Origin of the sequence: Chthonobacter rhizosphaerae (assembly GCF_013839525.1) — a bacterium.
Taxonomy (GTDB): Bacteria; Pseudomonadota; Alphaproteobacteria; order Rhizobiales; family Pleomorphomonadaceae; genus Chthonobacter; species Chthonobacter rhizosphaerae.
Genome location: NZ_JACDIS010000009.1, coordinates 115,343 through 171,598 on the forward strand (window position 1 = coordinate 115,343; position 56,256 = coordinate 171,598).

The window sequence follows — 56,256 nt, forward strand, 5'->3', positions numbered from 1 at the left end:
GTCCTCGCCGAACTCGACACGGACAAGCTCGCCGCCGCGGTGGAGAGCGCCCGCGCCAAGCTCGCCGCCGCCGAGGCCAACGTCGCCGAGGCGGACGCCACCATCGTCGAGAAGAAGGGCGACTTCGACCGCAAGTCCGTGCTCCTGGAGCGGCGGGTCATCTCCAGCCAGGAGCTGGAGACCGCCCGGGCCGCCTACGACCGGGCGCTCGCCGCGCGCAAGAGCGCGGCCGCCCAGGTGGAGGTGGCGGCGGCCGACCTCCGGCTCGCCGAGACCAATCTCGCCAAGACGCGCATCCTCTCGCCCATCGACGGCATCGTGCTCACCCGCTCGGTCGACCCCGGCCAGACCGTGGCGGCGTCCCTCCAGGCGCCCGTGCTCTTCACCCTCGCCGAGGACCTTTCCAAGATGGACCTCCGCGTCGACGTGGACGAGGCGGACGTCGGCCGCGTGGCCGTCGGCCAGAAGGCCACCTTCACGGTGGACGCCTATCCGGACCGCGCCTTCCCGGCCTCCATCCGCGACGTGCGCTTCGCCTCGGAGACGACCCAGAACGTCGTCACCTACAAGGCGCTGCTGACCGTGGACAACGCGGACCTGTCGCTCCGCCCGGGCATGACGGCGACCGCCGACATCGTGGTGGACGAGGTCGAGACCGCGCTCCTGGTGGACAACGCGGCGCTCCGGTTCACGCCGCCGTCCGAGGAGACGGACGCGCGCGGCAGCGCCGGCCTGTTCAGCTTCTTCATGCGCCGTCCGCCGCAAACGTCCGAGCCCAAGCCGGAATCCGCGACCGGAGAACAGCGCACGCTCTATGTGGAGCGCAACGGCGTCGCCGTGCCGGTGCCCGTCACCGTCGGGCCGACCGACGGCCGGCTGACGGTGATCCGGTCCGGCGAGATCCGGGCCGGCGATCCCGTCATCGTCGACTACACCGAAGCCAGGTGAGGCCCGCCCTATGGACGCCGGACCGCTCCCGCCGCCGCTGATCGCGCTCCACGGCGTCTCCCGCGTCTACGGCCGGGGCGAGGCCGAGGTCGTGGCGCTCGCCCGGGTGGACCTGGAGATCCGACAGGGGGAGTTCGTGGCCATCATGGGGCCGTCGGGGTCGGGCAAGTCCACGGCGATGAACATCCTCGGCTGCCTCGACACGCCGACCGGGGGCGACTACCTGTTCGACGGCGTTTCGGCGGGCGACCTCGACCGCGACGGCCGCACGCTGCTCCGACGCTCCTTCATCGGCTTCGTGTTCCAGGGTTTCAACCTCCTGCCGCGCACGACCGCGCTCGAGAACGTGGAGCTTCCGCTCGTCTACCGGGGCATGCCGGCGGACCGGCGGGCGGTCCTGGCCGCCGACGCGTTGGCGCGGGTGGGCCTATCGGGACGCGAGGACCATACACCGTCCGAGCTTTCCGGCGGCCAGCAGCAGCGCGTCGCCATCGCGCGGGCGATCGTCACGGACCCGCTCCTCCTCCTCGCCGACGAACCCACCGGCAACCTGGACACCCGGACCAGCGAGGAGATCATGCACCTCCTCACCGCGCTCAACCGGGAGCGCGGCATCACCGTCGTGATGGTCACGCACGAGCCCGACATCGCCGCCCATGCCCGGCGGGTGATCCGCTTCAAGGACGGTCGGATCGAGGACGACCGGCTCCAGGCGGCGGCGCTGCCATGCTGAGCGAATCCGTCCTCCTGGCCCTCCGGGCGATCCGCCGCAACATCCTGCGCTCCTTCCTCACCGTGCTCGGCGTGGTGATCGGCGTGGCGGCGGTCATCGCCATGGTGACGATCGGCAACGGCGCCACCGTGCGCATCCAGTCGGAGCTCGGCAGCCTCGGCAATAACCTCCTGTTCATCCAGCCGGGGCAGGGCGGCCCGGGCGCGCCGAGCGGGGAGGCGCGGCTGTTCACGGTCGCCGACGCGGAGGCGATCCGCCAGCAGGTTGGCGGCGTGGCGGCGGTCGCGCCGGTGAGCCGGGCATCCGCCACAGTGGTCTACGGCTCGGAGAGCCGCGCCACGACGGTGGTCGGCAGCACGTCCGACTACCTCGTCACCCAAGGCTGGGACATCGCCCTCGGGCGCGGATTCCTCGACGGCGAGGTCCGGGGCGGCCGGTCGGTCTGCGTCATCGGCGAGACCGTGCGCCGCGAGCTGTTCGGCGCCGCCGACCCGGTCGGAGCGTCCATCCGGGTGAGAACCGTGTCCTGCCCGATCGTCGGCGTGCTCGCCGCCAAGGGCCAGTCGGCCGGCGGGGCCGACCAGGACGACACGGTGATCATGCCGCTCCGCGCAGTGCAGCGGCGGCTCTCGGGCACCACCACCGTCGCCACCATCCTGATCTCGGCTGAGGACGGCGTGGACACGGCCCGCGTCCAGGCCGCGACGACCGAGCTCCTGCGCGAGCGGCGCGGCGTGCAGCCGGGCGAGAAGGACGACTTCGCCGTCCGCGACATGCGCCAGATCGTCCAGACCATGACGGCCACCACCGGCGTCCTCACCGGCCTCCTCGGGGCGGTGGCGGCCGTCAGCCTCGTGGTCGGCGGCATCGGCATCATGAACATCATGCTCGTCTCGGTGACCGAGCGCACCCGCGAGATCGGCATCCGCCTCGCCATCGGGGCGCTGGAGCACCAGGTGCTGACCCAGTTCCTGGTCGAGGCGGTGATGCTGTCGCTGTTCGGCGGCCTGGTCGGCATCCTGCTCGGCCTCGGCCTCGCCTTCGCCGCCTCGCAACTCCTGGCGGTGCCCTTCGTGGTCGACCCCGGCGTCGTCGCCGGCGCCTTCGTGTTCTCCGCCTTCGTCGGCATCGCCTTCGGCTACTTCCCCGCCCGCAGCGCCGCCCGCCTCGACCCCATCGAGGCCCTCCGCCGCGAATGACGACGAGCAGGTGCGACACCGGTCGGCAGTTGAAGCCGGCGGGCCGATCGCCGATGATCGCCACCCCATGGCTCGCATGCCCCGGACCCGAGTCGGGTCGTCTCGTCCGGCCGCTGTCCTGCCCTCCGCCGAGGCGGCGCTCGCGCGCGCCCTTCTGCGGCTCGCCCGGCCGGCGGAGCCGCTCCTCCTGATCTGAAGGCGCTCGATGTCCGCTCCGGTTCCTGTCTTCGACGGCCACAACGACGTTCTGCTGCGGCTCCACCTGACGCCGTCGGACAGGCCGGAGCGGCTGTTCCTGGAGGGCGGGGCGGATGGCCACCTGGACCTGCCGCGCGCCCGCGACGGCCGTTTCGTCGGCGGCCTGTTCGCCGTCTTCCCGCCGTCGCCGCGCTCCATCGCGGACGCCGGCAAGGGCATGGTGCCGGGCGGCTACGACCTGCCGCTGCCGCCGGCGCTCGCACTCGACGACGCCCGCGCGAGCACCGTCGCCATGGTGTCCATCCTGCACCGGATCGTGCGACGGTCGAACGGCGCGGTGGCGCTCTGCCGCACGGCGGGCGAGATCCGGGACGCGATCGGGCGCGGCGCGCTCGCCACGGTCCTCCACGTGGAGGGCTGCGAGGCGATCGACACGGACCTGCGCTTCCTCGACGTGCTGCACGCGGCAGGCCTGCGCTCGCTCGGGCCGGTCTGGAGCCGCCACAACGCGTTCGGCCACGGCGTGCCGTTCCGCTTCCCGTCGACGCCGGACACCGGCCCCGGGCTCACCGAGGCGGGCGAGCGCCTGGTGAAGGCCTGCAACGAGCTGAACATCCTGGTGGACCTCTCGCACATCACCGAGCGGGGCTTCTGGGACGTGGCGCGCCTCTCCAAGGCCCCGCTCGTCGCCTCCCATTCGAACGTGCACGCGCTGACCCCGTCGGCGCGCAACCTCACCGACCGCCAGCTCGACGCCATCCGCGACAGCGACGGCCTCGTCGGCCTGAACTTCGCCACCTGCTTCCTGCGCCCGGACGGCGCCATGCGCAGCGACACCACCCTCGATCCCATGATCCGCCACCTGGACGCCCTTATCGAGCGGCTGGGCGAGACCCGCGTCGCCTTCGGGTCCGACTTCGACGGCGCGCTCATCCCCCGTGCGATCGGCACCGTCGCCGGCCTGCCGGCGCTCATCAAGGCGCTCCGCGCCCACGGCTACGACGACGCGCTGCTGGCGAAGATCGGCACGGAGAACTGGCTGCGCGTGCTGGAACTGACGATCGGCTGAGACCCGGCCCGGCCGCGCGGCCGTCCGTCCCGTCAGGGATCGCGGCTCCGGCCGTCCGGCTCCCGGTCGTCGTCCCGATCTTCCGGATCCTCGTCCCGGTCCTCCGGATCCTCGTCCTCGCCGTCCGGGTCGACCCCCTCGGCCACGCTCCGGCGCACGCCCCAGCCCGTCAGCACCTCGTCCATGTCGGCGGCCACGAAATGGCGGGCGCTCGCCTTGTCGAAGCCGTCGTCGAGCAGGTCTTCATAATCGGTGAAGGTGTGGCGCACGTAGGCGACGAGCGACAGCCACGCCGCCGTTTCGGGCGAGGCCGGCTTCAGCCCGCGGCTGTCCATGGCGTGATCCACGATCACGCCGCGCTCGTGCTCCGGCACGCCGGGCGCGAGCCTGAGGAGGGCGGCCTCGATGTCGGTGCGTCGGCCCACGGCGCGCTCCGGCCGGCCCGGTCAGAGCATCTCCAGCGGCCGCTTGCGGCGCGGCGGCTGGTGGGCGGCGTCGATCTCGGCCAGGTCCTCCGGCGTCAGCACGATGTCCGACGCTTCCGCGTTCTGGCGCACGTGCGGCAGCGAACTCGCCTTCGGGATCGCCATCACGTCGCCGTGCCGGATGGCCCAGGCGATGGCGATCTGCGCCGCCGACACCGCGTGCCGCGCCGCCACGGAGGCGAGCGCCCGGGAGGCGAGCAGCTTGCCGCCCTGGCCGACCGGCGAGTAGGCCATCACCGGCATGCCGCGGTCCCGGTGCCAGTCGAGAAGGTCGAACTCGATGCCCCGGTTTTCCGGGTTGTAGAGCACCTGGTTGGTGGCGCAGGGCACGGTGGGCGCCAGCGCCTCCAGTTCCTCCATGTCGGAGACGTCGAAGTTGGAGACGCCCCAGCGGCGGATCTTGCCGTCGCGGATCAGGGTCTCGAACGCCTCCACGGTCTCGGCCAGCGGCGTGCCGCCGCGCCAGTGCAGAAGGTAGAGATCCAGCCGGTCGGTCTTCAGGCGCTTCAGGCTGCGCTCGCAGGCGCGCAGGACGCCGCGCTTGTCGGCGTTGGACGGCAGCACCTTGGAGACCAGGAACAGGCTGTCGCGCCGGCCCGCCATGGCCTCGCCCACCAGATCCTCCGCGTCGCCGTCCCCATACATCTCGGCCGTGTCGATCAGCGTCATGCCGAGGTCCATCCCGGCCTTCAGCGCCGCCACCTCGCGGGCTCGGTTGCGGGCGTCGCCCATCATCCAGGTGCCCTGGCCGATGGCTGGCACCACGGTTCCGTCGTTGAGCGTGACCGTCCGCATCCGGCTTTCTCTCCTCATAAGCGAAACCTGCTCGAAGCCTAGACCACGAGCGCTCCGACAATGTGGCATGAGAGAGGATGTGGGTTCGGCATAGGCCGCCGTCCACAGATGGACGTCGAGCAGGGTTTAAAATACCAGCGTACGAAATCCGCGCATGCTCAGGACGGGGGCTCCTTTTGTCATTGTCAAAGCGGCTCCGGGAAAGCTCCCGGAGCGCTTCGCACCTTCGATAAAGTGTAAAGCACGCTAAGTGAATATCTCTGAACGGATGGTGAGGTGTTCAAGAGATAGTCACAGGAAACGTCGCAGAACTTATGCTCTAGTGCAGACTTCTAATTTTTTACTTGCCGACTGCGTTTAGCTTTGAACACTCATTACATAGCGGCTTCCCGCCAGTGCCGGTCTGATAATTCTCCTTCTCGATGTTATTGCCCGTATTGCAGTTGGTATTGTTGTGGTGGATTGTCTGCTTTCTTGAGTTCCATGGTGCCGTTTTGGGCATAAGTGGCGCTCCTCACTGTCGTTAACAATGAAAAGATTACCACCTTTGTTAGAGAAGTCGATTCGTATTCGCCTGAACGCAGGACTCCATCAGTTCTGCAAACGGTCGTCTGGACGCATCTTTCGACCTGGTTGAAGCGCGTCCGCCGGTCGGCGGAAACGCGCTTCGTCCTCACAATCAAGCCGCGATCTGGCGCGGCGCGTGGCGACCTTCGCGGATCTCCTCGATGATCTTCGCCACGAAGGCGTCCAGGTCGTCCGGCTTGCGGCTGGTGACGAGACCGTTGTCGGTGACGACCGGCTCGTCGGCGAACTGCCCGCCGGCGTTGATCACGTCGGTGCGGATCGAGTGGTAGCTGGTCACCTTGCGGCCCTTCACGACGCCGGCTTCCACCAGAAGCCACGGCGCGTGGCAGATGGCGGCCACCACCTTGCCGCTCTCGTAGAAGCTGCGGATCAGCTGCAGGGCGGTCTTGTCGACGCGCAGGTTGTCCGGGTTGATCACGCCGCCCGGCAGCACGAGGGCGTCGTAGTCGCCGGCCGAGGCGGATGGGATCGTCTTCGTCACGTCCACGGTGCGGCCCCAGTCGGGCTTGTCGTCCTGACCGGCCCAGGCGGTGAGCTTGCCGGGTTCGCGGGTCTTCTCCGGGCCGGCCACGTCCACGGTCGCGCCGGTGGCGCGCAGCTTTTCGAGCGGCACGAAGAGTTCCGATTCCTCGAAGCCGTCGCTGGCGAGAATGAGGATCTTGGCGTTCGCGATGTCGACCATGCCGGTCTCCTAGTCGGGCTTCAGCCCCCCGGCGACGAACGTCGGCTCCGAAGGTCCGTTCCGATGTGAATCATCGCCGCGCTTCACGAACCCGTCAGACCGGCCGTGAGAAGGGGCGGGGAGCGCGGCGCGCGATCGTCCGGCTTGGCAAGCCGGGGCGGGCTCCCTCTAATGGCGGCCGGGCGCGGCGGTCCGGTTCGCGAGTCGGGCGGTGGCGATCGCCGGCCGGGTCTCGCGTCCCGTTGAGTGGCCGGCTTCCGGCTGCTCGGTGCGAGGCGGGCCCGGCGTTCCGCCGCATCCAGCAACGGCGGTCCGGACATGAGCCAGGTTCAGTATCTCACCACGGCCGAGGCGGCCGACTACCTGCGGCTGAAGGAGCGCAAGCTCTACGAACTGGTCGCCGAGGGCGCGATCCCGTGCACCAAGGTGACCGGCAAGTGGCTGTTCCCCCGGGCGGCGCTCGACAGCTGGCTCGCGGCCGGCATGCTGACGCCGCCGGGCTTCACCGCCGCCGTGCCGCCGCCGATCGTCGGCGGCAGCCACGACCTGCTGCTGGAGTGGCTCGTGCGGGAAAGCGGCTGCGGGCTGGCCCTCCTGGCGGAGGGAAGCGCCCGCGGCCTGGAACGGCTCGCCGCCGGCGAGGTGCAGATCGCGGCCGTCCATTTCCACGACGCGGACGAGAGGGTGGAGCCGAACGTCGCCCGGGTGCTGGCCGAATCCGCCCTTGGCGACGCGGTGGTGATCGGCTTCGCTCGCCGGGAGCAGGGGCTGGTCGTGCCGCCCGGCAACCCGGCCGGGATCGCCTCCGTGCCGGACGCGGTCGCCAAGGGCCTCCGGTTCGCCGTCCGCCAGAAGGGCGCGGGCGCTCAACTGCTCCTGGAGGCGCTGGTGGCCCGCGGCGGCCTGGATGCCGCGCAGGTGGCGATCGCGGGGGCGCCCGCGCCCACCGGCTCGGAGCTGGCGCTCGCCGTCCGGACCGGCCGGGCCGACTGCGGCGTCGCCCCGCGCGGCGTGGCGGACAGCTTCGGGCTCCACTTCCTGCCGCTCGTCTGGGAGCGTTTCGACCTGGTGGTCCGGCGCCGCACCTTCTTCGAGCCGGGCGCCCAGGCGCTCTTCGCCCGCATGCGCGACCCGTCCTTCGCGGCGCGCGCCGCCGACCTCGGCGGCTACGACGTCGCCGAGGCGGGCCGGGTCCTGCTCAATCGCTGACGGCGCGCCGGAAGCCCAGCCCGTCGAGCGCCTCCCGGACGGCCGGCGAATCGAGCGCCGCCCGGAACGCCGCCAGGGCGGGGCGGGCGAGGTCGGCGGTGCGGACAGCGAAATCGTAGTGCTCCGGCTGCAGCGGCAGGAAGCCGAGGCCGTAGTCGCGGGCGACCGGCTCGATGGCGACGCCCCAGTCGGCGCGCCCCTGCGCGACCGCCGCTCCGACCGCATTGTGCGACTTCGGCTGGTTCCAGTAGCCCGCCGGGCGGACGCCCTTGAGAAGGCCGTCCACCAGCAGCCGCGTGCCCGAGCCCGCGTTGCGGTTGACCATCAGGAGGTCCGGGTCGGCGATGGCGGCGGCCAGCGCCTCCTCGGCGGGCCGGTTCTGGAACCGGACGTCGCCGGCCCTGAACACGATGCCCTGCAGGCGCCGCCAGCCGGGCACGAGGGTCATGTCCGGATCGAGATGGTCGAGGTTGTATCGGCCGGTCTGCGGGTGGAGGAGATGGATGGGAGCGAGGTCGCACTCGCCGCGCTTCAGGGCGGCGAGACCGCCGAGGCTGCCCACCGGGACCACCCTGGACGAGAGCCCGGCGTCGGAGAGGACGCCGGTCACCGCGTCGAGGGCCACGCAGTGGCTGCCCACGATGGCGAGGTCCGGGGCCTGGGCGGACCCGGAAAGAAGCGTGACGTCCACGGCCGCGCCGGCGGGCGCATGGTCGGCGAGCGCGTCGATGGCGAAGAAGCCGTCCGCCCGCCCGAACGCGGTGACCGCGCCCGATCCCTTGCCGAGCGGATAGGCCAGCCGCTCGCCGCCACGGTCGATCAGCGACACCATCACGAACTCGGTCCGGCCAAGCTCCGACGGCACCCGCGCGGGCAGGGTGGCCCGGACGGTCGTCTCCGGCCGCTCCGGCAAGCCGGCCATCAGCCTCAGGACCGGCGCCACGATGTCGTGGAAGGTGAACATGGCCGAGGTCGGAAAGCCCGGCAGCACCACGACCGGCTTGCCCCCGGACACCGCCAGGAGAAGCGGCTTGCCGGGCTTCAGCGCCACCCCGTGCACCACGACGCCGGGCGCGCCGAGGTCGGCCACCAGCCGGTAGGTGAGGTCCCCCGCGCCCTTGGACGTGCCGCCGGACAGGATGACCGCGTCCGCCCGCGCGAACGCGTCGCCGATGGCGGCCTTGAGCGCGCCCTCGTCGTCCGGCACCGCGCCGAGGAGAAGCGCCTCGCAGCCGTTCTCGCGCACGGCGGCGGCCACCATGGGGCCGTTGGCGTCATGGACGGCCGCCGGGCGGAGCGGCGCGCCCGGCGCGACCAGTTCGTCGCCGGTGGAGAGCACCGCGACCACCGGCCGGCGCACCACCGCAACCGCGCCGAGCCCGCAGGTGGCCAGCATCCCGATCTCCCGCGCGCCCACGATCGCGCCCCGGCGGAGAAGGGTTTCGCCACGGGCGATGTCGCTGCCCGCGAAGGAGACGTTCTGCCCCGGCAGCACCGGCCGGCCGATCCGGATGCACGCCGCGTCGGCCGGGTCGGGCTCCGTGTGCTCGATCATCACCACCGCGTCCGCCCCGCGCGGCAGCGGTCCGCCCGTCGCGAGGGTCGACGCCATGCCCGGCCCCACGGGCGTCACGGGCGCGACGCCGCAGGCGATGGTCTCGCCGGTCAGGCGCAGCGTCACCGGCGCCGCCTCGCTGGCGGTGGCCACGTCGGCGGCGCGGACCGCGAACCCGTCCACCACGGACCGGTCGAACGGCGGCGCGTCCACCGGGGCGGTGATGTCCGCCGAAAGGACGCGGCCGAGGCTCGCGCCGAGGTCCACGGTCTCGGCGCCGAGCGGCCCGGGCCGCAGGGCGGCCCGGAATCGGGCGGCCGCCTCGTCCCGCGAGACGACGGAAAGAAACTGCTCCTGCTTCAGGCCGGTCGGTCCGGTCAGCTCTGTCACCAGTCGTCACCCATCAGGCTCGTCGCCGCCACGATGCTCCCGTCGGGGAGGCCTTCGCTTTCGGGCGGCAGGATCAGGAAGGACTCCGCCGCGAGCACGGCGGCGAGCGTCCAGTCTCCGGTCGCGATCGGCTTCAGCCGGTCGTGTTCGCGCCGGAGGAGGACAATCTCGGTCATTCCGACCGCCGACGCCACCCGGCCGGCGAGCGGCGCGGGCTCGCCCACATGACCCGACAACACGCCCCCATCGAGAATCGCCATCCGGATCGCCGCCATCGCGTCGAAACGGGCGGGCGTGACGACGATCGGGCGGTCGTCCTTTACGACCACCGCCGTGTCGGCGCCCGGCCGGAGGGCGAGGCGGGACGCCACCAGCGAAGCGCCCGACGCGACGAGCGCCGTTGTGTCGCGCTCCGGGTCGGCGCTGACGAGGATGTCGCAATTCGTGTTCGAGAACAGCACCTTGGCGGCATCCAGCACGGGCGCGGGCGGCGGCGCGACGGTCGACGCCTGCACGCGGGGGGAGGGGGCGGCGGGGGAAACCGGTGCGAGACTCGCCGCTACGAGCGCCGCATGCCGCAGCCGCGTGACCGGCGCGCCGGCCGGCAGCAGCGTCTGCCCGGCGCGCGCGTCCCCGCCGCGACGGCGGACGGCTTCGAACGGCCCGACCCACGACACCGCCGACACGATATCAAACACGATCTCGACCGCCTCGCGCGGCGCCACCGCGTCGCGCCCCTCCGGCAAGGCGTCGCCGATCGCCACCGGAACCGGCGGCGGGTCGAGCGGCAGGGGGCTCTCCGGGGACGCCCCGACCGTCGACAAGGCGGACACCGCCCACCCGGCCCCGAGGGCCGTGTCGGCGGGCGGCAGGTCTCCGGCCGCGACGACGTCGACCGGCGACCGCGCGTCCGGCCAACCCCTCGCCGGCATCGGGCCGAGCGAGGCATCCCTGAGGAAAGCCCGGATTTCCGCCACGCTGCGATGGGTCACGCCGCTCATCCGCCTGTCCGTTTTCCGACATGGCGCCATTCGTTGATCATCCTGCCCTCCAAGGCGATGCATTATCCAACTTGCAGCATAGTTTTTGCCCGACCCTCGCCGCGGCACTCCCGAGAGGAATGTTTTTTCGCATAGCGGCGTGTTTTAGCAAATGTCTTGCGCCTTGTCGTTTACCGGAGCAAGGCGGCCGGCTTGCTAATCTCGATTAATCTCATAGACTTTATCGTGTTCAGGACGGCGATGGACGTCGCCATCCGGAGGGAATTCAAGCCGACGCCTTGCCGACCGTAGTGGAGCGCGAGGCGACTTGGGAGGACCAGGCATGACGTTGAAGGCCCTGAGACGACTGACCATCGCCGCTTCCATCTGCGGCCTCCTCGCCGGCCCTGCGTTCGCGGACGTGACGCTGACCAACGTCAGCTACGACCCGACTCGCGAGTTCTACAAGGAATTCAACGCCGTGTTCGCCGAGAAGTGGAAGGCGGAGACCGGCGAGACGGTGACCGTCCGGACCTCCCACGGCGGGTCCGGCAAGCAGGCCCGCTCGGTAATCGACGGTCTTCCGGCCGATGTGGTGACGCTCGCCCTCGAAAGCGACATCGACGCCATCGCGGAGAAGACCGGCAAGATTCCCGCCGACTGGCGCGGCAAGCTGCCGAGCAACTCCAGCCCGTACACGTCCACGATCGTCTTCCTGGTCCGCAAGGGCAACCCGAAGGACATCAAGAACTGGGGCGATCTCATCAAGGAGGGGGTCGAGGTGATCACCCCCAATCCGAAGACGTCCGGCGGCGCCCGCTGGAACTATCTCGCCGCCTGGACCTGGGCCCACGGAGAGTTCGGCGGCGACGAGCAGAAGATCCGCGGCTATATCGGCGACCTCTTCCGCCACGTTCCGGTTCTCGATACCGGCGCCCGCGGATCGACCACCACCTTCGCCCAGCGCCAGATCGGCGACGTGCTGCTCGCGTGGGAGAACGAGGCCTTTCTGGCGCTCGACGAGTTCGGCGCCGACGCGTTCGACATCGTGGTGCCGCCGCAGTCCATCCTGGCGGAGCCGCCGGTGGCCCTGGTCGAAGGCAACCTCGCGGCGAACGGGACCGAGAAGGTGGCCAAGGCCTACCTGGACTTCCTCTACAGCGCGGAAGGGCAGACGCTCGCCGCCAAGCACCACTACCGCCCGTCCAAGCCGGAGCTCGTGGCCGACAAGGCGCTCCTGGAAGGCATTCCGGAGCTGAAGCTCGTCACCATCGACGACCCGATCTTCGGCGGCTGGAAAAAGGCGCAGCCCACCCACTTCGGCGACGGCGGCGTGTTCGACCAGGTCTACAAGCCGGGTCAGTGAAGTCTTCCGGACCGACCTCCGCCCTTCCGGGCGGCAGGGCGGTCCGGCCCGCAGGATCGCCCGCCGGCCCGCCGACATTGGCTGGCCGGCGCACCCTCGTCACCGGTCGGCCGCGCGTTCACAGGACGCGCAAGCCCAGTTCAGAGGGCCAGCCACGTGTCAGCCCGCTTCGTCCAGCCAAGCGTCATTCCCGGTTTCCGGCTCGCGCTCGGCTTCACTGTCTTCTACCTGGCGGTGATCGTTCTCATTCCGCTCGCCGCGCTGATCTGGCGCGCTTCGGACCTTGGCCTGCCGGCCATCACGAGCCTTGCGCTGGAGCCCCGCACGCTCGCGGCGCTCCAGCTTTCGTTCGTGACCTCCTTCCTGGCGGCGCTATTCAACGTGCCGTTCGGCCTCCTGGTCGCCTGGGTGCTGGTCCGCTACCGCTTCCCCGGGCGGCGTCTCCTCGACGCCACCATCGACCTGCCGTTCGCCCTGCCGACGGCGGTCGCGGGCATCGCGCTGACGGCGCTCTATGCGCCGAACGGATGGATCGGCCAGCTCTTTGCGGCGGCCGGCATCAAGATCGCGTTCACGCCCGTCGGCGTCTGGCTGGCCCTCGTGTTCGTGAGCCTGCCCTTCATCGTGCGCACCGTCCAGCCGGTGCTGGACGATCTCGACCGGGAGGTGGAGGAGGCGTCGGCGACGCTCGGTGCCGGCCGGCTGCGCACCGTCGCCAAGGTCATCCTGCCGGCGCTGCTGCCCGCGATCCTGACCGGGTTCGCGCTCGCCTTCGCCCGATCCGTGGGTGAGTACGGGTCGGTCATCTTCATCGCCGGCAACATTCCCTACGTGTCGGAAATCGCGCCGCTTCTCATCGTGATCAAGCTGGAGGAGTACGATTATGCGGGCGCGACGGCGGTCGCCACCATCATGCTCGCGGTCTCCTTCGCCATGCTGCTGATGATCAACCTGGTCCAGTCCTGGTCGCGGAGGAGGTTCGGCCGTGTCTGATGTCGCGACACTCATCACCCGGGAGGCGGTCATCGCCGAAACGTCTGGAGAGACCGTCGGGGCACGACGCCGGCAGCCGCGCCGCCCGACCGAGGAGAGTCCCACCATCCGGTGGACGCTGATCGGCGTCGCGGTCGCACTGCTGGTGGTCTTCCTCCTGCTGCCGCTGGTCGCCGTGTTCGCCGAGGCGCTGCGCAGGGGCCTCGACCCGGTGATCGACGCCCTGACGGATCCGGACGGCCTCGCGGCCATCAAGCTCACCCTGCTCGTGGCGGCCATCTCGGTGCCGGCGAACCTCGTTTTCGGCGTCGCCGCCGCCTGGGCGGTCGCCAAATACGAGTTCAAGGGCAAGGCCTTCCTGATCACCCTCATCGACCTGCCGTTCTCGGTGAGCCCGGTGGTCGCGGGTCTCGTCTACGTGCTTCTCTACTCCACGAGCCACGGCTGGTTCGGGCCGGTTCTGAACGGCCTAGGCCTGCAGGTGATCTTCGCCGTACCGGGTATCGTGCTCGCCACGATCTTCGTGACCTTCCCGTTCGTCGCCCGCGAGCTCATTCCGCTCATGGAGGAGCAGGGCACCACGGACGAGGAGGCGGCGCTGTCGCTCGGCGCGGGCGGTTTCCGCACCTTCTGGATGGTGACCCTGCCGAACGTGAAGTGGGCGCTGCTCTACGGCGTTCTCCTCTGCAACGCGCGGGCGATGGGCGAGTTCGGGGCGGTCTCGGTGGTCTCCGGCCATATCCGCGGCCTGACCAACACTATGCCGCTGCACGTGGAGATCCTCTACAACGAGTACGAATTCGTCGCGGCCTTCGCGGTCGCGTCCGTGCTCGCGCTCCTCGCGCTCGTCACCCTCGGCCTCAAGTCCCTCCTGGAATGGCGCTACGGCGATGAACTCGCCGCCGGCCGCCGCCACTGACCCGTTCTCTCCGGAGATCCCACCATGCACCTCGACATCCGCCAGATCGCCAAGGACTTCGGCGACACCGCCGCGCTGCACGGCGTGGACCTTTCCGTCGCGTCGGGTGAGCTCGTCGCCCTTCTCGGCCCGTCGGGCTCGGGCAAGACGACGCTCCTTCGCATCATCGCGGGTCTGGACTTCCCGACTCGCGGGCAGGTGCTCTTCGGCGGCACGGACGCCAGCCTGAAGAGCGTGCAGGAGCGTAACGTCGGCTTCGTGTTCCAGCACTACGCCCTGTTCCGGCACATGACCGTGGCCGACAACATCGCCTTCGGCCTGCGCGCCCGTCCCCGCGCCCGCCGGCCCTCGGAGGCCGACATCGGCCGGCGGGTCGAGACGCTCCTGGAACTCGTCCAGCTCGGCGGTTACGGCAAGCGCTATCCCGCCCAACTGTCGGGCGGACAGCGGCAGCGCATCGCGCTCGCCCGCGCCCTCGCGATCGAGCCGCAGGTGCTACTTCTCGACGAGCCGTTCGGCGCGCTCGACGCGAAGGTGCGCAAGGAGCTGCGGCGCTGGCTGCGCGACCTCCACGACCGCACCGGCCACACCACGCTCTTCGTCACCCACGACCAGGAGGAGGCGCTCGACCTCGCCGACCGGGTGGTCGTGATGTCGAACGGCCGGATCGAGCAGGTGGGCGTGCCTGAGGACATCTACGACCGGCCGGCGACGCCCTTCGTGTTCGACTTCATCGGCGAGGCCAGCCGGATCCCCGTTCAGGTGAAGGCCGGCGTGCCGCATCTCGGAGGGCGCGCGGTTCCGCTGCCGGCCGACGTGAAGCGGCCGGCGGACGGGCCGGCCATCCTCTACGTGCGGCCGGAGCACGTCACGCTGGCGGCGGACGGTCATGGCCTGGGCGGGACCGTGGCGTCGCTGCACCGCTCCGGGTCGTCGCGCCGCCTGTCGATTCGTCTCGACGGCACGGACGCCCTGGTCGAGGCGATCGCGCCCTACGACGGCGAGGCGCCGCCGGTCGGGGGGCGGACCGCGCTGCGCTTCCACTCGCCCGGCCTCTTCGCCGCCTGAGACCTCGGTCGCCGGCGAACGGATCGGGTGAGGGCGGCGCTGACCGTCACACCACCGGGACGGTCAGCTCGCCGACGCCCTCCACGCCGCAGCGCATGGTCTGCCCGACCATGACCGGGCCGACGCCGGCGGGGGTGCCGGTGAAGACGAGGTCGCCCGCCTCCAGCCGGAACAGGCCGGACAGGTGGGCGATCAGCTCCGGCACGCTCCAGATCATCTGCGCAAGATCGCCCGTCTGGCGGCGGGCTCCGTCCACGTCCAGCCAGATCGCGCCGGAGGCGGGGTGGCCGACGGCGGACGCGGGCGCGATGGCGGAGATCGGGCCGGAGTGGTCGAACGACTTCGCCGTGTCCCAGGGCCGCCCGGCCTTCTTGGCGTCGGCCTGCAGGCTGCGCCGGGTGAGGTCGATGCCGACCGCGTAGCCGTGGACGAGCCCGAGCGCATCGGCCGCGGCGACGTCCGACCCGCCTGCCCGAAGGGCGACCACCAGTTCCACCTCGTGGTGGACCTCGCCGGTGGCGCGGGGGAGGGGGAAGGGCCCGCCGTCGGTGACGAGGGCGCGCGCGTCCTTGGTGAAGAAGAAGGGCGGCTCGCGGTCCGGGTCGTGGCCCATCTCGATCGCGTGGTCCCGGTAGTTCCGGCCGACGCAGAAGACCCGGCGCACCGGGAAGCGTGCGTCCGTGCCGACGACGGGCACGCTGACGACGGGCGGCGGATCGAACAGATAGGTCATACGCGAACTCGCATGGTCGGGGCAGGGGACCCAACCGGTACACCGGCCGGGCGGCGGACGGAAGCGGTCCGCGCCCGCGCGATCTGCGCGCCCGTCCGGCGGGCGCGGGCGGGGCGCGCCGCCGCGCCGCCCTTGTCGGCGGCGTCGCCCTCCCCTAACACTTTCCCGTCTCACCCTTCGGACAGGCCGAGTTCGCCCATGAAGCCCACCAATCCGCTCTTCACCGGCCTGCCGACCACCATCTTCGAGGTCATGTCGCGCCTCGCGGTGGAGACCGGGGCGATCAACCTCGGCCAGGGCTTCCCGGATGTGGACGGCCCGGAGGAGATCCGCCGGGCGGCGGCCGAGGCGGTGCTGAACGGCCCGAACCAGTATCCGTCCATGATGGGCATCCCGGCGCTGCGGCAGGCGGTGGCGGACGCCAACAGGCGCTTCCTCGGCCTCGACGTGGACTGGCAGACCGAGGTGATGGTCACCTCCGGGGCGACGGAGGCGATCGCGGACGCGATTCTCGGGCTCGTGTCCCCGGGCGACGAGGTGGTGCTGATCGAGCCGCTCTACGACTGCTACGTGCCGATGGTGCGGCAGGCGGGCGGCATCCCGAAGCTGGTGCGCATCACGCCGCCCCGGTGGGAGATCGATCCGGACGCTCTCGCGGCCGCCTTTTCCGAGAAGACGAAGGCGATCCTGATCAACACGCCCATGAACCCGTCCGGCAAGGTGTTCAGCCGCGACGAGCTGCAGCTGATCGCCGACCTCTGCCAGCGGTTCGACGCCTACGTGATCGCCGACGAGGTGTACGAGCACCTGGTGTTCGACGGGCGCGAGCATGTCTCGCCCATGCAGCTGCCGGGCATGCGCGACCGGGTGGTGCGCATCGGGTCGGCGGGCAAGACCTTCTCGCTGACCGGATGGAAGATCGGCTACGTGACCGCGCCGCCGCACCTTCTGGCGCCCATCGCCAAGGCGCACCAGTTCGTCACCTTCACAACGCCGCCGGACCTGCAGGCGGCGGTGGCCGTGGGCCTCGGCCTCGGCGACGGCTATTTCGCCGACTTCAAGGCTGGGCTGCAGGCCAAGCGCGACCGCCTGTCGGCCGGTCTCGCCGACCTCGGCTTCGAGGTGCTGCCGTCGGCCGGGACCTATTTCGTGACGACCGACACCGGCCCGCTCGGGATCCGGGACGACCGGGAGGCGTGCCTGACCATGACGCGGGAGGCGGGCGTCGCGGCCGTGCCGGTGTCGGCCTTCTACGCCTCCGACCCGCCGACCACCTTCATCCGCTTCTGCTTCTGCAAGAAGGACGAGGTGCTGGACGCGGCGCTCGAGCGGCTGCAGCGCTGGATGCGCCGGGCGGCCTGACGGTCCGCCGGACGGCGGCGGGGAGGGCCCGGCGGCTCCCCGCGGCCGACCTGACCGCCGCGGGGAGGGCATCGGCATGGAGCGGGTCACCATCGTGATGGGCGGGGCTGGCGCGGTCGGCCGGGCCGTGGTGGACCGGCTGCTCGACCTCGATCACCTGGTGGCCATCCTCGACCACGACCCCCGCCGGATCGCCGCCCTGGAGCCGGACTACGACCCGGGCGTCGCCCTCCTGTTCGCGCTCGACCCGTCGGACGTCGACGAGACCGCCGAGGTGCTGGAGGCCGTGGACGAACGGTTCGGCCCGGCGTCCGGCCTCGTCGTGGTGGTGGACGCGCCGGACGGCGAGCCGCTGCTCGCCACCGATCCCGCCGACCTGCCCGCCCGGCTGACCGGGGCGCTGGTCGGCGCCGCGACGCTGATCCGGCTCGCCAGCGACGGCATGGACGAGGGCGGCGCCATCGTGATCGTGCTGCCGCCGGCGGATGCGGCCGAGAGCGCCGTCGCCCGGGCGGTGCGGGATGCCTTGGCCGGCCTCGTGCGGGGGCTCGCGGCGGAACTCGCCGAGGCAGGAATCCGGGTCAACGCGGTGGTCGCCCCGCCGCCGGACCCGCCCCGGTCGTCCGCGGCGCGCGTCGCCGGACGGGTGGACGCCGCCGCGCGGCTGGTGAGCTTCCTCCTTTCCGAGGACGCCGCCGGGATGGCGGGCGAGGTGCTCGGCGCCCGGTGAGCGACCGACGGGGCAGGGCGTCGTCCCTTCCCCCGCCCTCCTCCGTCTGCTATCGCGACCGCTCCCTGCGTTCACGGCGATCCGGAGCCCCATGATGTCCAATCCCGTCCTTGCCGAAGTCACCCGAGGCGACCTCGTGGAGAGCCGCCACACCGGCGCGGTCGCGGTGGTGGACGGCGACGGGCGGGTGGTGTTCTCGGTCGGCGACATCGACAGCCCGGTGTTCCCGCGCTCGGCCGTGAAGGCCTTCCAGGCCCTGCCGCTGATCGAGACGGGCGCCGCCGACCGGTTCAGCTTCGGGGCGTCCGAGCTGGCGCTCGCCCTCTCCTCCCACAACGGCGAGCGGCGGCACGTGGACACCGCGCGGTCCATGCTGGCGGCCGCCGGCCTGAACGAGGGCTGTCTGGAATGCGGGGCCCAGTGGCCGTCGAGCCCGAAGGATCAGGCGACCCTGCACCGCATGGGCGCGCCGGCGGGGCGCGTCCACAACAACTGCTCGGGAAAGCACTCCGGCTTCCTCTGCGCCGCCGTCGCCATGGGGGTGGATCCGAAGGGCTACGTGAAGGCCGATCATCCGCTGATGCGGGAGGTGATCGCCGCCGGCGAGGCCATGACCGGCGCGCCCCACGCGGCGGATCTGTCCGGGACGGACGGCTGCTCGATCCCGACGTTCGCGGTGCCGCTGAAGGCGATCGCCCACGGCTTCGCGCGGTTCGTCACCGGCACGGGACTGTCCGCCACCCGGAAGGCGGCGTGCGACCGGCTGCGCGCGGCGGCGGCGGCGGAGCCGTTCCAGGTGGCCGGCACGGGCCGGTTCTGCACCCGGGCCATGGAGATCCTCGGCGCGCGGGCCTTTGTGAAGACGGGCGCGGAGGGCGTGTTCACCGCCGCGCTGCCGGAGACGGGGCTCGGCGTCGCGATCAAGATCGACGACGGCGCGGCGCGCGCCTCGGAGGTCGCGGTGGCGGCGCTTCTTGTGGACATCCTGGGGATCGACGGTGGAGATCCTGTGGGCGAGCGGATGCGGGCGCTGGTCCGGCCGCAGATCCGGAACTGGGCCGGCGAACGGTGCGGCGAGGTCCGGCCGTCGGACGGCTATGCGGCGGCCCTGTCCGCGACGGCCTGGTGAGCGGGGCGGCGCCTGCGCCGGAACCTCGGGGCGGGGCGGCGCTTCATTCGGGACTTCCGAAGCGGCGGCGCCACCCTAGATGACCCTTCATGGATAGCAGTCAGACCATATCCGACAGCGTCGGGCCGAGCGTCGGCGCGACGCGCCGGTCGACCCGGACGGTCCATCCCTTCCAGGGGGCGATCGGCCTTTCCCTCTGCGCGCTGGTGGTCGGGGCGTGGCTGTCGCTCCACGTGGTCGGCGTGTTCGTCCTGCCGGTGACGTGGGAGACGGCGCCGATCGTCCCGCTCGTCATGCTGACGCAGTGCTGGCTGTCGGTCGGCGTGTTCATCATCGCGCACGACGCCATGCACGGGTCGCTCGCGCCCTACCGGCCCCGCCTCAACGCGGTGATCGGGGGACTGATCCTCTTCCTCTACGCCGGCTTCAGCTGGCGGAAGGTGCTGCGGGCGCACATGGCCCACCATCGCGCGCCCGGCACGGCGGAGGACCCGGACTTCTTCGTCGACGATCCGGAAGCCTTCTGGCCCTGGTACCGGACCTTCTTCACCCGCTATTTCGGGTTCGGCTCGGTCCTGTTCGTCTGCACCGTGGTGGCGATCTACGCCCTGGCGCTCGGCGCGTCGGTCGTGAACATCGTGCTCTTCTACGGGGCGCCGGCGCTGGGCTCGTCGCTGCAGCTCTTCTATTTCGGCACCTACCTGCCGCACCGGCACGAGGAGACGGCGTTCGCCGACGATCACAAAGCCCGCACCAGCGACTACCACTGGCTGGTGTCGCTGCTGACGTGCTTCCACTTCGGCTATCACCACGAGCACCACCTGTCGCCGGGCGTGCCCTGGTGGGCGCTGCCGCGCGAGCATGCGCGGCAGGCCTCGCGAGGCTGACGGCCGGCGTCAGTCGTCCTCTTCGCCCGTGGCGATCCGGGCCTGGATCAGCACGAAGAGGAGCAGGAAGGCGCCGCGGATGACGCTCTGCCAGTAGGCGGACAGCGAGATCCAGCCCTTGCCGTTCTCGAAGTTCAGAACGTTGAACAGGAGCGCCAGCAGCATGGCGCCCGCGAACGTGGCCGCCACCGAGCCGACGCCGCCGGTGAGGAGCGTGCCGCCCACCACCACGGACGCGATGGCGAACAGCTCCCAGCCGACGCCCTCGGTCGGCTGGCCCGCGCCGAACTGGGCGGCGAGGATCACGCCCGCCAGACCCGCGAGCGCGCCGGACGCCATGTAGACCCCGGTGAGGATCGTCTCCACCGACAGGCCCATCAGCCGCGAGGCGTCCTCGCTGCCGCCGACGGCCAGGATGCGCCGGCCGATCGGCCGGTGTTCCAGGACGACCCAGCCGATCACGAAGGCCGCCAGCATCACCCAGGCCGGGATGGGAAATCCGAGGAAGTCGTTCTGGCCGAAGGTGATGAAGGCGGTGTCCCAGGACACCGAGACCGACTGGTTGCCGGCCAGGAGGAGGGCGGTGCCGTAGGCCGCCAGCATCATCGCCAGGGTGGCGATGAAGGGCGCGATCTTCAGGCGCGTGACCACGAGGCCGTTGATCAGCCCGGCGAGGAGCCCGGCTCCCGTGCCGGCCGCCACGCCGGCCGCGAGGCCATAGCCGGACGCGTAGGCCGCCACCACGCTGCCGAGGGCCGCGACGCCGCCAACGGAAAGGTCGATGCCGCCGGTGATGATGACGAAGCACATCCCGAGCGCGATGAGGGCGAACATCGAGTTGTAGCGGAGGAAGCTCAGGATGTTGTATTCGCTGAGAAAATTGTCGTAGCGCGCCCACCCGAACAGGATCAGCGCGACGAGCGCCAGGACCACGCCCCAGCGCGCCATGGCGCGCGGGTTGCGAAGGGTGCGGCGAGCGGGGGCGGGGGCGACGGCGGTCATGGCTCAGGAGCTTCCCTTGGCGCGCTGCTGGATCCAGACGGCGAGGATGATGAGGCCGGCCTTCACCACCAGGGCGGCGGCGTCCGGCACGCCGTTGGCGAGGAGCGTGTAGCGGACGAGCTGAATGACGAGCGCGCCGAGCAGCGTGCCGATCACCGAGGCCCGTCCGCCGGTGAGGAGGGTGCCGCCGACGGCGACCGCCGCGATGGCGTCGAGCTCCATGCCGAGACCGACGAGGTTGGCGTCCGCCGCGCCGTTGCGCGCGACCACGATCAGGCCGGCGAGGCCGGCGAGCGCGCCCGAGATGGCGTAGACCCAGCGCGAGATGCTCTTCGACGCGATGCCCGAGAGGCGCGCCGCGCGCGGGTTGCCGCCGACCGCCAGCAGCTGGCGACCGAAGACGGTGCGCGTCAGCGCATAGCCGGCGACCGCCACGATGATCGCCATCAGGATCACCTGGACGGGCACGCCGAGGACGCGGCCGAGGCCGATGAACTGGAACGTGGGTTCCTTGAAGACCTGGAGGTTGCCGTTCGTCATCACCTGGGCGATGCCGCGCCCCGCGATGAAGAGCACCAGGGTGGCGACGATCGGCTGGATGCGGAAGCGCGTCACCAGCCAGCCGTTGAAGAGGCCGAGGAGCGCCGCCGCCACGATCGGCACCGTGAAGGCGAGGGCGAGGCCGAGACCGGGCGAGACCGGGAAGAGCTTGCCCATGAAGATCAGCGGGGCGAGCGTGCCGGAGATGGCCATCAGCGAGCCGACCGACAGGTCGATGCCGCCGGCCGCGATCACCAGCGTCATCCCGACGCCGACGATCACGATGGCGCAGACCTGGGTGAGGTTCACGTTCACCGTCTGCCAGGACAGGAAGTTCGGCGTGAACGCGGCGTTGAACAGGATCAGGAGGACGAGGGCGACCAGCACGCCGTAGCGCCGGACGGCCTCGGCCATGGAGGCGCGGCGGGGCGCGGCCTCGGCAGGGCGGTGGACCTGGACGGACGTGTCAGCCATGGGGCGCTCCGGTGGTGGGGACGTCGGACGCCATGGCGGCCATGATGGAGGTCTCGTCGATCTCGCCGGCGTGCAGGTCGCGCACCGACCGGCCGTCGGACAGCACCGTCACCCGGTCGGCGAGGCTGATGATCTCCTCCAGCTCGGACGACACCATCACGACGCCGAGGCCGGCGCCGGCGAGCTCGCGGATCATGGTGAGCACGTCGGCCTTGGCGCCCACGTCGATGCCTCGCGTCGGCTCGTCCACGATCAGGAGGCGGGGGTTCATGGCGAGCCAGCGGGCGAGCAGCACCTTCTGCTGGTTACCGCCCGAGAGTTCGCGGATCTTCTGGTCCGGTGAGGCGAGCTTGATGCCGAGCCGCCGGATGAAGCGGTTCACCACCTCGCGCTGGGCGGCCCGGTCGATCACGCCGGCCTTGGCGAGGCGGGGCATAAGGGCGAGCGTCAGGTTCTCGGCGACGCTCATGTCCGGGATGATGCCCTCGATCTTGCGGTCCTCGCTGAGGAAGCCGAAGCCCGCCTCGATCGCCTCCGAGGGCTCGCCGAAGGCGACGTCGCGGCCGTCGAGCTTCAGCGAACCGGCCTCGGGCCGGTCCGCGCCGAAGAGCACGCGGGCGGTCTCCGTCCGGCCGGAGCCGAGGAGGCCGGCGAGCGCGACCACCTCGCCGGAGTGGACGGCAAGATCCACGTCGCGCAGGCGCCGGCCGCGGGCGAGGCCCGCCGCCTCCACGATGGGGGCGCCGGCCTTGTGGGGCGGGGCGTCGTGCAGGCGGTGCTCGGCGGCGGCGAGGGCCCGGCCCAGCATGGCGGTGACGAGGTCCATCTTGGTGATGGCCGACATGGGATGGACGCCGATTGTGGCGCCGTCGCGCATGATCGTCACCCGGTCGCAGACGGCGTAGAGCTCGTCCAGCCGGTGGCTGACGAAGAGGACGGAGACGCCGTCGCGCTTCAGGGTGCGGATCGTGTCGAACAGCGTCGCCACCTCGCGCTCGTCGAGCGAGGAGGTGGACTCGTCCATGACCACGAGGCGCGCCTTGCGGCTGACCGCGCGGGCGATGGCCACCATCTGGCGGGTCGCGGCATTGAAGGTGGAGAGCGGCGCCTGCACGTCCACCGACACGTTGAACCGGGCGAGCGCCGCCTCCGCCTCGCGGTTCATCCGGCGCCAGTCGATGAAGCCGAGCCGGGTGGGCTCGCGACCGAGGAAGACGTTCTCCGCCACCGATCGGTGCGGGACGAGGTTGATCTCCTGGTAGATGGTGCTGATGCCGGCGTCCTGGGCGGCGCCCGGATTGGGGAAGTCCACCGGCCGGCCGTCGAACGTCAGCGTGCCCTCGTCGCGGCGGTAGGCGCCGGTGAGGATCTTGATCATGGTCGACTTGCCGGCGCCGTTCTGGCCGACGAGCGCCATCACCTCGCCGGGTTCGATCTCCAGCGACGCGTCGACGAGCGCCGGCACGGCATTGAACGCCTTTCGGATGCCATGCATGGCGACGAGGGCCATCGGCTTGCCTCCGGTCTCTGCGAGGGGCTTGTCATGCGAACGGGCCGGCCGGCGGTTGCCCGCCGGCCGGCCGATCACGCGCGGGCCGGATCAGTAGGCGTTGGCCACTTCCTCGGCCGCGTTTGACTTGTCGTAGAACGCGTCGATGTTCTTCACCCACGGCTCGATCGTCTCGCCGTTGACGTAGCGCTGCATGGTCTCGAAGGCCTTGGGCCCGAAGCGCGGGTTGCACTCCACCACCGCGGCGATCTTGCCGTCGACCACCGCCTGCACGGCTTCCTTGCCGCCGTCGATGGAGAGCACCATCACGTCCTTGCCGGGCGTCTTGCCGGCGGCCTCCAGGGCGGCGATCGCCCCCATGGCCATCTCGTCGTTGTGGGCGTAGATCACGTCCGCGTCCGGATGGGCCTGCAGCAGGGCCTCGGCCACCTGGCGGCCCTTGTCGCGGGCGAAGTCGCCGGACTGGGAGGCGACGACCTGGAAGGCCGGGTTCGACGCGATGGTGTCGTCGAAGCCCTTCTTGCGGTCGTTGGCCGGCGACGAGCCGGTGGTGCCCTCCAACTGGATGATCTTGGCGCCCTCCGGCTTCTCCTTCATCAGGAACTCGGCGATGCGCTTGCCCTCGTCGATGAAGTCGGAGCCGATGAAGGTGACGTAGTCCTCGCCGGCCTTGGCGAGCGACTGGTCCACGTTGCGGTCGAGCAGGATGACCGGGATGCCGGCCTTCTTGGCGGCCATCACGGCCGGGATCAGCGGCTTCTCCTCGCGCGGGGCGAGAAAGATGATGTCGACGCCCTGGGCGATCATGGAGTTGACGTCGGCGACCTGCTTGGCGGCCGAGCCGGCGGCGTCGGTATAGACGAGCTGGTAGCCGAGCTTCTCCGCCTCGGCCTTCATGCTCTCGGTCTGGGCGATGCGCCAGGGGTTGTTGGACTCGGTCTGCGCGAAGCCGACCTTGTAGGTGTCCTTCTTCTCCAGCGGCGGCAGGCCCTGGGCATAGGCGGCGGAAAGGCCGACCGCCAGGGCGGCGGTCGCCATCAGGACCACGCGACGGGTAAGCATGGGCATCGTACTCCTCCCTTGTTTGAGCGCCATTCTCCTCCCGGCGCCCTTGCTTCAAAGAGTGCGGCAAACACCATCAAGGTCAATCACTGGCAGAACGGGCTTTGCCGTTCGTATTTCAGGCTCCTCGTGCCGCCGTCCGGACGATCCGGCCGTGATCTCCCTCGATCCACTCCGCCCGGACACTTGTGCCGGACGAGGTTCTGTTTCGGATCCGACGTCTCCCGTCCTCCTCAGGCGCGGGACGCCGGATCCGCATCTTCCAGCTTGTCCCAGTCGAACACGACGCCCGTGCCGGGCTCGTCCGGCGCGACGGCGAGTCCGTCCTCCATCACGAGCGGGCGGCGGGTGTAGCGGTCGATCGGGAAGCTGTGGACCTCCAGCCAGCCGGCGTTCTCCTGGGCGGAGACGAGGCTGACGTGCAACTCCTGCATGCCGTGGCTGCAGGCCGGGATGCCCTTCTCCTTCGCCATGCGGGCGGCGCGCAGCCAGCCGGTGATGCCGCCGCAGTTGGAGGCGTCCGGCTGGATGAAGCTCAGCCCCGCATGGTCGAGAGCCATCCGGAATTCGTGGTGGGTGTGGAAGTTCTCGCCTGACGCCAGCGGCATCCCGGTCTCGGCGGCGATGCGCGCGGTGCCGAACCAGTCCTCCGGCTCGGTCGGCTCCTCGAACCAGAGGAGGTCGAACGGCTGAAAGGCGCGGGCGGCCTCGATCGCCTGCTCGACCGAGAGGCCGTAGTTGGCGTCCACCGCGAACCCGACGTCGGGCCCGATCGCCTCGCGGACGGCCGCGACCCGGGCGACGTCGTCGTCAAGGTCCGGCCGCCCGACCTTGATCTTGACGGCGTTGAAGCCGCGGGCCACGTGCGCCCTGACGCTCTCCACCAGCCGCTCGCGGGAGAAGTTGAGGTCGACGCCGCCCCGGTAGGCCTTCGTGGTCCTGCCGGCGCCGCCCGCCATGCGCCAGAGCGGCTGGCCCGCCGTCCGGCAGCGGATGTCCCAGAGGGCGATGTCCACGGCCGACATGGCGAAGGCCGCGATGCCGCCCCGCCCCACATAGTGGATATGCCACCACAGGCCCTCGGCGATGGCTTCCACGTCGCCGGCGTCGCGGCCGAGGAGGAAGGGCGTCAGGTCGTCCTCCACCATGGCCAGGATGGCTCGGCCGCCCTTGCCGCCGGTGTAGGTGTAGCCGGTGCCCTCGCGTCCGTCCGCGGTGCGGATCGTGACGGTGACCAGCTCGAAATGGGTGTGGTCGCCGTGCTTGGCGTCGGAGAGCACCTCGTCCAGCGGCACGCGGAAGAGCCGGGCGCGGACGTCCCGGATGGCGGATCCGGAGCTGCTGTCGGACGGGGTCTGGGCCGGGCTGGACATGGGATGCGGACGCTCGGGACTTTCGTGGTCGAAGAGGGAGGGGGCGCGGCCGGCGGCCGTCAGCCCCAGTTCACGTACATGGTCTTTCGGCGGAAATAGCCGTCGAGGCCGTACTTGCCGTCCTCGCCGCCGAGGCCCGACTGGCGCCAGCCGGTGTGGAAGCCCTGCACGAGTTCGCCGCAGGTGCGGTTGAAGTAGATCTCGCCGAAGTGGAGCCCCTCCACGGTGCGCATCAGCCGCTTGAGGCTCGACGACCAAACGTAGGCGGAGAGCCCGAAGGCGCTGTCGTTGGCATGGCGGAGCGCTTCCTCGAAATCGTCCACCACCATCGCCGGCACGACCGGGCCGAAGATCTCCTGCTGCATGGCCGGCAGCCCGTTGTCCCTGGCGAGGAGCACCGTCGGGGCGTACCAGTGGCCCTTGGCGTGCTCGCCGTCTCTCAGCGGCCCGCCTGGGAGCAGGATCTCGGCCCCGGCCGCGACGCTGGCGTCCACGATGGCGGCGACCTTGTCCACCTCCGGGGCGCTGATCTTCGGCCCCATGTCCGGGTCGGTCAGCGGGTCGGCGATGCGCAGCGCCCGCGCCTTGGCGACGAACTTGTCGAGGAATTCGTCGGCGATCGCCCGGTGCAGATACATGCGCTCGTTGCAGGTGCAGATCTGCCCGCAGTTGGTGAAGCGCGCCGTGATCGCCGCGTCCACGGCGCGGTCGATGTCCGCGTCGTCGAGCACGATGAAGGGAGCCTTGCCGCCGAGTTCCAGGCGCAGGACCTTGATCTGCGGGGCGCCGGCCGCGTAGATCTCCCGGCCCGCGCGGGTGCTGCCGGTCATGGTGACGAGGTCCGACGACGGGCTCTCCACGAGGGCCTGGCCGACCGTGCGGCCGGCGCCCGTGACCACGTTCACCACGCCCTTCGGGATGCCGACCGTCTCGGCGAGGGCCGCGATGGCGAGGCCCGACAGGGGCGTGAACTCGTGGGCCTTGAGCACGAAGGTGTTGCCGGCGACGAGGGCCGGGCCGAGCTTGCGGGTGGTGAGCGCGGCCGGGTAGTTCCAGGCGGTGAGCCCGACCACCACGCCGTGCGGCACCCGGCGGATCCAGACCTCCTCGTCGGGCGAGTCGGAGGGGAGAATGTCGCCCTCGATGCGGCGGGCGCTCTCGGCGGCATAGCGCAGGAAGGTCTCGGTGGCGGCGATCTCGCCGCGCGCTTGGCCGATCGGCTTGCCCTGCTCGGCGACCACGAGGCGGGCGAGAAGGTCGGCGTTCTCGTCGATGGCATCCGCGAGGGCATCCACCGCCTTGCCGCGCTCATAGGCCGGGAGCGCGGCCCAGGCGGGCTGCGCGGCCCTGGCGGCAGCGAGCGCCGCTTCCGCGTCGGCGGCCGTGCCGTCCGGAATGGTGGCGATGATGGCCTCGGTCGCCGGGTTCTCGACCTCGATCTCCCCGGAGCTGCCGCCCCCGGTCCATTCGCCGCCGATGAGCATGCGGGCCCGCATCACGGACCGGTCGGTGAGCGCGGTGGCGAGGTCCTGGAGCACGAAGCCTCCTCCCGAGATGCTGCGGCTGAACAGTTTGGTCGTACCAAACAAGGTGCGTGAGTGAAGATCTGATCGGACCGCGAGTCAATCCCCTTTTCATATATCCAGGGACTGCCATCTCAGCCGCGCAGGGTGCACGCAGGCAGGTCGGCTTGATTTTCCGAACTGGTTCAGCAACACTCGCTCGAGTTTGGTTCGACCAAGAAATCCATGGCGCCCCTCGACACACCCTTCATCGATCTTGCCGAAGCCGCTTCCGGACGGGCCGCCGACCAGCTGGTCGGCGCCCTGGAGGCCCGCATCGCCTCCGGCGACCTCGCCGATGGGGCGCATCTGCCGGCCGAGCGGGACCTGATGGCCGAGTTCGGCACCAGCCGCACGGTGGTGCGCGAGGCGATCGCCCGTCTGGCGAGCCGGGGCCTCGTGGAAAGCCGGCCGCGCTATCGGCCGGTCGTCCGGCGGCCGGGATACGACGCGGCCCTGAGCGCCGTCGGCGGGGTGGTGACGCACCTTCTGAAGCAGCCGGGCGGCGTGAAGAACCTCTACGACACGCGCATCTACCTGGAGGCCGCGCTGGCCCGGACGGCGGCCCTGTCCGCCCGCAAGGACGACATCGCGGCCCTGCGCGACGCCCTGGAGGCCAACCAGGAGGCGATCCCGGATTCGCAGCGATTCTACGCCACCGACGTCGCCTTCCACGCGGTGCTCTACCGGGTGCCGCGCAACCCGATCTTCCCGGCGGTGCACAAGGCCTTCACGTCGTGGCTGGCGAGCCACTGGCAGCAGATGCCCCGCTCGCCCGAGCGCAACCGCATCAACTACCTGAGCCACAAGGCCATTTTCGACGCGATCGTGGAACGCGATCCCGACGCCGCCGAGAAGGCGCTGACGTCCCACCTGAACGCGGCCTGGGAATACGTGCGCGGCACGTTCGAGGACTGATCGGCGAGGACTGATCGGCGACGAGGATCGGCGAAGACCGACCGGCGGGGAACGGCCGGACCAACAAGACACAAGCATGGGAGGCCCGGCGCATGGCGCGGGAGGAGTTCGACCACATCGTGGTGGGCGGCGGATCGGCCGGTTCGGTGGCGGCCGCGCGGCTGGTGAAGGACGGCGGCGCCCGTGTGCTGCTCCTGGAGGCGGGGCATTCGCACCGGCATCCGCTTCTCGACATGCCGCCCGGCATCTTCAAGATGATCAACGGCTCCAAGTACATGCGCTACCACACCACGGTGCCGCAGGAGCATCTGGGCGGCCGTGCGCACGACATCCCGCAGGCGAACGTGCTCGGCGGCGGCTCGAGCGTGAACGCGCAGGTCTACATGCGCGGCCGGCCGTCCGACTACGACGAGTGGGACGAGATCCTGCGCGGCAACAACGACGGCGCCGACTGGAGCTGGAAGGCGGTGCTGAAGCACTTTCGCGGCATGGAGGGCAACAACCGCCTGAACGACGAGCGCCACGGCACGGACGGACCGCTCCACGTATCCGACCCGGGCTATATCGATGACTTCTCGCGCTGGTTCGTCCAGGCGGTCCAGGCGCTCGGCGAGCCCTACAACCACGACTTCAACGGCCCCACCCAGCGGGGCGTGGGCTTCTACCAGTTCATGAACCGGCGCGGCCGGCGCTCCAGCGCGGCCTACGCCTATCTGGCGCCCCTGGAGGGCGACCCGCGGCTCACCGTCCGCCTGCAGTCCGAGGTGCAGCGGATCGTCATCGAGCGCGGCGAGGCGGTCGGCGTGGCCTACCGGGTGAACGGCGGCGAGGAGCGGATCGCCTATGCAAAGGGCGAGATCGTGGTGGCGGCGGGCGCGCTGGTCAGCCCCAAGCTCCTGATGCTCTCCGGCATCGGGCCGGCCGATCACCTGCGCGACCACGGGCTTCCGGTTCTCGTCGAGAGCCCGGGCGTCGGCGGCAACCTGATCGACCATCCGGAGGTGCCGATCATCGCGCTCGCCAACGGGCCCTACGGCTACTACCAGCAGGGCGTGGGTTGGCGGATGCTGAGGAACGGCATCCACTTCAAGCTCTTCGGCACCGGGCCGATCACCTCCGCGGGCGTCGAGGCCGGCGCCTTCGTGAACCCGGAGGATCCGGACGGCGTGCCGTCCATCCAGGCCTTCTGCGTGCCGATCGTCTACCTCGATCGCGACACCCGCACCCTGGTGGACGACGCCCACGGCCTGACGGTGACCACCGTGGTGGTGAAGCCGAAGTCGCGCGGCACCGTCCGGCTGCGGTCGGCGGACCCGGCCGCCATGCCGCTCGTCTCGCCGAACCTTCTCCGCGAGCCGGAGGACATGGCCGCGATGATCGCCGGCCAGCGCTTCTTCGTGAAAGCCTTCGAGACGTCGCCCCTCAAGGAGCGGGTGAAGCGCGTGGCGATCCCGAGCCCGATGGACCTCTCCGACGAGGCGCTCGCCGCCCACTGCAAGCGGTTCGTGAAGACCAACTACCACCCGGCGGGCACCTGCCGCATGGGCGCCGACGGCGACCCCCTGGCCGTGCTCGACGCCCGCATGCGCGTGCGCGGCGTCGCCCGGCTGCGCGTCTGCGACATGTCCGCCGTGCCGAACATCAACGCCGGCAACACGAACGCCCCGGCCATGATGCTCGGCGACCGCTGCGCCGACTTCGTGATGAACCGGTCCTGAGAGGAAGAGCGCCCGCCGCTCAGCCCACCCGGTTTCCCCGCACGGTCAGGTGCGGCGCGAGGAGGCCGGAGGCGAGCATGTCGCCGGTGGCGAGGTCTTCGGTCACGGCCTCCGCCCAGCGCATGCCGCGCACGCCGCCCTCGGCGACCTCGCTCATCAGGTTGTCGGTGATGACGCTCGCGCCGGCGCCTTCCACCACGCTCACCGCGACGCCGATGCGGCTCTTGCGGATCACGTTGCCGGTGGCGGAGACGTCGCGCAGGTACGGTCCCCAGCCCATCAGGATGCCGACGCTCGGGGCGCCGTCGATCACGTTGCCGGTCACGGCGGTGTCGGCCTCCACCGAGATGCCGATGCCGAAGTTGAAGCCGTATTCGTCCGGGTAGGGCGCGCCGTTCCGCAGGTTCCGGATCAGGTTGCCGGTGACGACGGCGAGCCGCCCGCCTTCGTTGAAGTTGGCGATCGACACGCCGATGGCGGCGCCGTCCACCACGTTGTGGGCCACCATGGCGCCTTCGAAGCCGAACTCCGAATAGATGGCGGTCTCGCCCGAACGCAGGCAGCTGTTGCCGGTGATCTGCACGTTCGAGCCGGCGTTGGAGCGGATCGCCGAGAAGGCGCAGTCGGTCACGCGGTTGTTCGTAACGATCACACCGGCGGCGCGGAAGACGTTGATGCCGTTGCCGTTCTGCCCGGTGCCGCCGGACTTGGCGCCGATCCGCTCCACCCGGTTGGCGGTCACGATGGTGCCGTCCTCGCCCGCCTCCCAGCGGTGAACCAGGATGCCGCCGTCGCCGCAGTCGGAGACCGTGTTGTCCATGATGGAAAGGCCGGTGGCGTCCACCGACCAGAGGCCCGCCTGCCTGGCCCCCGTGAGCCGGCAGCGGCTGACCCGGCCGGAGACGCGCTCGAGCGTGACGCCCATGCGGGCGCTGCCGATCACCTCCACCTCGTCGAGGGCGACGTCCGCCACGTCGGTGAACTGCACGAGACCGGTGGCGTAGTCGCCGAGCGGCCGGTTGGCGCCGTCGAGCACGATGCCGTCGAGGCCGACGCCGCGCGCGTGCACGGCCTCGATCAGGTGGCCGCCGCCGCCGTAGACGAGCCGGGTGCGGCCGGGCACGCCGACGAGGGTCAGGCCGTCCGGCAGGGTGATGTTGGACACCTGGTAGCGGCCGGGCGCGAGGAAGAGCGGGCGGTCGTCGCGTACGGCGCGGTCGATCGCCGCCTGCAGCACGGCGCTCTGGTCGTCCACCGCACCGGGCCTGAGGGCGCTGTCCGCCTCCAGGAAGGAGCCGCGAAGGTCGGCGAGACGGATCCGGGCCGGCACCGTGTCTGCCCGCGCCGGCGCGGCGGCGAGAGCGGCGCCCGCCGCGGCCGTGCCGAACAGGAACGATCGTCTGTCCATAGCGCAACTCCAACATCCTATCGGAGCTGCGCACGCAAAAGCCGTTCCGGCAGGGGCGTGCCGGAACGGGACAGGTCGGGCCGGCGGCAGCGCCGGCCGTGTGGCGGTCAGTTGGTCGCGAGCGCCTTTTCCATGATGGACGCGATTCCCGGTGCGTAGATGCCCTCGACGATCGCCTTGGCCTCGTCGTCGCTCACGCCCTTGGCGTCGAAGGTGCCGAGCCAGCGAACGCCCGCGCCGCCGTCGTCGTCGGCCTTCACCGACAGGGTCGCCTTGTAGTTGGCGACGGGGAGGGGGCTCTCCAGGATGATGTAGGTGTACTTGGTCTCGGCCTCGTTCCACTCCACCAGTTCCTCGACGAACTTGGCGCCGTCCTTGGTGGTCAGGGTGCGGATCTGCTTGCCGTCCTTGTCCGAGAGTACGCAGTCGGCGATGGCCGGATGCCAGGACTTGATGCCGCAGAAGTCGCCGATCACCTTCCAGGCGGCCGCCACGGTGATGGCCTTGCTCTCTTCCCGCTTGCGGGCTTCGACCGCGGACGCGGGCGCGGCGGACACGGCGGCGATCGCCGCCGCAATCGTCAGAAGGGCGATAGAGCGCATGGTTTCAGAGTCTCCCCGGTGTTTCCTCCGGGCCGTCTTTCGCAGCCCGGTCCGGAAAAACACTAAGGCTCTCGTCCACCTCCGCTCAAATTAACTCTCCGCAATGATCCGGTGAGTTCAAGCCGCCGCCGCCGCCCGAGCGCGGCGAAGTGCGCGGCCTTCCGCGTCGAAGACGTGCAGCCGGTCGGGCTCGGCGGTGACGGCGAGCACCTCGCCGCGTCGCACGGTCGCGTCGCCGTCGATCTTGGCGACGATCGGCTCGGCATGGCCGGCGTCCACATAGGCGAGGGTCACCTCGCCGAGCTTCTCCACCAGCGCCACCTCGCCGCGGAAGAGGCCCTCGCCGTCGGTCGGCCGCAGGTCCTCCGGCCGGACGCCGAGGGCCGCGGTCGCCCCCGCCGCGCCGGCGGGCACCTCGACGGCAGCCTCGATCGCGCGGCCGTTCTGCGGGCGCACGCGCCCGGGAAACCCGGCCGCCTCGATCACGGCGGGCACGATGTTCATGGAGGGCGAGCCGATGAAGCGCGCCACGAACAGGTTGTCCGGCGCGTGGTAGAGCTCCAGCGGCGAGCCTACCTGCTCCACACGGCCGGCGTGCAGCACCACGATCCGGTCGGCGAGGGTCATGGCCTCCACCTGGTCGTGGGTCACGTAGATCATGGTGGTGGCGCTCATCCGCTCGTGCAGGCGGGCGATCTCGATGCGCGTGGCCACGCGCAGTGCCGCGTCCAGGTTGGACAGCGGCTCGTCGAACAGGAACACCTTGGGATCGCGCACGATCGCGCGGCCGATGGCGACGCGCTGCCGCTGGCCGCCGGACAGCTGGCGCGGCAGCCGGTCGAGGAGGCCGGTGATCTGCAGCATCTCCGCCGCCGCCCGCACGCGCCGGTCGAGGTCGGCCTTGCTGGCGTTCGCCAGCTTCAGGCCGAACGCCATGTTGTCATAGACGGTCATGTGCGGGTAGAGCGCGTAGGACTGGAACACCATCGCGATGCCGCGCTTGGCGGGCGGCAGGGCGTTCACCACCTTGCCGTCGATCGAGAGCGTCCCCGCCGTGATGTCCTCCAGCCCGGCGATCAGGCGCAGGAGCGTGGACTTGCCGCAGCCCGACGGGCCGACGAAGACGATGAACTCGCCCGAGCGGATGTCGAGGTCGATGCCGTGCAGCACCTCGACGCTTCCGTAGGCCTTGCGCACTCCTCTCAGCACCAGATCCGCCATGTCCGTCCTCCCGAGACGCGTTGCCGGCGACGGGAGGTGGCTCGCGACTAGGCCACCCGCCCGAAGAAGGCGTCCTCCGGCCCGAGGGTGATCACCCCGCCGGCATCGGCGCCGGTGAAGCCGAGCCCGGTGATCGCCTCCACCGCGATCCCGTCCGGCAGCGTCCAGGCCGCCGCTTCGCCTCCGAGGTTGAACACGCAGAGAAGCGCTTCGTTTCCTTGCCGACGGAAAAAGGCCAGCACCTCGCCCTCGGTCGGCAGGAATTCGATGTCGCCGGAGAAGAGGGCCGCCTCGGACCGCCGGAAATGAATGAAGCGCTTGTAGTGGGCATGGAGCGATCGCGGGTCGCCGACCTGGGTGTCCGGTGCCCGGGCCGCGTGCTCGGCCGGCACCGGCAGCCACGGCCTGGCGGTGGAGAAGCCGCCGTAGGGGGCGTGCGCCTCCCAGACCATCGGGGTGCGGCAGCCGTCGCGGCCCTTGAACTCCGGCCAGAAGCGGATGCCGTAGGGGTCCACCAGGTCCTCGAAGGCGAGGTCCGCCTCGGTCAGGCCGAGCTCCTCGCCCTGGTAGAGGCAGACCGAGCCGCGGAAGGAGAGCAGCAGGCTGCCCATCAGGCGGGCGAGCCGCTCCGGATCGGCGCTGCGGTCCATGAAGCGGCTGTAGTGGCGCATGACATCGTGGTTGGACCACGCCCAGCAGGGCCAGCCGTCCGTCGCCCGCGTTTCGAACCGGTGGAGCGTGTTGGTGACGAACTCCCGGCCGTAGCCGTTGCCGAGGAAATCGAACGTGTAGCACATGTGCAGCTTGTCGCCGCCGGAGGTGTACTCGGCCATGGTGTCGAGCGAACGGTCGCCGTCGCCCACCTCGCCGACCGCCGTGGTGCCCGGGTAGCGGTCGAGGAGCGCCCTGAACTTCCGCAGGAAGCCAATGTTCTCCGGCCGGGTCTTGTCATAGACGTGCAGCTGCCGGCCGTAGGGGTTCACCGCCGGGGCGTCGTTGCCGGTCGGGCCGGACTCCATCGGCGGATTGGAGCGCAGCTCCTGGTCGTGGAAGTAGTAGTTCACGGTGTCGAGCCGGAACCCGTCCACGCCGAGCTTCAGCCAGAACTCCACGTCGGCGAGCAGCGCCTCCACCACCTCCTCGTTGTGGAAGTTGAGGTCCGGCTGGGAGGCGAGGAAATTGTGCAGGTAGTACTGGCAGCGGCGGCTGTCCCACTCCCAGGCCGGGCCGCCGAACACGGACAGCCAGTTTGTGGGCGCGGTGCCGTCCGGCTTGGCGTCGGCCCAGACGTACCAGTCGGCCTTCGGCTTGGTCTTGTCCTTCCGGCTCTCGGCGAACCAGGGATGCTGGTCGGAGGTGTGCGACAGCACTTGGTCGATCATCACCTTCATGCCGAGCCGGTGCGCCTCGGCCACCAGGGCCTCGAAATCCTTCAGGGTTCCGAAGATCGGATCCACGTCCCGGTAATCGGACACGTCGTAGCCGAAGTCCCGCATGGGCGAGGTGAAGAAGGGCGACAGCCAGATCGCGTCCACCCCGAGGTCGGCCACGTAGCCGAGCCGGCGGGTGATGCCCGGCAGGTCGCCGATGCCGTCGCCGTTGCTGTCCTGGAAGCTGCGCGGGTAGATCTGGTAGATCACCGCCCCCCTCCACCAGTCCGGGCTCGAGAAGCGGGAGGCGGCGGTCGAGGTCAGGACTGGCTTGTTCATCGGGCGACGAATCCAGACGGCAGGAGGACGAGCGAACGTCGCCACATTACGCGAAGTGCGTGCGCCGCAAGAGAGACGTTCGCGGTGCGGCGACGGGCGCGCCTCCTTCATACGTCGGAGATCGTTTCCGGATGCTTGCGGTCGTCAATCGTCGAGCGTCACCGACACGGTGTTCACGCCCTCGCCATCGACCCGGACGGCCGCGTCGCGGAAGCTCGGGGCGCCGATGCGCGGGCGGGCGTCGTTGGTGACGCCCCACGGCTCCTTGGGGATGCCGAGGACGTTGGTGTCGGTCTTGCGGTTGCCATTCACGTCGTGGGAGACCGCGACGGCGTAGACGCCGGGGCGGAGCGCGTCGAAGCGGCAGGTGACGCCCGCCGGGTCGGCCTTGACCCAGGTGGCGGCCGACGCCGCTCCGTCCGACAGGAAGCCCTCCTCGCCCGCGTAGAGGGCGCAGCCGACCTCGCCCTCGGCGGAGCCGACGCCGCTGACCGTCACCACCAGGGAGGCCGAGAGGGCCGGGGTGGCCAGGGCGGTCGAAAGGCACAGGATCGCGATGCGCACCATGGTCCGTCTCTCCGGGGCCGTCCGCCCGCCTGCCGGGCCGGATCGGTTCCGGTGTGAACGATGGAGCCTCAGGCAAGGATCCGGGTCCTTCCAGAACAAGTCGCCCCGCGCGCGGTCCGGCAGGGGTGCCCGGGGCCGGCGCGCGGGGCGCTTCGCAGTCCGACGATGTCTTGGGAGAAGCGATCGTCAGACGGTCAGGAAGTCGTTCGCCTCCAGGCTCGCCACGTGGACGCGGATGCTGTCGTCGGCCCCGAGCACCACGTCGACGAAGCCCGCGCCCGCCACCAGCCGGCCGCCCGTGACGAGGTCGTCGTAGGTGAAGCCGTAGTCGGTGATGTCCAGGAGATCGCCGACGCCGAAGCCGAACACCTGGTCGTGGCCGCTGCCGGTCTCGAACACGAAGAGGTCGGAGATCCCGTCGTCCGCGAGCGGATCGTCGAGGCCGGACCCATGGAGGAGGTCGTTGCCCGCGCCGCCGATCACGATGTCGCCGCCGCCCGCGCCGGCCAGGGTGTCCGCGCCGCCGGCGCCGACCAGGATGTCGTTGCCGGCCGCGCCGATCGCCTTCAGGCCGGTGGTGGACGTGACGTCCTCGGCGAAGAACACGCTGCCGGCGCTGCCGGTCGCCTCGTAGACCAGTTCCTGGGCGATCTCTCCCGACAGGATGATCCGGTCGCCGCCCTCGCTGCCCTCGATGAACAGCTTCTCCACGTTCTGGACGAAGCCGCCGTTGACGGACAGCGCGCCGCCGCCGGTGCCTTCCATCGCGATGGTCTGGACGTCGGTGCCGGCGGTGCGCAGCGTCAGGCTGTCGATGCCCTTGTTGCCGTTGATGCTGTCGTCCGAGTTGATGTCGGAGATCCGGAAGATGTCGTGGGACTTGCTGCCATGGATGATGCCGTGGCCGCCGTCCGCGTCCACCTCGAGAACGACGCCGCCCGCGCCGCCGGCGTTAATGTGGTGCATGCCGTCCGAGTTGACGACCACGCGCTCCAGGCCGGACTTGGCGAAGTTGCCGTAGACGTTGACCTTGGTGGCCGCGCCGGTGTCGATGTAGAGCTCGCTGACGGACGAGACGACCGCGCCGTTCACCCGGATGCCGCCGGTCGCCGCGCCGACGTTGTACTTGGCCTCTTCGCCGACGGAGAGGGTGTCCTGGCCGAGCGCGCCGCCGGTGACCACGTCGCCGCGGCCAATGTCGTCCAGGTGGAAGTGGGTGACGCCCGCGGCGGAGCCGACCAGGGTGTCCTTGCCGGTGCCGCCCCAGATCTCGTTGACGACGAACTCGGTGTCGCTGCCGGCGGAGATCCAGTCGTTGCCCGCGCCGCCCCAGATCTGGTCGGCGCCATCACCGCCGTCGATCTTGTCATCGGAGGCCCCGCTGACGATCGTGTCGTTGCCGTCGCCGCCGAAAATCGTGTTCCGGCCGTTGCCCGCGACGACGATGTCGTCGCCCGCGCCGGCGTTCAGGTTCGTGCTGATCCAGGTCCACTGGAAGCTGGCCGGATCGATCACCTTCACGTCCACGTCGTCGCCGATGGTGATGGTGTCGTCGCCGGCGCCGGTGTTGATCTTGAAGTGGTTGGTCCAGATGTCGCCGTTGGTGGCGACGTTGACCTTCACCATGTCGTCGCCCGACCCGAGCTTCACCTCGGCGCGCTTGACGTCGTCGAGGGTGATCGACTGGTCCGTGGTCTCGTTCAGGGTCAGCCAGACATCCACGAAGTTTGAGACGGTGAGCTGCGCCCCGTCGAAGCTGTCGATGCGGATGTTCTTGATGACGTTCCAGTCGCGGTTCTGCGTGATGCTGGCAACGTCGTCGCCGGTCCAGTCGATGGAGACCGCCGGTCCGCCCCAGCCGGGGATGGTGTTGGTCTCGAAGGTGGCGGACCGGATCGCGGCGTCGCCCTCGGCGGACGAGAACACGCCGGAACTGCCGGTCTGGGTCACGCCCGGAGCGGCTTCGGTGGTGTACTCGTAGCCGGTCAGGAAGTTGCGCCAGTAGAAATCGTGGGCAAGACCGCTCTGCGGCGCCCAGCCGGGATCGACGGAAGTTTGGGACAGATCGAACGCCAAGGTACTCATAAGGGCCTCCACAACCATGCAAGCAGTTGAGAATGTTCCGGAGAGCCCTGCAACCTTGCGATCTCGTCAACCGTAACCGCCTGTTCACCGTTCGCCGGGGATTTGACTTACAATTCGCCCAAGTTTTCCGGCTTTTTAGCCGCGAGTTTTCCGGCAAGTTGGAGGACAATGGACGGCCATCCAGGCCAAGCCTGCGGTCTTGCCGGCCTGCGATCGGATCCGGAAGGGAAGGATGCTACTCAAGCGCGATCGCCAGCGCGACCATTGCACGTGAGAGAAGAAATTTCGGGTGGTGAGCGCCGGGTGAATCCCATCCGCAGTTTCCGCACCCGTCTCCGAGCCCCGCCTTAAGGTCCCCGCCTCAACCGGTGCGAAACGCGAGTCCGTGTGGGCGGGAACACCGGTGCCGGACGGGTGGTCGCACGGGGCTTCGGGCGCGGGCCAGAGCGGCAGGTCGGCGAGGTCGCGGGCCGACATGGCGGCGAGGTCCGGGTGGGCGAGGAGGTCGAAGTCGGCCGCGCCGGGCGCGTCCGGGTCGCGGGAGAAGATGCCGAACAGGGTCATGGCCGTCGGTCCTTGAGGACAACACGAGACCATCACTTCGCTCCGTCGGGCGGCCTGTGAAAATGGAGCTTTGCGGAGCGAGCCTATAGGAAAGCTATAGGCATGCGCCGACGCCCATGGCGGTTTTCGGGCGGGCGCGGTAGGAGATCGCCCATGGATCCTCTTTCGCGCGTGCACCTCAACGGTTTGAGGGCGGTGGAAGCCGCCGGCCGCCTCGGCTCGCTCGCCAGGGCGGCGGAGGCGCTCAACGTCTCGGTCGGGGCGGTCAGCCAGCAGATCCTGAAGACCGAGAAACAGCTCGGGCGGACCCTGTTCCGCCGCACCCCCAGAGGGCTGGAGCCGACCCCGTTCGGGGCCGAGGTGCTCACCCACCTCACCGACGGCTTCCACGCCCTGTCCCGGGCGGTGGCGCTGGCCGGTCCGGCGCCGGAGACCTGCCTCACGGTGTCGGTGCCGCCGGTGCTCGCCGGGCGCTGGCTGGTGCCGCGCCTGTCGGCCTTCACGGCGGACCGCCCGGACCTGTCGATCCGGATCGACGCGGCGCTCGCCTTCGCGGATCTCGACGGCGGCGAGATCGACGTGGCGCTCCGGTGGGGGGAGGGGCCGTGGCCGGACGTGCGGGCCGACAGGCTGCTCGTCCAGCAGGTGTTCCCGATCTGCGCGCCCGCGCTCGCCGCGCGCCTCCGTTGGCCGCAGGATCTGGCGACCGTACCGGTGATCCGCGACCACGGCTCGGTCGACCTTTGGACGCCATGGCTCGCCCGCCACGGCCTGGAGGGCACGGCGCTCCGCTACGGGCCGATCTACTCGGACGGCTCGCTCTGCCTGGATGCGGCGATCGCCGGCCAGGGCGTGATGCTGGGCTGGCAGACCCTCGCCTACGACGCCCTGAGGGACGGGCGGGTGGTGGCGCCCTTCGCCGGCACGGCGCCGACGGGCCGGTCCTACTGGTTCATCTCGTCGCGAGGGCGACCCCTCCGTCCGGTGGAGATCGCCTTCCGCGACTGGCTCGCCCGCGAGATGGCCTCGACCCTCGACGGGCCGCCGTTCGCCGCCCTCCTCGGGCCGAGGTGACCTCGCCGGCGCGGCGGCGCGCGCCGGCTCCGGGCTCAGCCCTTCACGGCGCCGGCGGTGAGGCCGGCCACGATCTTGCGCTGGAAGATCAGCACCAGGACGATCAGCGGCACGGTGACGATCACGCTCGCCGCCATGATGTTTCCCCAAGGCGTCTCGAATTCGGTCGCGCCGGACAGGAGGGCGATCGCCACCGGCACGGTGCGCTGGTCGTTGTTCGACACGAAGGTGAGGGCGAACAGGAACTCGTTCCAGGCGGAGATGAAGGCGAGGAGGCCGGTCGTCACCAGGGCGGGCCAGAGGAGCGGCAGGAAGACCTTGGTGATGATGGTCCACGGCCCTGCGCCGTCCACGATCGCCGCCTCCTCGATCTCCACCGGCAGGTCGCGCATGAAGGTGGTCAGCACCCAGACGGTGAACGGCAGGGTGAAGATCATGTAGGCGAAGATGAGCGAGAACAGCGAGTTGTAGAGGCCCGCCGCCCGGATCATCTCGAACAGGCCCGCCAGCACGGCGATCTGCGGAAACATCGACACGGACAGGATGGTGACGAGCAGCAGCCCCCGGCCGCGGAAGGGGATGCGCGACAGGGCGTAGGAGGCGGTCACGGCAAGAAGCAGCGAGATCGCCACCACGGAGGTCGCGACGATCAGCGAGTTGACGATGTTGCGCAGGAACGAGCCGGACGACAGCACCCGAACGTAGTTGTCGAACGACACGACGGTCGGCCAGTAGTCCACCTGGAAGATGGCCGTGCCGGATTTGAAGCTGGTGATGATCGCGTAATAGAACGGGAAGACCGCCTGCACGACGATCACGAGCACCAGCAGGTAGAACAGGATGGTCTTGACGATCCTCATGACCGGTTGCCCTCCAGGTCCATGCGGCCGAGCGTGATGGTGAGGAGCACCATGAGGGCGATCACCACGAAGAGCAGGGTCGAGGCCGCCGAGCCGTAGGCGAACTTGTCGAACTGGAACAGGTTCTCCTGCGCGAACACCGACATGGTGCGCGTCCGGTCGTTGTTCGGCGTCAGCACGTAGACGAGGTCGAAGACCCGCAGCGCGTCGAGCGCGCGGAAGATGACCGCCACCATGATGGCCGGCCGGATCAGCGGCAGCGTGATGCGGAAGAAGACCTTCACCGGGTGGACGCCGTCGAGGCGCGCGGCCTCGTAGATGTCCGACGGCACGAGCTGCAGGCCGGCGAGGATGAGAAGCGCCATGAACGGCGTGGTCTTCCACACGTCCACGATGATGACGGCGACCATCGCGGTATCGGGCGAGGCGGTCCACGCGATCGGGGCGTCGAGGAGGCCGAGCCTGAGGCCGATGTCGTTCAGGATGCCGAACTGGTCGTGCATCATCCAGGCCCACATCTTCGCCGACACGATGGTCGGGATGGCCCAGGGCACCAGGACCGCCGCCCGCACGATCGCGCGTCCGGGGAAGGAGGCGTTGAGGACGAGCGCCACGATGAGGCCGAAGACCGTCTCCAGCGTCACGGAGATCAGCGCGAAGCGCAGGGTGTTCCACACCGCCGCCCACCAGCCCTCGTCGAACAGGAGGCCGAAGTACTCTCCGTCGCCGTCGCCATAATCCAGATATTCCAGGTAGTTGAGGAGGCCCACCCATTCGGCGGAGCCGAGCGAGTCGAGCTTGGCGTCGGTGAAGGAGAACCAGATCGTGCGGGCGAGCGGCCAGCCCGCCGCGAGCGCCAGCACCAGGAGCATGGGGGTGAGAAAACCCCAGGCGGCAAGGACGCGCTGACGCCCGAGCTCGGAATTTCGCGACACGGGTCCGGCCATGGCGACGGCTCCATGAGGGGCGACGGAAAAGGGCGGGGGAGACGACGGCTGCGGCGGTCGCCGCGACCGCCCAGGCGATCGCCGCGATCGCCCAGGCGGGCGCCTCGGCCGCGTCCGCCCGGAAGCGTGCGCCGCGCCGGCCGCGACGGGCCGGCGCGGACGGGATCAGGGTCGGGCCGGGGTCACCACTCGCCGCCCTGCAGGCGCTTCAGCCGGGCGGCCAGGCGCTTCAGGTTGCTCTCGCCGTCGCCGTTGCCGGAGAGCGTGTTGTGGACGGCGGTCCAGAATTCGCTGGAGACCTCGTTGTACTTGGTCTTCGTCGGCGCGGACGGGCGCGGCACCGCGTTGAGGAAGACCTCCTTCCAGCGCGGCACGATCGGCTGCTTCTCGACGATCTCCGGATCGTCATAGAGGGCCACCAGCGTCGGCAGGCGGGAGTTGGTGAGCGCGCGGAACTTCTGCGCCTCCTCGGACGCCAGGAACTTCACGAGCTCGATGGCGGCCTCCTGGTTGCGGGAGTACTTGGAGACCGCCAGGTTCCAGCCGCCGAGCGTGGCGGCGGACCGCTCGCCGCCCTCGCCGATCGGCAGGGTCGTGGCGTCGAACTTGCCCTTCACGGCGCTGTCGTCGCTGTTGCCGAGGGCGTAGGCATAGGGCCAGTTGCGCATGAACACCGCGTTGCCGGTCTGCCAGACGCCGCGGGCATCCTCCTCCTGGTAGGCCAGGACGCCGGGCGGCGAGATGGTGTTGATCCAGCTGTGGGCGGTGTCGAGCGCCTTCGCGGCCTTAGGGTTGCTGATCGAGATGGTGCCGTCCGGCTCCACGATCTGGCCGCCGCCGAAGGACACCACCCATTCCAGCGCGTTGCAGGTGAGGCCCTCGTAGGCGTTGCCCTGGAAGACGAAGCCCCAGAGCTGCTGGTTGCCCTCGGCGCGCTCCTTGTCCTGGATCTCCTTGGCGGTGGCGGCCATCTCCTCCCAGGTCTTCGGCGGCTGCTTGCCGTATTTCTCCAGGAGGTCCTTGCGGTAGTAGAGCGCCGGGGCGTCCGTGTACATCGGCATGGCGACCAGCTTGCCGTCCACGGTCTGGCTCTCGATGATCGCCGGGAAGTGCTTGTCGATCTCCTCGGCCACATGGGGCTTGAGGTCGATGAAGTGGGCGGCGAGCTGCGGCGCCCAGATCACGTCGGTGCGGTAGACGTCGATGTCCTGGTTGCCGGCGGACAGCCAGAGCCGGTACTGGCCGAACTGGTCGGTCGTGGAGGCCGGCATGGACACCAGCTTCACCGTGTGGCCGGACTGCTGGGCGAACCGGTCGAGCTGCTGCTGCATCTCGGCGAGATCGTTGCCGACCGCGCCGGACACGACCGACAGTTCCGCCGCCCGCGCCGCGTTCGCGCCGACCAGCGCGCCGATGAGCGCCGTCGCCGCCAGCAGCCGGCCGAGCCCTGTGTGCGTGTTCATGAATTCTCCTCCCTGGTGTCGGACCGTCTCCCGCGATCCCCGCCGGCGGCGCCGTCCCGGGCCGTTCCGGCCATGCCGCGACCTGGGTCAAGTTGACGCTCCCGCCGGGGTCTAACGCGGGCGCTCCGGGGATGTTCCGGCCGGTGCTGTCCAGTGCGGTCGATCGTGCCGCGCCGCTTGCGCGGCCATGGCGGCGGGGGTCCGGCCCGGGGCGGGAGGAGGGGGCGAGGAAGGGGTGGACGGGCGGGGCGGATCGTCATCCTTCCTTCGCAAAAAATGTCTACCCGTGCCATAAACGAGCATCACCGCCGCGCCCGACAGACCCGATGCAAGATCCGATCTTCAGCTACGCCGATCCGACCTTCCCGCCTCTCAAGCGCAACCTGATCCGCTTCATCGAGCGGGCGACCGGGCAGCCCCGGCTGAAGCGCCTCTACATGGAGAACCGGCGCAACCCGGTGCCCGGCGAAAGCTTCTTCGAGGCGGCGGTGCGGCGCCTGGAACTGAACGTGGAGATCGACGGGGATAAGCTGGACGCGATCCCGCGAACCGGCCCCCTGGTGGTGGTCGCTAACCATCCGTTCGGCGTTCTCGACGGCATCGTCATCTCGTGGCTCATCGGCAAGGTCCGGTCGGACTTCCTGGTGCTGACCAACGCGGTTCTCCTGAGGGCGCCCGAAGTGGCGCCCTATCTGCTTCCGGTGGACTTCGCCGAGACCGAGGAGGCTCTCGCCACCAACCTCAAGACGCGCGCCACCGCCCGGCGGCACCTGGAGAACGGCGGCTGCATCGTGGTGTTTCCGGCCGGCGGCGTCTCCACCGCGCCGGACCGGCTCGGCCGCAAGCAGGCGATCGATGCCACCTGGCAGCCGTTCACCAGCCAGCTGATCCAGCGCACCCGCTCCACGGTGGTGCCGATCTTCTTCGCCGGCCAGAACTCGCGCCTGTTCCAGATCGCCAGCCACATCCACCTGACGCTCCGGCTGTCGCTGATCTTCAAGGAGGTGCACGACCGCATCGGCACCCGGATGCCGGTTGCGATCGGCGACGCCATCCCGTTCGACGACATCGCCCACCTGTCGGACCGGCGCGCCCTCGCGGACGACCTGAGGGCCCGCACCTACGCGCTCGGCGAGCGCTTCCGCCAGTTGGAGGAGATCAGCCGGCGCAAGCGCCCGATCGACGCCCTGAAGCGCCTGCCGGCGGCGCTGCGCGAGCGGCGCAACCGGGCGCGGATGCGCCGCGTCGAGCGCTGACGGAGGGGGTGGCTGCACCGCCTCGAGCGCTGACGGAGCAGTGGCGGCGACCCCCCGGAGCGCCGCGATGGTCGCCGTTCCACGTCCGGCGGCAGCCGCGAAAATCTATTCTCCTGCGCACCGCTCGTCGGCACCACGCAACCTTGTCGCAAGCCTCGTCGGCCATTATCCCAGGGGCCATGGGACGGGCCCGTCTCCAGGCCCGGTTACGAGAGGATCGTCGTGTCTGCCAATCGTCTGACGCATCTGAAGCGTCTGGAAGCGGAGTCCATCCACATCATCCGGGAGGTGGCCGCCGAGTTCAAGAACCCGGTGATGCTCTATTCCATCGGCAAGGACTCGTCGGTGATGCTTCATCTGGCGATGAAGGCGTTCCACCCGTCCAAGCCGCCGTTCCCGCTCCTCCACGTGGACACCACCTGGAAGTTTCGCGAGATGGTCCGCTTCCGTGACGAGACCGCCAAGCGGCTCGGGCTCGACCTGATCGTGCACACCAACAAGGAGGGCGTGGCGCAGGGCATCACGCCGTTCACCCATGGCTCGTCGGCCTACACCGGCATCATGAAGACCGACGCCCTGAAGGCCGCGCTCACCCAGTACGGCTTCGACGCGGCCTTCGGCGGCGCGCGCCGGGACGAGGAGAAGAGCCGCGCCAAGGAGCGCATCTTCTCCTTCCGCACGCAGACCCACGCCTGGGACCCGAAGAACCAGCGGCCGGAGCTCTGGAAGCTCTACAACGCGCGGGTGAAGCCGGGCGAGTCGATCCGGGTCTTCCCGCTGTCGAACTGGACCGAGCTCGACATCTGGCAATACATCCTCCTGGAAAACATCCCGATCGTGCCGCTCTACTTCGCCGCCGAGCGGCCGGTGGTGAACCGGGACGGCATGCTGATCATGGTGGACGACGACCGGCTGCCGCTGAACCCCGGCGAGACGCCGGAGAACCGGCTGATCCGCTTCCGCACCCTCGGCTGCTATCCGCTGACCGGCGCGATGGAGAGCGATGCCGCCACGCTGCCGGAGATCGTGCGCGAGATGCTGATCGCCCGCACGTCCGAGCGGTCGGGCCGGCTGATCGACCACGACGAAGCCGCCTCCATGGAAAAGAAGAAGCGCGAGGGATACTTCTGATGAGCGCCCTTGAGACCCTCGACGTCGAAGCCTTCACCGACTACCTCGCCCGCCACGAGCGCAAGAGCCTCCTGCGCTTCCTGACCTGCGGGTCGGTCGACGACGGCAAGTCCACCCTGATCGGGCGGCTTCTCTACGACACCAAGCTGCTGTTCGAGGACCAGCTGAAGAGCCTGGAGCGCGACAGCCGCAAGCACGGCACCGTGGGCGAGGACATCGACTTCGCCCTCCTGGTGGACGGCCTGGAGGCCGAGCGCGAGCAGGGCATCACCATCGACGTCGCCTACCGCTTCTTCGCCACCGACGTGCGCAAGTTCATCGTCGCCGACACGCCCGGCCACGAACAGTACACGCGCAACATGGCGACGGGCGCGTCCAACTCGGACCTGGCGGTCATCCTGGTGGACGCCCGGCACGGCATCCTGACCCAGACCCGCCGGCACTCGTTCATCGTGTCGCTGCTCGGCATCCGCCACGTGGTGCTGGCGGTGAACAAGATCGACCTCGTCGGCTATTCCAAGGACGTGTTCGACCGCATCGTCGAGGAATACCGGCAGTTCGCCGCCGACTTCGGCTTCAAGACGCTGCAGCCGATCCCGCTGTCCGCCCGCTTCGGCGACAACGTGCTCGACCGCGGGCCGAACATCTCCTGGTACTCCGGCCCGACGCTCGTGGAGCACCTGGAGACGGTGAACGTCGAGGACGAGAACCTCGACAAGCCGTTCCGCATGCCGGTGCAGTGGGTGAACCGCCCGAACCTCGATTTCCGCGGCTTCTCCGGCACCATCGCGTCCGGCCGCATCCGCCCGGGCGACCCGGTGGTGGTGGCGAAGTCCGGCCGGGCGTCGACCGTGAAGGCGATCGTCACCTATGACGGCGACAAGCCGGAGGCGCAGGCCGGCGAGGCCTTGACGCTGACGCTCGCCGACGAGGTGGACGTCTCCCGCGGCGACGTGCTGACCACGCCCGACCAGCGGCCGGAGGTGTCCGACCAGTTCGCCGCCAACCTGATCTGGATGGCGGACGAGCCCCTGCTGCCGGGGCGCTCGTATCTGTTCAAGCTCGGCACCAAGACGGTGTCCGGGCAGGTGACCGAGATCAAGCACAAGACCGACGTGAACACCTTCAGCAAGCTGGCGGCCAAGACCCTGGCGCTGAACGAGGTGGGTGTCGTCAACGTCGCGCTGTCGGAGCCGATCGCCTTCGACGCCTATACGCAGAACCGGGACACCGGCGCCTTCATCGTGATCGACCGGCTGTCGAACCTGACGGTCGGCGCCGGCATGGTGGAGTTCGGTCTCCGCCGGGCGACCAACATCCACTGGCAGGCTCTCGACGTCTCCAAGGAGTCGCGGGCGGCCCTGAAGGGCCAGAAGCCGGCGGTGCTGTGGTTCACGGGGCTTTCCGGCGCGGGCAAGTCGACCATCGCCAACCTCGTGGAGAAGAAGCTCCATTCGCTGGGGCGGCACACCTACACCCTCGACGGGGACAACATCCGCCACGGGCTCAACAAGGACCTCGGCTTCACCGACGCGGACCGGGTGGAGAACATCCGCCGCGTCGCCGAGACCGCGAGGCTGTTCGTGGACGCCGGCCTGATCGTGCTGGTGTCCTTCATCTCGCCGTTCCGGTCCGAGCGCCGGCTGGCGCGCGAGCTTGTGGAGCCGGGCGAGTTCCTGGAGATCTTCGTGGATACGCCGCTGGAGGTGGCGGAGACGCGGGATCCGAAGGGCCTCTACAAGAAGGCGCGGCAGGGCCAGATCAAGAACTTCACGGGCATCGACAGCCCGTACGAAGCGCCGGAAAACGCGGAGATCCGCCTCGACACCACGTCGGGCACGGCGGAGGAACTGGCCGAGCGCATCGTGTCGTATCTTGTCGCCAACGACTTCGTCATCTGAGGGACATTGTCGCCGGCCGGCGCCGACCGGTCCGGCGGGTCCGCCATCAGGTCCACGCGAACGGGGAGGCCGGTTTTCCGCGCCTCCCCGTCCGTTTTTCGGGACGCCCGCGGCGTGTGTTCGAGCCGTTGAAACGTGGGCGTGCCGCCGTCCATGTGGGACGACGGTGGGACGAGGGTAGGGTGGTCGAATCCAGGCGTACAGAAGGCCGGCGGGAGGCGCCCGTTCGGGCGGCGAGAGGCGGGCAAAATGCGCCGGCCGGCGTCGAGCCGGTCGCGCGAGGCAGCGACCGAGGCGTCACTCGGCGGCGTCGCGCTCGTCCTGTTCCTTGCGGTGGTTGAGGACCTTCTCGACGATGGACGCCACGAGGTCGGCGTCGATCTTCACGTCGTACATCTGGTGCCGCTTGTCGATCACCAGCAGGCGGACGCTTCCATCCGTATCGTCGAACCCTGCCGATTGGGCAATGAATGTCTCTACGGCCATGGAAAGTTCCTGGTAGCCCGCCCCGCCTGTCCGAATGCCCCGGACGGGTGCCCGGCTTCGCCCGCGACTCCCTGCATCAGGGAAAACACTAACAGACGTAGGGCGCAGGGCAAAGGTCGCCGAGAGCCGGGCCTGTAAATTGTTTTTGTCTGATGTGCCCGAGCCCTAGCTGTGGTCTGGAGCGCTTTCCGACCTGACGGACTCGTCAGGTCGACAAGAAATCGCTCCAGATTCAGAAAGCTGGAGCATTCTCTCGGCGATCAAGTCGTGCAACTTGATCGGAGAATGCTCTAGCATGTCCGGCGGCTGTCGCAAGCGGGCGGCGGCTAGATAGATCGGCTGATACGCAAGCTTGAGGGCGGCGCTTGGCCGACCACCGGAGCGCGTGGCGCGGCGAGGTCGAGCGGTCCTCGAGGGCGCGCGCGGACACCCGCCCGTAGGGCTTGATCGCGGGGCCGGAACCCCAGGGGCGCGGGGCGGTTCGGCAGGATCACCTTGCCCGGGGCGGGTGCGGGCACGATATGGTCGGCGTGGCCGCGCGAACGCCGCCTTCGGGCGCGGCGAGCCGATGCACCAGATCCATGTCGGCCCCGGCCGAACCCGCGATGCCGACCGGACGCGCGCCGCTTCGGCCGCGGGTTCCGGCCGGCGAACCGGTGGCCGTCGTCCCGTCGGCCGACCTCAAGGAGCGGCGATGTCCCTGTCTCTTCCGTTCGATACCACCTACGCCCGGCTGCCGGACCGGTTCTTCGCCCGCGTCTCGGCCAACCCGGTGTCGGCGCCGCGACTGATCAAGCTCAACGCCGGCCTCGCGGCGGAGCTCGGGCTTGATCCGGAGTGGCTGGCGAGCCCGGACGGCGTGGACATGCTGGCCGGCCGGCGCATGCCGGAGGGCGTGGAGCCGATCGCGCAGGCCTATGCGGGCCACCAGTTCGGCCAGTTCGTGCCGCAGCTCGGGGATGGCCGGGCCATGCTGATCGGCGAGGTGGTGGACCGGGACGGGGTGCGCCGGGACATCCAGCTCAAGGGATCGGGGCCGACGCCCTTCTCCCGGCGCGGCGACGGGCGGGCGGCGCTCGGGCCGGTGCTGCGCGAATACATCCTCAGCGAATCGATGCACGCGCTCGGCATCCCGACCACCCGGGCGCTGGCGGCGGTCACCACGGGCGAGACCGTGGTGCGGGAGACCTTCCTGCCGGGCGCGGTGTTCACCCGCGTGGCGTCGAGCCATGTCCGGGTCGGCACCTTCCAGTACTTCGCGGCGCGCAAGGACGCGGAGGCGATCCGGGTGCTCGCCGACTACATGATCGAGCGGCACTATCCGGAGGTCGCCGGCGCGGCGGAGCCGTACCGGTCCTTCCTCACGCAGGTTGTGGACCGGCAGGCGGACCTGATCGCCCGCTGGCTGCTGATCGGCTTCATCCACGGGGTGATGAACACGGACAACATGTCGATCGCCGGCGAGACGATCGATTATGGCCCGTGCGCCTTCATGGACGCGTTCGACCCGGCGACCGTGTTCAGCTCCATCGACCAGTTCGGACGCTACGCCTACGGACGTCAGCCGAGCATCGGGCTCTGGAACCTGACCCGGCTGGCCGAGACCCTGCTGCCGCTGTTCTCCGACGACGAGCCCGCCGCCATCGCGACCGCCCAGGAGGTGCTCGGCGCCTTCGGGCCGCGGTTCGAGGCGACCTTCCACCGGGGCCTTCGGCGGAAGGCCGGCCTCTCCACGGAGGAGGAGGGCGACATCGAGCTCGTCCGCGGCCTCCTGGACCTGATGACCGCCAACCAGGCGGACTTCACGCTGGTGTTCCGGCACCTCGCCGACGCGGCGCTCGGCCCCGACCACGACGAAGCGGTCCGCAGCCGCTTCATCGATCCGACCGCCTACGACAAATGGGCGGTGGAGTGGCGGCAGCGGCTGGCCCGGGACCCGCAGGACCCCGAGGCCCGGCGCGACGCCATGCGGGCCGCCAACCCGGCCTTCATCCCGCGCAACCACCGGGTCGAGGCGGTGATCCGGGCGGCGGTGGACCGGGACGACTTCCAGCCGTTCGAAGAGCTCGTCCAGGTGCTGTCGAAGCCGTACCAGGACCAGCCGGACCACGCGGCCTACATGGACCCGCCGGCGCTGGAGGAGCGTGTGCTGCGCACCTTCTGCGGGACCTGACCGGGCCGGCCGGTCGGGTAGGGCAGGGCCGGGCCGGCTACTGGCGGAACAGCTGCTGCACGCCCTGTTCGAGGAGCTGCTGGAGCGGGTCCTGCGGCGGAGGCTGGTCGACCGGACCGGGCGGCGGCGGATAGGCCTCCGCCGAGGGCGGCTCCATGGGCGGGGGTGGCTCCGTGGGCGCGGGTTCGGCGCCGGCCGGAACCGGGTCCGCCGGGGGTGGAGTTTGCCGCTCCGCCGGCTGGCCGGCGGAATCGGGCTTCGGGCGCGGAACGCCGAGCACGCCGCCGATGAGGTCCTTCAGCGCGTCTTCCGTACCCGGCGGTGCGCCCTCGGGAGCGAGAACCGCCCCGATGCCGGGCGCCAGTTCCTCGACCACGCGCCCCACGTCGTCGCCCTCCAGCTTGCCGAGCCGGGAGAAGGCGCCGCCGAGCGCGCGCAGCTTGCGGTAGGCGGCCTCCGGGTTCTCCAGGATGCCCGAGATGTCCGGGTAGATGCGCGGCGCCTCCCAAGGGCCTTCCAGGATGATGGGGACCTCGAAGGTCATGTCCTCGCCGGAGCCGGCGGTCAGCGTGGGGACGAAGCGGTAGCCGATCTGGCGCGCCGGCATGTCGACCACGCCCGCGCCGGTGGCCCGGACCAAGGGCCCTTCCAGCGCGAGGTCGTCGTTCCGCATGATGCCGCGCTCGATCCGGGCCGTGCCGGTCAGGCCGTAGAAGGGCGTTGTCGCACCCTCGGACTGGCCGAGGCCGGTCACCACCGCGACGGCCGCCGAGCGCAGGAGGGCGGCGGCGTCGATGCCGCGAAGCGCTCCGTCGCGGAAGGCGAACGCGAGGGAGCCGTCGAGCGCCTGGACGAGGGCGCGTTCGGACCCGCCGGCCGCCTGGAGCTCGACGTTCAGATCCGCCTTGCCCTCGATCCGCGTGAAGCCGGTGGCGCCGGCGAGGAAGGGCAGGGCGTCCACCGCCTTCAGGCCGAAGCGCGTGACGATGCCCGGCACCTGGCCGGACGCATCCACCGTGACGGCGCCGGAGCCGGTGCCGCCGTAGAGGCTGAACTCCGGCAGGTCCACCTGGAGGCGGCCGGCCTCGTTGCGGATCGACACGTCCGCCGGACCGGTCTCGGCGCCCCCGAAGGCCACGCGGCTGGCCCGGACGGACACGTCGGCGTCGAACCCGCGAAGGCCGGAGAGGTCGAGCGGCTCGTCGCTCCAGCCGCGCCGCTCGTCGGCGGCGGTTCGGGACGCATCGCGCGGCGCGCCGGCGCCGCTGGCCCCGCCGATGAGAGCGCCAAGGTTGATCGTGTCGCCGGCGAGACGGGCGACGATCCGGGGCTTGCCGGCGAGGTCCACCGACGCGTTCCCGACGAGGCGAGTATCGGCGAGCGTGAACTCGGCGTCGCCGAAGCGCACGCCGGCCGGGTCGACGTCGATCCGGCCGAAGATGGAGACCGGCCCGGCCGGCATGCGCTCCACCGGGCGGTCGAGAACGGCGAGCGCCGCCGCGAAGGACGGCGCGTCGATGCCGATCCCGCCGGCCGCGGCGGATCGGGCCGGGTCGACCGTGCCGTCGAACGACAGGGAGAGGCGCTCCGACCGCGCCGCCGCCGTGAGGGCGAACGGGCGGCTGGCGGCGGCGGCGCGGGCGTCGGCGGTGACGTCGAGACGGAAGGGCTCGCCCCGGAAGGCGGCCGTCCCGGCGAGCGCGATCGGCTCCGACAGGGAGCGGACGGTGACGTCGAGAGCCACCCCGGTGAGGCGGTCGGCCGACGGATCGCCGAAGGCGTCCGCGAGGCCGATGCCGGTGATGGTGCCGTCGCGGAGCTTCACGGTGCCGGCGGCGCCGAGGCTCGCCAGCATCTGGTCGGAAGACGCGCCCGCCGCCGCGAAGGCCATGTCGGCGGAGAGCCGGCCACGGACGGGCAGGGGCTCTGCCAGGAGGCCCGAGAGGGCCGAGGCGGCGAAGCCCTCGGCCGTGACGCGGCCGTCCAGGCGGACGCCCGCCGCGTCGGGCTTTGCGGTGAGACGCAGGCCGGCGGTGCCGTCGAGCACCTTCACCGGTTCCAGGGAGGCCGTGATGGCGCCGTTCTCGGCGACGCCGACCAGCCGCACGGAGCGGATCGGCCCGGTTTCGGCGAACGCCGCGCCGGCGAGTTCGCCGATCCTGAGGTCGAGGCCGACGTCGAGGCCGGCGATCGGCGCGAGGTCCAGGCCGCCGCCCGGGCCGTCGGCGGTGCCGGCCGAGGCGGGCGACTCGTCGGACGTGTCGGGAGCGGCGGCGAGCGCGTCGAGGTCCAGCCGGTCGAGCGCCATGCGGAGGTCCACGCGCGGGCGGTCGGCTTCCAGCGAGAGGGCCGCCTCGCCGGCGCCGGTGGCCTGGTCGGCGACGAAGCTGACCTCGGTCAGCTCGACCCGCGCGCCGCCCGCGGCGAGGTGGCCGGCCGCCTGCACCGCCCGGACCGGAAGCGGGCCGACGCCGAGCGGGGCGGCGAACCGGGCGACATCGTCCGCCACCAGGTCGAAGCGGCCGTCGAAGGCGGAGCGCGCCAGGCGGCCCTCCACGGAGAGGCGCCCGCCGTCCGCCGCAAGCGCGAGCGCGAGATCGGACGCGCCGTCCGTCGCGAGGGCGCCGGGTTCCGCGACGGTGGCGGAGACGGTCCAGTCCGCGCCGCGCGCGGTCAACCGACCGGTCAGGGCGAGCGGCCGGGCGAGGTCGACGAGGCCGGTCTCGGCGTCGATGCCGGTGACGGCCTCGGTCGCGCCGGTGCGCTCGTCGGCATAGGCGATCGACCCGTCGGTGATGGTGATCCGCTCGATGCTCCAGGCGAGGCCGTCGCCGGAGGACGAACCGACGGAGGGCGCGTCGCCGGACGGGGCGGCACCCTCGGAGGGTGCGGGAGGGGCGTCGCCGGACCAGTTCGGCCGGCCGTCGGCGCCGGTGTGGAGGAGGACGCGCGGCCCGCCGAGCCCGAGGGCGGTGACGGCCACGCGGCCGTCGAGGAGGGCGGTGAGGTCCAGGCCGAGGCGGACATCGCGCGCCGCCACGAAGGGCGTCCGGTCGCCGCGGGACAGGCGCACGTCCTTTGCCGCAAGGGCGAGCGAGGGCAGGAGGCTGACCGAGACGTCGCCGCCAATGGCGAGCCGGAGGCCGGTGCCGTCCTCCACCGCCGTGATGATGCGGTCGCGGATCCAGTCGCTGCGGACGAGGAACGGGACGGCCGCCGCCGCGAGGACGACGAGGAGGCAGAGGGCGAAGCCCCCGGCGATCAGGCGTTTCATGGGCGGCGGCTCCCCTCGGCGGCCGGGTCGAATCACCGGGGGAGTATGCCGATTTGGGCGGCAAACGCTGAACACACCTTCAGCAGTCTTGGGTCTGGCGACGGGCCGCGCATCCTGGTTCAATCGGGAGTGATCCCGAAATGACACAGGACCCGCGGTGGCGTCGCGTCCGCGCGCCGTGGTTCCGCCGGCCCCGACCGAGGAGACCCATGCTTAGCCTGACCCCCGACCTGGTGGCGCTCGTCCACCGCGTGGTGGACGATCCCGGCCCGACGCCCGGCTTCGTGCCGATGACCGACGACGACTACCGGGAGCTCGCCGAGCGCCTGCTGGCCGACCTGCCCGCCGGCAGCGCGCCGTGGGTGTTCGCCTACGGCTCGCTGATCTGGAAGCCGGCATTCTCGTCTCCGGAACACCGGATCGCGGTCGCGCGCGGCTGGCACCGGTCGTTCGCCCTGAAGCTCAGCCGCTGGCGCGGCACGCCCGAGGCGCCGGGCCTGATGATGGTGCTCGACCGGGGCGGCAGCTGCCGGGGCCTGATCTACCGCTTTCCGGACGGCGACCCGGTGGAGGCCATGATCGCGCTCCTGAAACGCGAGATGTCGAGCAAGACGACCACGAACCGGCCGCGCTGGCTGAAGACCGAGACGGACACCGGGCCGGTGACGGCGCTCGCCTTCACGGCCGACCGGGCGGGCTCTGCCTACGCGGGCCGGCTGCCGGACCCGGTGGTGGCGGACGTGCTGGCGACGGCCGTCGGCCATGTGGGCTCGTGCGCGGAGTATCTGCACAACACGGTGGTGCACCTGGAGCAGCACGACATCCGCGACAGCCGGCTGTGGCGGCTGCAGGCCATGGTGGCGGAGCGGATCCGCACGCGGCAGGCGCGTCCGGCGGCGCTGCCGGGCGTGGGCGAGCGGAACGGATGATCAGGGGTCGCGGCGGCCGGCGACGGTCTCGGCGCCCGCGGCGTCGGTGAGCGTGACCGTGTCGGCGGTCAGCACGTAGGCGACCGAGGCGGAGAGGGCGTCGAGGAAAGACGCCTCGGCGGCCGCCATGGCGTCGTCGGCGCAGCGGGCCTGGGTGGCCGACAATGGCATGGTCCAGCCGATCGCGCCGTTTGCGAGGGTCGCGCCGGCGCCGAAGCTGTTGCAGCCGGTGGTGCCGGAGATCCGGTCGGCCCCTAGGGTGACGCGGATGACCATGCCGGCCGGCACCTGCGCGCCGCGCACCGTCGCGACCGTGAAGGTGGCGCCCGTGAAGGTGGCGACCGTGAAGGTGGCGACCGGCGCGGCGGGGACGGGCGAGGCGCCCTCCACCAGGGCGGCGGCGAGGACGGCGGCGGACAGGATCAGCGTTCGGGTCATCGGCGCGTGCTTTCGTGAGGGATCCGTCGTGTGGGCGCATGATCGCGGGTGTGCGCGCGGCGCCCGCGGGCCGGCGGGCGCGACGCATCCTCCGCCACGGGTCTTGCCCGACCGTTACCGGCGACGGCCCGCGATGGCGGGCGCCCGGGAGGTCGGATAGCATTTCGCCGATCTGGCACCCGAGTCGCGGAAGGGCGGTTCTCATGGGCTACGGCAACCGGACCCTCCTCGACCTCCTGGCCGAGGCGGACGAACTGATCCGCGCGCGCACGCGCATGACCGTCTACGACGGGCCGTTCCGGGGCATGCGCCTGCTCGACGCCGTCTCGTGGGGCGCCGGCGACCTGGGGCCGAAGCTCCTCGGCACCTACGAGCGGGAGGTGCAGGAGACGATCGCCGACCTCGCGCGCAACCGGTATGACGCGGTGGTCGACATCGGCTGCGCGGAGGGCTACTTCGCGGTCGGCTGCGCCCGCCTGTTCCCGGACACGCCGGTCCACGGCTACGACACCAACCCGCAGGCGGTGCGGATCCTGGCGCTGGCGGCGGAGGCCAACGGCGTCGCCGACCGGGTGCACGCCCACGGGCTGTGCGACCCGGCCGAACTGGCGCGGCTCGCCGGCCTGCACCCGCGTCTCCTGGTGATCTCCGACTGCGAGGGCTACGAGAAGACGCTGTTCACCCACCCACCGACGGTGGAGGCGCTGAAGCACGCGGACCTGATCATCGAGTGCCACGACTTCCTCGACCCGACCATCACGGGCAACCTGATGGCGCACCTGCAGTTCACCCACACGCTTTCGGTGCTGACCAGCGGCCCGCGCAACCCGAACGCCTTCCCGTTCCTCGCCCACGTGTCGGACGGCGTGCGCTGGGCGGCGGTGCAGGAAGGGCGGCCCTGCGCCATGCACTGGCTGGTCTGCCGCGCCCGCCGGCCGTGAGGGCCGGGCCGGGCGGGGCGGGGCGGGCGCGCCGGGCCGGCCCCGCTCTTGCGGCCGCCGGTCACCGCACCGGAATGTCGAAGTGGAGCACGTCCTCGCGCCGGCCGAGCCTGGTGTAGAGCGCGATGGCCGGATCGTCGCCCGGATCCGCCTGGACGAAGATGACGTGCGCGCCGCACCCGGCGGCGATCGGCTTCAGCGCCTCGATCAGCCCCGTCGCGATGCCGGCGCGCCGGACCGGCTCGGCGACGGCGAGGTCGTAGATGTAGACCTCGCTGCGCTCCTGCTCGAACTTGCGCAGCACATAGGCCGCGAGCCCGCCGAGCACCGCGCCGTCGCGGACGGCCGCGAGCGCGATGAACCCGTCGGAGCCGAGGAGGTCGCGCCTGTAGCCCGCGCCCGGGCGCGCGCTCCGATAGGCCTCGTCGTCGCCGAAGGCCTCCGCGAAGAGATCGAGAAGCTTGTCGAGGAGGTCGGCGTCGGCCGGGCCGATCCGCTGGATGGTGACGCCGGGCGGCATGGGGGCGCTCCTCGACGGATGGGGCAGGGGCGAGGCGGCCGCTTGGCCCATCGCCGACGGGACCCGGGGGGAGGGCCGGGGCCTGGAGATGGTGCCGGCTGAGGGGATCGAACCCCCGACCTTCGGTTTACAAAACCGCTGCACTACCGCTGTGCTAAGCCGGCGCCGCCCGTGGAATAGCGCGGACGGCGGGTCGCTGCAACATGGGCGTGGCGGGGCGGGGAGGCGGTGGGGGTCAGGGGGCGCGGGGGAGGGTGGCGCTGCGGACCACGTAGAGGGCGAGCGCGCAGGCGTTCGACACGTTGAGGCTCTTGATCTCGCCGGGCATGTCGAGGCGCGCGAGCACGTCGCAGATCTCGCGGGTGCGCTGGCGCAGGCCCTTGCCCTCGGCGCCGAGCACCAGGCAGACGGGCGCCCGGAGGGGCGTGTCTTCCAGCGCGGCGGGGCCCTCGCTGTCGAGGCCGACGATCTGGAAGCCCTCCGCCTTCAGCTCCTCCAGGGCGTCGCCGAGGTTGCGCACCTGCATGATG

50 protein-coding genes and 1 tRNA gene (2 of these 51 only partly in view) are annotated in these 56,256 nt (G+C 70.7%); 23 read left to right on the top strand and 28 right to left on the bottom strand.

Annotated features, from left to right (window positions below; translation table 11 throughout):
* From HND91_RS16510 to HND91_RS16525, 5 genes are all read left to right on the top strand, one after another.
* Positions 1–948: the 3' portion of an efflux RND transporter periplasmic adaptor subunit gene (locus HND91_RS16510; protein ID WP_181707703.1), read on the top strand. Its footprint begins 336 nt before the window's first position; only the last 948 of its 1,284 coding nucleotides appear in the window; its start codon lies off the left edge, out of view; its stop codon occupies positions 946–948.
* 10 nt (positions 949–958) lie between these two features.
* On the top strand, positions 959–1,681 hold the full coding sequence (locus tag HND91_RS16515) for an ABC transporter ATP-binding protein (RefSeq protein ID WP_181707704.1): 723 nt from the start codon (positions 959–961) through the stop codon (positions 1,679–1,681).
* Positions 1,675–2,880, top strand: coding sequence for an ABC transporter permease (locus tag HND91_RS16520; protein WP_181707705.1), 1,206 nt, complete (start codon positions 1,675–1,677; stop codon positions 2,878–2,880). Before HND91_RS16515 ends, HND91_RS16520 begins: the two co-directional genes overlap by 7 nt.
* A gap of 67 nt (positions 2,881–2,947) precedes the next feature.
* Complete coding sequence (locus HND91_RS23105; protein WP_281379123.1) at positions 2,948–3,076, top strand: hypothetical protein; 129 nt, start codon at positions 2,948–2,950, stop codon at positions 3,074–3,076.
* 9 nt (positions 3,077–3,085) lie between these two features.
* Complete coding sequence (locus HND91_RS16525) at positions 3,086–4,147, top strand: dipeptidase (RefSeq protein WP_181707706.1); 1,062 nt, start codon at positions 3,086–3,088, stop codon at positions 4,145–4,147.
* A 32-nt stretch (positions 4,148–4,179) separates the two neighbouring features.
* On the opposite strand, the gene HND91_RS16530 is transcribed toward HND91_RS16525, so the two are convergent.
* The 3 genes from HND91_RS16530 to HND91_RS16540 form a co-directional block, all read right to left on the bottom strand.
* The gene (locus tag HND91_RS16530; protein WP_181707707.1) at positions 4,180–4,572 is read right to left on the bottom strand and encodes a DUF2293 domain-containing protein; all 393 of its coding nucleotides are present in this window, start codon (positions 4,570–4,572) and stop codon (positions 4,180–4,182) included.
* Positions 4,573–4,593: 21 nt separating this feature from the next.
* Positions 4,594–5,427 carry an aldo/keto reductase gene (locus tag HND91_RS16535; protein ID WP_181707708.1) on the bottom strand — a complete coding sequence of 278 codons (834 nt, stop codon included), beginning with the start codon at positions 5,425–5,427 and terminating at the stop codon, positions 4,594–4,596.
* A gap of 679 nt (positions 5,428–6,106) precedes the next feature.
* Positions 6,107–6,697 carry a type 1 glutamine amidotransferase domain-containing protein gene (locus tag HND91_RS16540; RefSeq protein ID WP_181707709.1) on the bottom strand — a complete coding sequence of 197 codons (591 nt, stop codon included), beginning with the start codon at positions 6,695–6,697 and terminating at the stop codon, positions 6,107–6,109.
* A gap of 318 nt (positions 6,698–7,015) precedes the next feature.
* Between HND91_RS16540 and HND91_RS16545 the strand changes: the two genes are divergently transcribed.
* Positions 7,016–7,906, top strand: coding sequence for a helix-turn-helix transcriptional regulator (locus tag HND91_RS16545; RefSeq protein WP_181707710.1), 891 nt, complete (start codon positions 7,016–7,018; stop codon positions 7,904–7,906).
* Here the strand turns inward: HND91_RS16545 and HND91_RS16550 are convergent.
* Positions 7,896–9,851, bottom strand: coding sequence for a molybdopterin biosynthesis protein (locus HND91_RS16550; RefSeq protein WP_343057368.1), 1,956 nt, complete (start codon positions 9,849–9,851; stop codon positions 7,896–7,898). The two genes, HND91_RS16545 and HND91_RS16550, sit on opposite strands and share 11 nt — an antisense overlap.
* Positions 9,848–10,843 carry a molybdopterin-binding domain-containing protein gene (locus HND91_RS16555; RefSeq protein WP_181707711.1) on the bottom strand — a complete coding sequence of 332 codons (996 nt, stop codon included), beginning with the start codon at positions 10,841–10,843 and terminating at the stop codon, positions 9,848–9,850. Before HND91_RS16555 ends, HND91_RS16550 begins: the two co-directional genes overlap by 4 nt.
* Positions 10,844–11,174: 331 nt before the next feature.
* Here HND91_RS16555 and HND91_RS16560 point away from each other — a divergent pair, with 331 nt between their 5' ends.
* From HND91_RS16560 to HND91_RS16575, 4 genes are all read left to right on the top strand, one after another.
* Positions 11,175–12,197, top strand: a complete 1,023-nt coding sequence (locus tag HND91_RS16560; RefSeq protein WP_181707712.1) for a sulfate ABC transporter substrate-binding protein — start codon at positions 11,175–11,177, stop codon at positions 12,195–12,197.
* A gap of 156 nt (positions 12,198–12,353) precedes the next feature.
* Positions 12,354–13,190 (top strand): sulfate ABC transporter permease subunit CysT, encoded by an 837-nt coding sequence (gene cysT / locus HND91_RS16565; protein WP_181707713.1) that lies wholly within the window; start codon positions 12,354–12,356, stop codon positions 13,188–13,190.
* A gap of 31 nt (positions 13,191–13,221) precedes the next feature.
* Positions 13,222–14,109 carry a sulfate ABC transporter permease subunit CysW gene (cysW, locus tag HND91_RS16570; RefSeq protein WP_181707756.1) on the top strand — a complete coding sequence of 296 codons (888 nt, stop codon included), beginning with the start codon at positions 13,222–13,224 and terminating at the stop codon, positions 14,107–14,109.
* Between the two features lie 24 nt (positions 14,110–14,133).
* Entirely contained in the window at positions 14,134–15,177 is a 1,044-nt protein-coding gene (locus tag HND91_RS16575) for a sulfate/molybdate ABC transporter ATP-binding protein (RefSeq protein WP_181707714.1), read from the top strand.
* Between the two features lie 46 nt (positions 15,178–15,223).
* Here HND91_RS16575 and HND91_RS16580 read toward each other — a convergent pair whose 3' ends face one another.
* Positions 15,224–15,910: a fumarylacetoacetate hydrolase family protein gene (locus HND91_RS16580; RefSeq protein WP_181707715.1), complete on the bottom strand. Its 687-nt coding sequence runs from the start codon at positions 15,908–15,910 to the stop codon at positions 15,224–15,226.
* A 198-nt stretch (positions 15,911–16,108) separates the two neighbouring features.
* On the opposite strand from HND91_RS16580, the gene HND91_RS16585 reads away from it, so the two are divergent.
* The 4 genes from HND91_RS16585 to HND91_RS16600 all read left to right on the top strand — a co-directional run bounded on the left by HND91_RS16585 (position 16,109) and on the right by HND91_RS16600 (position 20,018).
* A complete protein-coding gene (locus HND91_RS16585) occupies positions 16,109–17,272 on the top strand; it encodes an aminotransferase (RefSeq protein ID WP_181707716.1) in 1,164 nt (387 codons plus the stop codon).
* 76 nt (positions 17,273–17,348) lie between these two features.
* Entirely contained in the window at positions 17,349–18,002 is a 654-nt protein-coding gene (locus HND91_RS16590) for an SDR family oxidoreductase (protein WP_181707717.1), read from the top strand.
* A gap of 94 nt (positions 18,003–18,096) precedes the next feature.
* Positions 18,097–19,131 (top strand): asparaginase, encoded by a 1,035-nt coding sequence (locus HND91_RS16595; protein ID WP_181707718.1) that lies wholly within the window; start codon positions 18,097–18,099, stop codon positions 19,129–19,131.
* Positions 19,132–19,220: 89 nt separating this feature from the next.
* Complete coding sequence (locus tag HND91_RS16600) at positions 19,221–20,018, top strand: fatty acid desaturase (RefSeq protein ID WP_181707719.1); 798 nt, start codon at positions 19,221–19,223, stop codon at positions 20,016–20,018.
* A 9-nt stretch (positions 20,019–20,027) separates the two neighbouring features.
* Here HND91_RS16600 and HND91_RS16605 read toward each other — a convergent pair whose 3' ends face one another.
* From HND91_RS16605 to HND91_RS16630, 6 genes are all read right to left on the bottom strand, one after another.
* Positions 20,028–21,020, bottom strand: a complete 993-nt coding sequence (locus tag HND91_RS16605) for an ABC transporter permease (protein WP_181707720.1) — start codon at positions 21,018–21,020, stop codon at positions 20,028–20,030.
* Between the two features lie 3 nt (positions 21,021–21,023).
* Positions 21,024–21,974 (bottom strand): ABC transporter permease, encoded by a 951-nt coding sequence (locus HND91_RS16610; RefSeq protein ID WP_246329538.1) that lies wholly within the window; start codon positions 21,972–21,974, stop codon positions 21,024–21,026.
* Positions 21,975–22,026: 52 nt separating this feature from the next.
* Entirely contained in the window at positions 22,027–23,544 is a 1,518-nt protein-coding gene (locus tag HND91_RS16615) for a sugar ABC transporter ATP-binding protein (protein WP_181707722.1), read from the bottom strand.
* A gap of 90 nt (positions 23,545–23,634) precedes the next feature.
* The gene (locus HND91_RS16620; protein WP_181707723.1) at positions 23,635–24,612 is read right to left on the bottom strand and encodes an ABC transporter substrate-binding protein; all 978 of its coding nucleotides are present in this window, start codon (positions 24,610–24,612) and stop codon (positions 23,635–23,637) included.
* A gap of 227 nt (positions 24,613–24,839) precedes the next feature.
* Positions 24,840–25,979 carry a mandelate racemase/muconate lactonizing enzyme family protein gene (locus tag HND91_RS16625; RefSeq protein ID WP_181707724.1) on the bottom strand — a complete coding sequence of 380 codons (1,140 nt, stop codon included), beginning with the start codon at positions 25,977–25,979 and terminating at the stop codon, positions 24,840–24,842.
* 59 nt (positions 25,980–26,038) lie between these two features.
* Positions 26,039–27,517, bottom strand: a complete 1,479-nt coding sequence (locus HND91_RS16630) for an aldehyde dehydrogenase family protein (protein WP_343057371.1) — start codon at positions 27,515–27,517, stop codon at positions 26,039–26,041.
* Between the two features lie 210 nt (positions 27,518–27,727).
* Between HND91_RS16630 and HND91_RS16635 the strand changes: the two genes are divergently transcribed.
* Entirely contained in the window at positions 27,728–28,459 is a 732-nt protein-coding gene (locus tag HND91_RS16635; protein ID WP_181707725.1) for an FCD domain-containing protein, read from the top strand.
* Between the two features lie 92 nt (positions 28,460–28,551).
* The gene (locus HND91_RS16640) at positions 28,552–30,177 is read left to right on the top strand and encodes a GMC family oxidoreductase (RefSeq protein ID WP_181707726.1); all 1,626 of its coding nucleotides are present in this window, start codon (positions 28,552–28,554) and stop codon (positions 30,175–30,177) included.
* A 19-nt stretch (positions 30,178–30,196) separates the two neighbouring features.
* Here HND91_RS16640 and HND91_RS16645 read toward each other — a convergent pair whose 3' ends face one another.
* The 7 genes from HND91_RS16645 to HND91_RS16675 all read right to left on the bottom strand — a co-directional run bounded on the left by HND91_RS16645 (position 30,197) and on the right by HND91_RS16675 (position 38,333).
* Positions 30,197–31,585, bottom strand: a complete 1,389-nt coding sequence (locus HND91_RS16645) for a TIGR03808 family TAT-translocated repetitive protein (RefSeq protein WP_181707727.1) — start codon at positions 31,583–31,585, stop codon at positions 30,197–30,199.
* 107 nt (positions 31,586–31,692) lie between these two features.
* Positions 31,693–32,187: an SRPBCC family protein gene (locus HND91_RS16650; RefSeq protein WP_181707728.1), complete on the bottom strand. Its 495-nt coding sequence runs from the start codon at positions 32,185–32,187 to the stop codon at positions 31,693–31,695.
* A 117-nt stretch (positions 32,188–32,304) separates the two neighbouring features.
* Positions 32,305–33,408 carry an ABC transporter ATP-binding protein gene (locus HND91_RS16655; RefSeq protein WP_181707729.1) on the bottom strand — a complete coding sequence of 368 codons (1,104 nt, stop codon included), beginning with the start codon at positions 33,406–33,408 and terminating at the stop codon, positions 32,305–32,307.
* 47 nt (positions 33,409–33,455) lie between these two features.
* Complete coding sequence (gene bglA, locus HND91_RS16660) at positions 33,456–35,117, bottom strand: beta-galactosidase BglA (RefSeq protein WP_181707730.1); 1,662 nt, start codon at positions 35,115–35,117, stop codon at positions 33,456–33,458.
* A 144-nt stretch (positions 35,118–35,261) separates the two neighbouring features.
* Complete coding sequence (locus tag HND91_RS16665; RefSeq protein WP_181707731.1) at positions 35,262–35,684, bottom strand: DUF2141 domain-containing protein; 423 nt, start codon at positions 35,682–35,684, stop codon at positions 35,262–35,264.
* Between the two features lie 186 nt (positions 35,685–35,870).
* Positions 35,871–37,769, bottom strand: coding sequence for a calcium-binding protein (locus HND91_RS16670; protein WP_181707732.1), 1,899 nt, complete (start codon positions 37,767–37,769; stop codon positions 35,871–35,873).
* A 135-nt stretch (positions 37,770–37,904) separates the two neighbouring features.
* Positions 37,905–38,333: a hypothetical protein gene (locus HND91_RS16675; protein WP_181707733.1), complete on the bottom strand. Its 429-nt coding sequence runs from the start codon at positions 38,331–38,333 to the stop codon at positions 37,905–37,907.
* 153 nt (positions 38,334–38,486) lie between these two features.
* Between HND91_RS16675 and HND91_RS16680 the strand changes: the two genes are divergently transcribed.
* Complete coding sequence (locus HND91_RS16680; RefSeq protein WP_181707734.1) at positions 38,487–39,407, top strand: LysR substrate-binding domain-containing protein; 921 nt, start codon at positions 38,487–38,489, stop codon at positions 39,405–39,407.
* A 35-nt stretch (positions 39,408–39,442) separates the two neighbouring features.
* Here the strand turns inward: HND91_RS16680 and HND91_RS16685 are convergent, their stop codons facing one another.
* The 3 genes from HND91_RS16685 to HND91_RS16695 all read right to left on the bottom strand — a co-directional run bounded on the left by HND91_RS16685 (position 39,443) and on the right by HND91_RS16695 (position 42,677).
* Positions 39,443–40,267: a carbohydrate ABC transporter permease gene (locus tag HND91_RS16685; RefSeq protein WP_181707735.1), complete on the bottom strand. Its 825-nt coding sequence runs from the start codon at positions 40,265–40,267 to the stop codon at positions 39,443–39,445.
* Positions 40,264–41,214 (bottom strand): carbohydrate ABC transporter permease, encoded by a 951-nt coding sequence (locus tag HND91_RS16690; protein WP_181707736.1) that lies wholly within the window; start codon positions 41,212–41,214, stop codon positions 40,264–40,266. The genes HND91_RS16685 and HND91_RS16690 overlap by 4 nt, the downstream gene beginning before the upstream one ends.
* A 182-nt stretch (positions 41,215–41,396) precedes the next feature.
* Complete coding sequence (locus tag HND91_RS16695) at positions 41,397–42,677, bottom strand: ABC transporter substrate-binding protein (RefSeq protein WP_181707737.1); 1,281 nt, start codon at positions 42,675–42,677, stop codon at positions 41,397–41,399.
* 326 nt (positions 42,678–43,003) lie between these two features.
* Between HND91_RS16695 and HND91_RS16700 the strand changes: the two genes are divergently transcribed.
* From HND91_RS16700 to cysN, 3 genes are all read left to right on the top strand, one after another.
* Positions 43,004–43,933, top strand: coding sequence for a lysophospholipid acyltransferase family protein (locus HND91_RS16700; protein ID WP_181707738.1), 930 nt, complete (start codon positions 43,004–43,006; stop codon positions 43,931–43,933).
* A 222-nt stretch (positions 43,934–44,155) separates the two neighbouring features.
* Positions 44,156–45,064 (top strand): sulfate adenylyltransferase subunit CysD, encoded by a 909-nt coding sequence (gene cysD / locus HND91_RS16705; RefSeq protein ID WP_181707739.1) that lies wholly within the window; start codon positions 44,156–44,158, stop codon positions 45,062–45,064.
* Positions 45,064–46,965 carry a sulfate adenylyltransferase subunit CysN gene (gene cysN, locus HND91_RS16710; protein WP_181707740.1) on the top strand — a complete coding sequence of 634 codons (1,902 nt, stop codon included), beginning with the start codon at positions 45,064–45,066 and terminating at the stop codon, positions 46,963–46,965. Before cysD ends, cysN begins: the two co-directional genes overlap by 1 nt.
* 297 nt (positions 46,966–47,262) lie before the next feature.
* Here cysN and HND91_RS16715 read toward each other — a convergent pair whose 3' ends face one another.
* Positions 47,263–47,451, bottom strand: a complete 189-nt coding sequence (locus tag HND91_RS16715) for a hypothetical protein (RefSeq protein ID WP_181707741.1) — start codon at positions 47,449–47,451, stop codon at positions 47,263–47,265.
* Positions 47,452–48,145: 694 nt separating this feature from the next.
* On the opposite strand from HND91_RS16715, the gene HND91_RS16720 reads away from it, so the two are divergent.
* Positions 48,146–49,624 (top strand): protein adenylyltransferase SelO, encoded by a 1,479-nt coding sequence (locus tag HND91_RS16720; RefSeq protein WP_181707742.1) that lies wholly within the window; start codon positions 48,146–48,148, stop codon positions 49,622–49,624.
* Positions 49,625–49,661: 37 nt separating this feature from the next.
* Here the strand turns inward: HND91_RS16720 and HND91_RS16725 are convergent, their stop codons facing one another.
* Positions 49,662–52,898: an AsmA family protein gene (locus HND91_RS16725; protein WP_181707743.1), complete on the bottom strand. Its 3,237-nt coding sequence runs from the start codon at positions 52,896–52,898 to the stop codon at positions 49,662–49,664.
* Between the two features lie 209 nt (positions 52,899–53,107).
* Here HND91_RS16725 and HND91_RS16730 point away from each other — a divergent pair, with 209 nt between their 5' ends.
* Positions 53,108–53,827 (top strand): gamma-glutamylcyclotransferase, encoded by a 720-nt coding sequence (locus tag HND91_RS16730; RefSeq protein ID WP_181707744.1) that lies wholly within the window; start codon positions 53,108–53,110, stop codon positions 53,825–53,827.
* Here HND91_RS16730 and HND91_RS16735 read toward each other — a convergent pair whose 3' ends face one another.
* Positions 53,828–54,265: an META domain-containing protein gene (locus HND91_RS16735; protein ID WP_181707745.1), complete on the bottom strand. Its 438-nt coding sequence runs from the start codon at positions 54,263–54,265 to the stop codon at positions 53,828–53,830.
* Positions 54,266–54,468: 203 nt separating this feature from the next.
* Here HND91_RS16735 and HND91_RS16740 point away from each other — a divergent pair, with 203 nt between their 5' ends.
* Positions 54,469–55,206, top strand: a complete 738-nt coding sequence (locus HND91_RS16740) for a methyltransferase (protein WP_181707746.1) — start codon at positions 54,469–54,471, stop codon at positions 55,204–55,206.
* A gap of 61 nt (positions 55,207–55,267) precedes the next feature.
* Here the strand turns inward: HND91_RS16740 and HND91_RS16745 are convergent, their stop codons facing one another.
* From HND91_RS16745 to rlmB, 3 genes are all read right to left on the bottom strand, one after another.
* Positions 55,268–55,726 (bottom strand): AAC(3)-I family aminoglycoside N-acetyltransferase, encoded by a 459-nt coding sequence (locus HND91_RS16745; protein WP_181707747.1) that lies wholly within the window; start codon positions 55,724–55,726, stop codon positions 55,268–55,270.
* An 89-nt stretch (positions 55,727–55,815) separates the two neighbouring features.
* Positions 55,816–55,890: transfer RNA gene (locus tag HND91_RS16750), tRNA-Thr, on the bottom strand.
* Between the two features lie 71 nt (positions 55,891–55,961).
* A protein-coding gene (gene rlmB / locus HND91_RS16755; protein ID WP_181707748.1) for a 23S rRNA (guanosine(2251)-2'-O)-methyltransferase RlmB crosses the window boundary here: on the bottom strand, positions 55,962–56,256 show its final stretch. It continues 518 nt past the right edge of the window; the window shows 295 of its 813 coding nt (coding positions 519–813); its start codon lies beyond the right edge, outside the window; the stop codon is at positions 55,962–55,964.

Excerpts from the sequence above, each read along its gene's own strand:
- HND91_RS16655 (WP_181707729.1), bottom strand. The coding sequence starts at position 33,408 with ATGGCGGATCTGGTGCTGAGAGGAGTGCGCAAGGCCTACGGAAGCGTC.
- HND91_RS16520 (WP_181707705.1), top strand. The coding sequence starts at position 1,675 with ATGCTGAGCGAATCCGTCCTCCTGGCCCTCCGGGCGATCCGCCGCAAC.
- HND91_RS16745 (WP_181707747.1), bottom strand. The coding sequence starts at position 55,726 with ATGCCGCCCGGCGTCACCATCCAGCGGATCGGCCCGGCCGACGCCGAC.
- HND91_RS16525 (WP_181707706.1), top strand. The coding sequence starts at position 3,086 with ATGTCCGCTCCGGTTCCTGTCTTCGACGGCCACAACGACGTTCTGCTG.
- HND91_RS16735 (WP_181707745.1), bottom strand. The coding sequence starts at position 54,265 with ATGACCCGAACGCTGATCCTGTCCGCCGCCGTCCTCGCCGCCGCCCTG.
- HND91_RS16685 (WP_181707735.1), bottom strand. The coding sequence starts at position 40,267 with ATGAGGATCGTCAAGACCATCCTGTTCTACCTGCTGGTGCTCGTGATC.
- HND91_RS16600 (WP_181707719.1), top strand. The coding sequence starts at position 19,221 with ATGGATAGCAGTCAGACCATATCCGACAGCGTCGGGCCGAGCGTCGGC.
- HND91_RS16740 (WP_181707746.1), top strand. The coding sequence starts at position 54,469 with ATGGGCTACGGCAACCGGACCCTCCTCGACCTCCTGGCCGAGGCGGAC.
- HND91_RS16640 (WP_181707726.1), top strand. The coding sequence starts at position 28,552 with ATGGCGCGGGAGGAGTTCGACCACATCGTGGTGGGCGGCGGATCGGCC.
- HND91_RS16720 (WP_181707742.1), top strand. The coding sequence starts at position 48,146 with ATGTCCCTGTCTCTTCCGTTCGATACCACCTACGCCCGGCTGCCGGAC.
- HND91_RS16645 (WP_181707727.1), bottom strand. The coding sequence starts at position 31,585 with ATGGACAGACGATCGTTCCTGTTCGGCACGGCCGCGGCGGGCGCCGCT.
- HND91_RS16625 (WP_181707724.1), bottom strand. The coding sequence starts at position 25,979 with ATGTCCAGCCCGGCCCAGACCCCGTCCGACAGCAGCTCCGGATCCGCC.
- HND91_RS16695 (WP_181707737.1), bottom strand. The coding sequence starts at position 42,677 with ATGAACACGCACACAGGGCTCGGCCGGCTGCTGGCGGCGACGGCGCTC.
- HND91_RS16715 (WP_181707741.1), bottom strand. The coding sequence starts at position 47,451 with ATGGCCGTAGAGACATTCATTGCCCAATCGGCAGGGTTCGACGATACG.
- HND91_RS16545 (WP_181707710.1), top strand. The coding sequence starts at position 7,016 with ATGAGCCAGGTTCAGTATCTCACCACGGCCGAGGCGGCCGACTACCTG.
- HND91_RS16515 (WP_181707704.1), top strand. The coding sequence starts at position 959 with ATGGACGCCGGACCGCTCCCGCCGCCGCTGATCGCGCTCCACGGCGTC.
- HND91_RS16595 (WP_181707718.1), top strand. The coding sequence starts at position 18,097 with ATGTCCAATCCCGTCCTTGCCGAAGTCACCCGAGGCGACCTCGTGGAG.
- bglA (WP_181707730.1), bottom strand. The coding sequence starts at position 35,117 with ATGAACAAGCCAGTCCTGACCTCGACCGCCGCCTCCCGCTTCTCGAGC.
- HND91_RS16535 (WP_181707708.1), bottom strand. The coding sequence starts at position 5,427 with ATGCGGACGGTCACGCTCAACGACGGAACCGTGGTGCCAGCCATCGGC.
- HND91_RS16675 (WP_181707733.1), bottom strand. The coding sequence starts at position 38,333 with ATGACCCTGTTCGGCATCTTCTCCCGCGACCCGGACGCGCCCGGCGCG.
- HND91_RS16670 (WP_181707732.1), bottom strand. The coding sequence starts at position 37,769 with ATGAGTACCTTGGCGTTCGATCTGTCCCAAACTTCCGTCGATCCCGGC.
- HND91_RS16665 (WP_181707731.1), bottom strand. The coding sequence starts at position 35,684 with ATGGTGCGCATCGCGATCCTGTGCCTTTCGACCGCCCTGGCCACCCCG.
- HND91_RS16580 (WP_181707715.1), bottom strand. The coding sequence starts at position 15,910 with ATGACCTATCTGTTCGATCCGCCGCCCGTCGTCAGCGTGCCCGTCGTC.
- HND91_RS16610 (WP_246329538.1), bottom strand. The coding sequence starts at position 21,974 with ATGGCCGAGGCCGTCCGGCGCTACGGCGTGCTGGTCGCCCTCGTCCTC.
- HND91_RS16590 (WP_181707717.1), top strand. The coding sequence starts at position 17,349 with ATGGAGCGGGTCACCATCGTGATGGGCGGGGCTGGCGCGGTCGGCCGG.
- HND91_RS16635 (WP_181707725.1), top strand. The coding sequence starts at position 27,728 with ATGGCGCCCCTCGACACACCCTTCATCGATCTTGCCGAAGCCGCTTCC.
- HND91_RS16575 (WP_181707714.1), top strand. The coding sequence starts at position 14,134 with ATGCACCTCGACATCCGCCAGATCGCCAAGGACTTCGGCGACACCGCC.
- HND91_RS16725 (WP_181707743.1), bottom strand. The coding sequence starts at position 52,898 with ATGAAACGCCTGATCGCCGGGGGCTTCGCCCTCTGCCTCCTCGTCGTC.
- HND91_RS16650 (WP_181707728.1), bottom strand. The coding sequence starts at position 32,187 with ATGCGCTCTATCGCCCTTCTGACGATTGCGGCGGCGATCGCCGCCGTG.
- HND91_RS16540 (WP_181707709.1), bottom strand. The coding sequence starts at position 6,697 with ATGGTCGACATCGCGAACGCCAAGATCCTCATTCTCGCCAGCGACGGC.
- HND91_RS16620 (WP_181707723.1), bottom strand. The coding sequence starts at position 24,612 with ATGCCCATGCTTACCCGTCGCGTGGTCCTGATGGCGACCGCCGCCCTG.
- HND91_RS16730 (WP_181707744.1), top strand. The coding sequence starts at position 53,108 with ATGCTTAGCCTGACCCCCGACCTGGTGGCGCTCGTCCACCGCGTGGTG.
- cysN (WP_181707740.1), top strand. The coding sequence starts at position 45,064 with ATGAGCGCCCTTGAGACCCTCGACGTCGAAGCCTTCACCGACTACCTC.
- HND91_RS16680 (WP_181707734.1), top strand. The coding sequence starts at position 38,487 with ATGGATCCTCTTTCGCGCGTGCACCTCAACGGTTTGAGGGCGGTGGAA.
- HND91_RS16690 (WP_181707736.1), bottom strand. The coding sequence starts at position 41,214 with ATGGCCGGACCCGTGTCGCGAAATTCCGAGCTCGGGCGTCAGCGCGTC.
- HND91_RS16560 (WP_181707712.1), top strand. The coding sequence starts at position 11,175 with ATGACGTTGAAGGCCCTGAGACGACTGACCATCGCCGCTTCCATCTGC.
- HND91_RS16700 (WP_181707738.1), top strand. The coding sequence starts at position 43,004 with ATGCAAGATCCGATCTTCAGCTACGCCGATCCGACCTTCCCGCCTCTC.
- HND91_RS16605 (WP_181707720.1), bottom strand. The coding sequence starts at position 21,020 with ATGACCGCCGTCGCCCCCGCCCCCGCTCGCCGCACCCTTCGCAACCCG.
- HND91_RS16585 (WP_181707716.1), top strand. The coding sequence starts at position 16,109 with ATGAAGCCCACCAATCCGCTCTTCACCGGCCTGCCGACCACCATCTTC.
- HND91_RS23105 (WP_281379123.1), top strand. The coding sequence starts at position 2,948 with ATGGCTCGCATGCCCCGGACCCGAGTCGGGTCGTCTCGTCCGGCCGCT.
- HND91_RS16615 (WP_181707722.1), bottom strand. The coding sequence starts at position 23,544 with ATGGCCCTCGTCGCCATGCATGGCATCCGAAAGGCGTTCAATGCCGTG.